Annotated in this window: 58 protein-coding genes (2 of these 58 only partly in view); 27 read left to right on the forward strand and 31 right to left on the reverse strand. The window is 66.4% G+C overall.

Annotated features, from left to right (window positions below; genetic code table 11):
* A protein-coding gene (locus ACSFC7_RS00480) for an aldo/keto reductase (protein WP_436345756.1) crosses the window boundary here: on the forward strand, positions 1-471 show its 3' portion. 636 nt of this gene lie to the left of the window's left edge; only the last 471 of its 1107 coding nucleotides appear in the window; its start codon lies beyond the left edge, outside the window; the stop codon is at positions 469-471.
* Between the two features lie 69 nt (positions 472-540).
* Here the strand turns inward: ACSFC7_RS00480 and ACSFC7_RS00485 are convergent, their stop codons facing one another.
* Together ACSFC7_RS00485 and ACSFC7_RS00490 are read right to left on the reverse strand one after the other, a co-directional pair.
* Positions 541-810, reverse strand: coding sequence for a hypothetical protein (locus ACSFC7_RS00485; protein ID WP_436345758.1), 270 nt, complete (start codon positions 808-810; stop codon positions 541-543).
* Positions 811-919: 109 nt separating this feature from the next.
* On the reverse strand, positions 920-1696 hold the full coding sequence (locus ACSFC7_RS00490; RefSeq protein WP_436345760.1) for an SDR family oxidoreductase: 777 nt from the start codon (positions 1694-1696) through the stop codon (positions 920-922).
* A gap of 242 nt (positions 1697-1938) precedes the next feature.
* Here ACSFC7_RS00490 and ACSFC7_RS00495 point away from each other — a divergent pair, with 242 nt between their 5' ends.
* A complete protein-coding gene (locus tag ACSFC7_RS00495; protein ID WP_436345762.1) occupies positions 1939-2079 on the forward strand; it encodes a DUF7560 family zinc ribbon protein in 141 nt (46 codons plus the stop codon).
* 139 nt (positions 2080-2218) lie between these two features.
* Positions 2219-2677, forward strand: a complete 459-nt coding sequence (locus tag ACSFC7_RS00500) for an NUDIX hydrolase (RefSeq protein ID WP_436345763.1) — start codon at positions 2219-2221, stop codon at positions 2675-2677.
* 33 nt (positions 2678-2710) lie between these two features.
* Here ACSFC7_RS00500 and ACSFC7_RS00505 read toward each other — a convergent pair whose 3' ends face one another.
* The 3 genes from ACSFC7_RS00505 to ACSFC7_RS00515 form a co-directional block, all read right to left on the reverse strand.
* Entirely contained in the window at positions 2711-4150 is a 1440-nt protein-coding gene (locus tag ACSFC7_RS00505; RefSeq protein WP_436345765.1) for a DUF402 domain-containing protein, read from the reverse strand.
* Positions 4151-4241: 91 nt separating this feature from the next.
* Complete coding sequence (locus tag ACSFC7_RS00510) at positions 4242-4619, reverse strand: DUF7532 family protein (RefSeq protein ID WP_436345767.1); 378 nt, start codon at positions 4617-4619, stop codon at positions 4242-4244.
* A gap of 200 nt (positions 4620-4819) precedes the next feature.
* Entirely contained in the window at positions 4820-4984 is a 165-nt protein-coding gene (locus ACSFC7_RS00515; RefSeq protein ID WP_436345768.1) for a hypothetical protein, read from the reverse strand.
* A 128-nt stretch (positions 4985-5112) separates the two neighbouring features.
* Here ACSFC7_RS00515 and ACSFC7_RS00520 point away from each other — a divergent pair, with 128 nt between their 5' ends.
* From ACSFC7_RS00520 to ACSFC7_RS00530, 3 genes are all read left to right on the forward strand, one after another.
* On the forward strand, positions 5113-6120 hold the full coding sequence (locus ACSFC7_RS00520; RefSeq protein WP_436345769.1) for a PrsW family intramembrane metalloprotease: 1008 nt from the start codon (positions 5113-5115) through the stop codon (positions 6118-6120).
* Between the two features lie 101 nt (positions 6121-6221).
* Complete coding sequence (locus tag ACSFC7_RS00525; protein ID WP_436345771.1) at positions 6222-8675, forward strand: AAA family ATPase; 2454 nt, start codon at positions 6222-6224, stop codon at positions 8673-8675.
* Between the two features lie 100 nt (positions 8676-8775).
* Positions 8776-9126 (forward strand): hypothetical protein, encoded by a 351-nt coding sequence (locus ACSFC7_RS00530; protein ID WP_436345773.1) that lies wholly within the window; start codon positions 8776-8778, stop codon positions 9124-9126.
* Between the two features lie 14 nt (positions 9127-9140).
* Here the strand turns inward: ACSFC7_RS00530 and ACSFC7_RS00535 are convergent, their stop codons facing one another.
* Positions 9141-9746, reverse strand: coding sequence for a riboflavin synthase (locus ACSFC7_RS00535; protein WP_436345775.1), 606 nt, complete (start codon positions 9744-9746; stop codon positions 9141-9143).
* A gap of 136 nt (positions 9747-9882) precedes the next feature.
* Between ACSFC7_RS00535 and ACSFC7_RS00540 the strand changes: the two genes are divergently transcribed.
* Together ACSFC7_RS00540 and ACSFC7_RS00545 are read left to right on the forward strand one after the other, a co-directional pair.
* On the forward strand, positions 9883-10134 hold the full coding sequence (locus tag ACSFC7_RS00540) for a DUF7533 family protein (RefSeq protein ID WP_436345777.1): 252 nt from the start codon (positions 9883-9885) through the stop codon (positions 10132-10134).
* Positions 10135-10543: 409 nt separating this feature from the next.
* The gene (locus ACSFC7_RS00545) at positions 10544-11881 is read left to right on the forward strand and encodes a hemolysin family protein (protein WP_436345778.1); all 1338 of its coding nucleotides are present in this window, start codon (positions 10544-10546) and stop codon (positions 11879-11881) included.
* A 421-nt stretch (positions 11882-12302) separates the two neighbouring features.
* On the opposite strand, the gene ACSFC7_RS00550 is transcribed toward ACSFC7_RS00545, so the two are convergent.
* The 4 genes from ACSFC7_RS00550 to ACSFC7_RS00565 all read right to left on the reverse strand — a co-directional run bounded on the left by ACSFC7_RS00550 (position 12303) and on the right by ACSFC7_RS00565 (position 16017).
* Entirely contained in the window at positions 12303-13478 is a 1176-nt protein-coding gene (locus tag ACSFC7_RS00550; RefSeq protein WP_436345780.1) for a M24 family metallopeptidase, read from the reverse strand.
* Complete coding sequence (locus ACSFC7_RS00555) at positions 13475-15340, reverse strand: UvrD-helicase domain-containing protein (RefSeq protein ID WP_436345782.1); 1866 nt, start codon at positions 15338-15340, stop codon at positions 13475-13477. Before ACSFC7_RS00555 ends, ACSFC7_RS00550 begins: the two co-directional genes overlap by 4 nt.
* 105 nt (positions 15341-15445) lie before the next feature.
* Entirely contained in the window at positions 15446-15604 is a 159-nt protein-coding gene (locus ACSFC7_RS00560) for a DUF7563 family protein (RefSeq protein ID WP_436345784.1), read from the reverse strand.
* Positions 15605-15831: 227 nt separating this feature from the next.
* Positions 15832-16017, reverse strand: a complete 186-nt coding sequence (locus ACSFC7_RS00565) for an HVO_0416 family zinc finger protein (protein ID WP_436345786.1) — start codon at positions 16015-16017, stop codon at positions 15832-15834.
* A 169-nt stretch (positions 16018-16186) separates the two neighbouring features.
* Between ACSFC7_RS00565 and ubaA the strand changes: the two genes are divergently transcribed.
* Positions 16187-17029, forward strand: coding sequence for an SAMP-activating enzyme E1 (gene ubaA, locus ACSFC7_RS00570; RefSeq protein ID WP_436345788.1), 843 nt, complete (start codon positions 16187-16189; stop codon positions 17027-17029).
* Positions 17030-17062: 33 nt separating this feature from the next.
* Here the strand turns inward: ubaA and ACSFC7_RS00575 are convergent, their stop codons facing one another.
* The 4 genes from ACSFC7_RS00575 to ACSFC7_RS00590 form a co-directional block, all read right to left on the reverse strand.
* Positions 17063-18019, reverse strand: a complete 957-nt coding sequence (locus ACSFC7_RS00575; RefSeq protein WP_436345790.1) for a hypothetical protein — start codon at positions 18017-18019, stop codon at positions 17063-17065.
* A 121-nt stretch (positions 18020-18140) separates the two neighbouring features.
* Positions 18141-18926, reverse strand: a complete 786-nt coding sequence (locus ACSFC7_RS00580; protein WP_436345792.1) for an SDR family oxidoreductase — start codon at positions 18924-18926, stop codon at positions 18141-18143.
* Between the two features lie 95 nt (positions 18927-19021).
* On the reverse strand, positions 19022-20581 hold the full coding sequence (locus ACSFC7_RS00585; RefSeq protein WP_436345793.1) for a sodium:solute symporter family protein: 1560 nt from the start codon (positions 20579-20581) through the stop codon (positions 19022-19024).
* Positions 20578-20853: a DUF3311 domain-containing protein gene (locus ACSFC7_RS00590; protein WP_436345795.1), complete on the reverse strand. Its 276-nt coding sequence runs from the start codon at positions 20851-20853 to the stop codon at positions 20578-20580. Before ACSFC7_RS00590 ends, ACSFC7_RS00585 begins: the two co-directional genes overlap by 4 nt.
* 174 nt (positions 20854-21027) lie before the next feature.
* Here ACSFC7_RS00590 and ACSFC7_RS00595 point away from each other — a divergent pair, with 174 nt between their 5' ends.
* Positions 21028-21927 carry an ArsR/SmtB family transcription factor gene (locus ACSFC7_RS00595; RefSeq protein ID WP_436345797.1) on the forward strand — a complete coding sequence of 300 codons (900 nt, stop codon included), beginning with the start codon at positions 21028-21030 and terminating at the stop codon, positions 21925-21927.
* Positions 21928-22161: 234 nt separating this feature from the next.
* The gene (gene dnaG / locus ACSFC7_RS00600; RefSeq protein WP_436345799.1) at positions 22162-23592 is read left to right on the forward strand and encodes a DNA primase DnaG; all 1431 of its coding nucleotides are present in this window, start codon (positions 22162-22164) and stop codon (positions 23590-23592) included.
* A 152-nt stretch (positions 23593-23744) separates the two neighbouring features.
* Here dnaG and ACSFC7_RS00605 read toward each other — a convergent pair whose 3' ends face one another.
* The gene (locus tag ACSFC7_RS00605) at positions 23745-25097 is read right to left on the reverse strand and encodes a DUF92 domain-containing protein (protein ID WP_436345801.1); all 1353 of its coding nucleotides are present in this window, start codon (positions 25095-25097) and stop codon (positions 23745-23747) included.
* A 257-nt stretch (positions 25098-25354) separates the two neighbouring features.
* Between ACSFC7_RS00605 and ACSFC7_RS00610 the strand changes: the two genes are divergently transcribed.
* Entirely contained in the window at positions 25355-25960 is a 606-nt protein-coding gene (locus tag ACSFC7_RS00610) for an undecaprenyl diphosphate synthase family protein (RefSeq protein WP_436345803.1), read from the forward strand.
* A 108-nt stretch (positions 25961-26068) separates the two neighbouring features.
* Here ACSFC7_RS00610 and ACSFC7_RS00615 read toward each other — a convergent pair whose 3' ends face one another.
* Positions 26069-26515: a DUF7344 domain-containing protein gene (locus ACSFC7_RS00615; protein WP_436345805.1), complete on the reverse strand. Its 447-nt coding sequence runs from the start codon at positions 26513-26515 to the stop codon at positions 26069-26071.
* A 90-nt stretch (positions 26516-26605) separates the two neighbouring features.
* Positions 26606-27562 carry a polyprenyl diphosphate synthase gene (gene uppS, locus ACSFC7_RS00620; RefSeq protein WP_436345807.1) on the reverse strand — a complete coding sequence of 319 codons (957 nt, stop codon included), beginning with the start codon at positions 27560-27562 and terminating at the stop codon, positions 26606-26608.
* Between the two features lie 118 nt (positions 27563-27680).
* On the opposite strand from uppS, the gene ACSFC7_RS00625 reads away from it, so the two are divergent.
* The 4 genes from ACSFC7_RS00625 (at position 27681) to hemA (ending at position 31419) form a co-directional block, all read left to right on the forward strand.
* Complete coding sequence (locus tag ACSFC7_RS00625; protein WP_436345809.1) at positions 27681-28085, forward strand: DUF5778 family protein; 405 nt, start codon at positions 27681-27683, stop codon at positions 28083-28085.
* A 105-nt stretch (positions 28086-28190) separates the two neighbouring features.
* On the forward strand, positions 28191-29330 hold the full coding sequence (gene ahbB / locus ACSFC7_RS00630; RefSeq protein ID WP_436345810.1) for a siroheme decarboxylase subunit beta: 1140 nt from the start codon (positions 28191-28193) through the stop codon (positions 29328-29330).
* A gap of 29 nt (positions 29331-29359) precedes the next feature.
* Positions 29360-30016, forward strand: coding sequence for a precorrin-2 dehydrogenase/sirohydrochlorin ferrochelatase family protein (locus tag ACSFC7_RS00635; protein ID WP_436345812.1), 657 nt, complete (start codon positions 29360-29362; stop codon positions 30014-30016).
* Positions 30013-31419 carry a glutamyl-tRNA reductase gene (hemA, locus tag ACSFC7_RS00640; protein ID WP_436345814.1) on the forward strand — a complete coding sequence of 469 codons (1407 nt, stop codon included), beginning with the start codon at positions 30013-30015 and terminating at the stop codon, positions 31417-31419. Before ACSFC7_RS00635 ends, hemA begins: the two co-directional genes overlap by 4 nt.
* A 77-nt stretch (positions 31420-31496) precedes the next feature.
* On the opposite strand, the gene ACSFC7_RS00645 is transcribed toward hemA, so the two are convergent.
* The gene (locus tag ACSFC7_RS00645; RefSeq protein ID WP_006089840.1) at positions 31497-31676 is read right to left on the reverse strand and encodes a hypothetical protein; all 180 of its coding nucleotides are present in this window, start codon (positions 31674-31676) and stop codon (positions 31497-31499) included.
* A gap of 116 nt (positions 31677-31792) precedes the next feature.
* Between ACSFC7_RS00645 and ACSFC7_RS00650 the strand changes: the two genes are divergently transcribed.
* The 4 genes from ACSFC7_RS00650 (at position 31793) to ACSFC7_RS00665 (ending at position 33534) form a co-directional block, all read left to right on the forward strand.
* Entirely contained in the window at positions 31793-32074 is a 282-nt protein-coding gene (locus ACSFC7_RS00650) for a 4a-hydroxytetrahydrobiopterin dehydratase (protein ID WP_436345816.1), read from the forward strand.
* Positions 32075-32078: 4 nt separating this feature from the next.
* Positions 32079-32462, forward strand: coding sequence for an LWR-salt protein (gene lwrS, locus ACSFC7_RS00655; RefSeq protein WP_436345818.1), 384 nt, complete (start codon positions 32079-32081; stop codon positions 32460-32462).
* Between the two features lie 74 nt (positions 32463-32536).
* Entirely contained in the window at positions 32537-33172 is a 636-nt protein-coding gene (locus ACSFC7_RS00660) for an HAD family hydrolase (RefSeq protein WP_436345820.1), read from the forward strand.
* A 158-nt stretch (positions 33173-33330) separates the two neighbouring features.
* Positions 33331-33534 (forward strand): hypothetical protein, encoded by a 204-nt coding sequence (locus ACSFC7_RS00665; protein WP_436345822.1) that lies wholly within the window; start codon positions 33331-33333, stop codon positions 33532-33534.
* Between the two features lie 84 nt (positions 33535-33618).
* On the opposite strand, the gene ACSFC7_RS00670 is transcribed toward ACSFC7_RS00665, so the two are convergent.
* From ACSFC7_RS00670 to ACSFC7_RS00690, 5 genes are all read right to left on the reverse strand, one after another.
* Positions 33619-35166 (reverse strand): glycosyl hydrolase family 28-related protein, encoded by a 1548-nt coding sequence (locus tag ACSFC7_RS00670; RefSeq protein WP_436345824.1) that lies wholly within the window; start codon positions 35164-35166, stop codon positions 33619-33621.
* A 2-nt stretch (positions 35167-35168) separates the two neighbouring features.
* A complete protein-coding gene (locus ACSFC7_RS00675) occupies positions 35169-35309 on the reverse strand; it encodes a hypothetical protein (protein WP_436345825.1) in 141 nt (46 codons plus the stop codon).
* Positions 35310-35415: 106 nt separating this feature from the next.
* Positions 35416-35679, reverse strand: a complete 264-nt coding sequence (locus tag ACSFC7_RS00680; RefSeq protein WP_436345827.1) for a glutathione S-transferase N-terminal domain-containing protein — start codon at positions 35677-35679, stop codon at positions 35416-35418.
* A gap of 107 nt (positions 35680-35786) precedes the next feature.
* On the reverse strand, positions 35787-36440 hold the full coding sequence (locus ACSFC7_RS00685) for a helix-turn-helix domain-containing protein (protein ID WP_436345829.1): 654 nt from the start codon (positions 36438-36440) through the stop codon (positions 35787-35789).
* A gap of 128 nt (positions 36441-36568) precedes the next feature.
* Positions 36569-38551, reverse strand: a complete 1983-nt coding sequence (locus ACSFC7_RS00690; RefSeq protein ID WP_436345830.1) for a molybdopterin biosynthesis protein — start codon at positions 38549-38551, stop codon at positions 36569-36571.
* Positions 38552-38741: 190 nt separating this feature from the next.
* Between ACSFC7_RS00690 and ACSFC7_RS00695 the strand changes: the two genes are divergently transcribed.
* Positions 38742-40220 (forward strand): MATE family efflux transporter, encoded by a 1479-nt coding sequence (locus ACSFC7_RS00695; protein WP_436345832.1) that lies wholly within the window; start codon positions 38742-38744, stop codon positions 40218-40220.
* A gap of 88 nt (positions 40221-40308) precedes the next feature.
* Here the strand turns inward: ACSFC7_RS00695 and ACSFC7_RS00700 are convergent, their stop codons facing one another.
* Positions 40309-43389 carry a PAS domain-containing protein gene (locus ACSFC7_RS00700; protein WP_436345834.1) on the reverse strand — a complete coding sequence of 1027 codons (3081 nt, stop codon included), beginning with the start codon at positions 43387-43389 and terminating at the stop codon, positions 40309-40311.
* A gap of 308 nt (positions 43390-43697) precedes the next feature.
* Between ACSFC7_RS00700 and ACSFC7_RS00705 the strand changes: the two genes are divergently transcribed.
* Positions 43698-44825: a serine hydrolase domain-containing protein gene (locus tag ACSFC7_RS00705; protein WP_436345836.1), complete on the forward strand. Its 1128-nt coding sequence runs from the start codon at positions 43698-43700 to the stop codon at positions 44823-44825.
* A gap of 11 nt (positions 44826-44836) precedes the next feature.
* On the opposite strand, the gene ACSFC7_RS00710 is transcribed toward ACSFC7_RS00705, so the two are convergent.
* Both ACSFC7_RS00710 and ACSFC7_RS00715 read right to left on the reverse strand, forming a co-directional pair.
* The gene (locus ACSFC7_RS00710) at positions 44837-44977 is read right to left on the reverse strand and encodes a hypothetical protein (RefSeq protein WP_436345838.1); all 141 of its coding nucleotides are present in this window, start codon (positions 44975-44977) and stop codon (positions 44837-44839) included.
* 136 nt (positions 44978-45113) lie between these two features.
* Positions 45114-46439, reverse strand: a complete 1326-nt coding sequence (locus tag ACSFC7_RS00715) for a molybdopterin molybdotransferase MoeA (RefSeq protein WP_436345840.1) — start codon at positions 46437-46439, stop codon at positions 45114-45116.
* A gap of 144 nt (positions 46440-46583) precedes the next feature.
* Between ACSFC7_RS00715 and ACSFC7_RS00720 the strand changes: the two genes are divergently transcribed.
* The 4 genes from ACSFC7_RS00720 to ACSFC7_RS00735 all read left to right on the forward strand — a co-directional run bounded on the left by ACSFC7_RS00720 (position 46584) and on the right by ACSFC7_RS00735 (position 50802).
* The gene (locus ACSFC7_RS00720) at positions 46584-47405 is read left to right on the forward strand and encodes an E3 ubiquitin--protein ligase (protein ID WP_436345842.1); all 822 of its coding nucleotides are present in this window, start codon (positions 46584-46586) and stop codon (positions 47403-47405) included.
* Between the two features lie 122 nt (positions 47406-47527).
* Positions 47528-47890, forward strand: a complete 363-nt coding sequence (locus tag ACSFC7_RS00725) for an Hsp20/alpha crystallin family protein (protein WP_436345844.1) — start codon at positions 47528-47530, stop codon at positions 47888-47890.
* Between the two features lie 76 nt (positions 47891-47966).
* Positions 47967-49670, forward strand: a complete 1704-nt coding sequence (locus tag ACSFC7_RS00730; RefSeq protein WP_436348042.1) for an ABC1 kinase family protein — start codon at positions 47967-47969, stop codon at positions 49668-49670.
* 46 nt (positions 49671-49716) lie between these two features.
* Positions 49717-50802 (forward strand): hypothetical protein, encoded by a 1086-nt coding sequence (locus ACSFC7_RS00735; RefSeq protein ID WP_436345846.1) that lies wholly within the window; start codon positions 49717-49719, stop codon positions 50800-50802.
* A gap of 168 nt (positions 50803-50970) precedes the next feature.
* Here the strand turns inward: ACSFC7_RS00735 and ACSFC7_RS00740 are convergent, their stop codons facing one another.
* The 3 genes from ACSFC7_RS00740 to ACSFC7_RS00750 all read right to left on the reverse strand — a co-directional run bounded on the left by ACSFC7_RS00740 (position 50971) and on the right by ACSFC7_RS00750 (position 52531).
* Complete coding sequence (locus ACSFC7_RS00740; RefSeq protein WP_436345848.1) at positions 50971-51213, reverse strand: hypothetical protein; 243 nt, start codon at positions 51211-51213, stop codon at positions 50971-50973.
* Between the two features lie 40 nt (positions 51214-51253).
* The gene (truA, locus tag ACSFC7_RS00745; RefSeq protein WP_436345849.1) at positions 51254-52102 is read right to left on the reverse strand and encodes a tRNA pseudouridine(38-40) synthase TruA; all 849 of its coding nucleotides are present in this window, start codon (positions 52100-52102) and stop codon (positions 51254-51256) included.
* Between the two features lie 75 nt (positions 52103-52177).
* Positions 52178-52531 carry a carboxymuconolactone decarboxylase family protein gene (locus tag ACSFC7_RS00750; RefSeq protein ID WP_436345851.1) on the reverse strand — a complete coding sequence of 118 codons (354 nt, stop codon included), beginning with the start codon at positions 52529-52531 and terminating at the stop codon, positions 52178-52180.
* 239 nt (positions 52532-52770) lie between these two features.
* On the opposite strand from ACSFC7_RS00750, the gene ACSFC7_RS00755 reads away from it, so the two are divergent.
* Complete coding sequence (locus tag ACSFC7_RS00755) at positions 52771-53742, forward strand: nucleoside hydrolase (RefSeq protein ID WP_436345852.1); 972 nt, start codon at positions 52771-52773, stop codon at positions 53740-53742.
* 136 nt (positions 53743-53878) lie between these two features.
* Here the strand turns inward: ACSFC7_RS00755 and ACSFC7_RS00760 are convergent, their stop codons facing one another.
* Together ACSFC7_RS00760 and ACSFC7_RS00765 are read right to left on the reverse strand one after the other, a co-directional pair.
* Positions 53879-54124: a hypothetical protein gene (locus ACSFC7_RS00760; RefSeq protein WP_436345854.1), complete on the reverse strand. Its 246-nt coding sequence runs from the start codon at positions 54122-54124 to the stop codon at positions 53879-53881.
* A gap of 299 nt (positions 54125-54423) precedes the next feature.
* Positions 54424-54707 carry the 3' portion of a helix-turn-helix domain-containing protein gene (locus ACSFC7_RS00765; protein ID WP_436345855.1) on the reverse strand. 379 nt of this gene lie beyond the right edge of the window, so only the last 284 of its 663 coding nucleotides appear in the window; the start codon falls outside the window, past its right edge — the gene reads right to left on this strand; it ends in the stop codon at positions 54424-54426.

The raw sequence follows: 54707 nt of genomic DNA on the forward strand, positions 1-54707 counted from the left end.
GTCCCGCACTCCTCGGGCATCCTCAACGAGCAGGTGACGCCCGAGACCGAACTCGGCGAGGGCGACCACCGCGGCTTCCGTCCCGACGAGTGGTACGAGACCGGCTGGGAGAAACTCGAGGCGTTGCGGTTTCTGGAGCACGCGGAGCCACGGTCCGCGAATAACTCGAGCGGGCAGAGCCCGCGAGAGCGCGACGGCGAGCGGACGATGGGACAGGCCTCCATCGCGTGGCTCCTCTCCCACGAGCCGGTCGCGTCCGTCACGCCGACCTTCCGCACGAAAGGCGACATCGACGAGTGGGCGGCCGCGAGCGACGTTCCGAAACTCTCCGACGGGGAGATGACTCGCGTCGAAGAGTTGTACGAGAACGATTTCGATATCGACCGCGACGACGGGATGGACTCGCTGCGCTCGTCGGTCGGCGGCGAGGACATCGAGTCGGCAGGCCTCGATAAACTCGCGGCCGACTGAGCGGGATCGCCCGCAACTCTTCCTCGTATCCGACAGCCGTTCGACGGACGCGACCGTTTTGCTGACGGCTTACTCGCTATCAGTCTTCGTGACTCTGAACTCGAACTCGAGTTGGCCGTCCGTCTTCACGTTCACGCCGCCGAGTTGTTCCGAGATCTGTTCCCGCGCTCGAGAGCTCGGTTCGACGGTCACGGAGACGCTGTCACTGTTCGTGTTGTAGGAGATGTTTCCCACCGTGACGTCGAAGTCGAAGAGCGTCGGCACCTCCGCTCTGAGGTACTCGCGGACGTCTTCGACCTCCGACCGAACGGTTGCCATCTCCTCGTTCAACGTCGTCATCGGAAGAGGTAGCTGCCAGCCGCGCTTAACCGTGTTCCTTGCCCACGTACCGCATTCATACGGTCGATGATGTTCGGTACCGCTCGAGTGCCGTGCACGTTCGTGGCGACTATCTCCCCTTCGACGCCAGCCACTCCTCCCACGTCACCGATCCGACGGTTCGATCCGGGCAGGTCGCTCCGCCCGACCGGAATCCGGACGCGACCGCACCCGGAATCGGAACGCGAACGATGGGCCGGCGACTCCCCCGCGCGTCGCGATACGTTCGAGCGAGGTCACCGACGGTTCGTCTCTCCGGGCCGCCGACGTCGGGGACGCGGCCGGCCGCCTCGAGCGTCGCGCAGTCGACGATCACGTCCGCGGCGTCGCCGACGTCGATCGGCTGGAGGCGAAACTCGGTCGGTAACGGCCAGATCGGAAGCCACGAGATCGTCTCGAGTAGCTCGAAGACGAACGAGTGGAACTGGGTCGCGCGGACGACCGTCGATGGAACGGCGCTCGATTCGACGGCCCGTTCGGCCGCCAGTTTGTGTTCGTAGTACGAGTACGGAATCTCGTCGATCCCGACGATCGAGACGTAGACGAAATTCGCGACGCCGGCGTCGGCGGCCGCCTCGAGGAGCCGTTCGGTACCGCGGACATCGACGGCCTCGCTGTCGCCGCGCGGGGCGGTCGCCGCGTGGATCACCACGTCGACGTCCTCGAGGGCCGTCCGAACACCGGTCCCGTCCGCGACGTTCATCGCAACCCACTCTACCTCGTCGTCTGTTTCGACTGGTGGGGACCGACTCGTCGCACGAACCTCGTGGCCCGCCGCCAGCAGTCGGGGTTGCAGCGCTCGGCCGAGCGTCCCGGTCGCACCGGTGAGGAGAGTCCTGTGAGTCATCCCGACTGATAGTTCGGACTCCCCGTTCGAGTCTCTACTGCCGGATTCGGCTGTGGGATTTAAGTCAGGGTGAGAACGGCACCCGCGAAACGCGCCCACTGACCCTCGACGTTGACGGGGTCGAGGACGGCCTCGAACCGGTTCGGGCAGCGACCAGTACCGCATCGCTATATATGTCCCTCTATATCCGGGTCACCACCCTATCCCTGCTGAGAGCGAACTGTGGAATAGGAGCGCGAACCATGTCCACAAAAACGTACGAGTTCACCTGTCCGGACTGCCAGCGATCGATTCCAGTGACGGGTCCGATGCGCGACGCGACGGTAGCGAACGGGTGTCCGCTCTGTGGCCGGCCGGTAACCGGCACCCACTTCGAGGCGTGACTTGCGACGGGGTCGCCACCCTCGTCGGCTACCTGAACGGAATCGCGGGCGAATCGCAGTAACGACATAAGGCCCTTAGTTCCATGTAACATCCTTTGGGAGTGGCTTTTTATACGGCGTCGATGTGTATCCCTACGTCATGAATAACGTTACGTACGTCCAGAAAGCGTGTGCGTACATCACGCGCCAGACGGGCGAACTACTGGTTTTCGACGGGCCGGGTCACGACGGATTACAGATTCCGAAAGGAACCCTCGAGGCCGGCGAGTCGCCGCGTGAGGCGCTGTTTCGGGAGGTCGTCGAAGAGAGCGGTCTCGGGACGCTGAGTTCGACGAGTCATCTGACGACCGACGTCTGGACGCGCCGCGAGTCGCCGCCGAAGCGCTACGTCCGACACTTCTTCCACTCCACGGTTCACGAGCCCCGCGATCAGTGGACCCACACGGTGACCGACGGCGGCGAGGAACACGGGGCCGAGTTCGACCTGCACTGGGTCCAGCCGACGACGTCTCAGGAGTTCGCGCTCGAACTCGACGACTACGTCCACCTGCTCCCGAACGTCACTCCGGCCAACGACGTCGCGACGCTCTCGGACTGAACGCTTCCGCTCTTCTCTACGTTCCATTCCGTCTCACTTCGAGAGCGCACGCTCGACGGCTTCGGCGACGCCCCTCGCCTTCTCGGCCAGTTCGTCGGAGACGTGGCCGTCCGCTACTGCGGCCTCGAGTTCGTCCGCATCGACGATTTCGACGGTCCCGTCGGGAGTTCGGATAACGTCGATGTAGAGGTCGACGTACCGCGCCGCGTCGGGGAAGAGTTCGACCGGCGTACAGACGTTGACGTAGGTCCCCTTCGCGGAGCCCTGCTCGTCTCTGTACGTCGTCGGATACCACCACCGGCCTTCCCGAAACTTCGTGACGGCGACGTCGCCGTCCGCCTTGGGGACACCGAGGGCGTCGTACGTCCCGCCGCCGCGCATCGAGCGCTCGACGGTCACCGAGCCGTCCCCGTTCCAGTCGGTTACCTCGCCGCGACCCAGCGAGATGAGTCTGCCGTCGGGCTTCCCGTGACCGATCTCGAGCCGGTCGCCCGACGTCGGTCCGAACTGTTCGGCGACGGCGGCGAAGGGGAACTCGCCGGCAGCGAGATCCGTCTCCCCACCGGTGGAGCCACAGACGGCCTCCGCGAAGTCGACCGCCGCGCTCGCGGCCCGGTCGGCGGCTTTGGTCCGGTGGTGACCGGGCATCGTCGTCTCGACCTCGCGACGGACCGCGTCCAGCGCGAACCGCGACTCGCGTCCGAACCAGCACCACGCCGTCGTCCGCGGTGCAGCGAGTTCCCCGGGTTCGCCCGGCTCCTCGGGCGCGTCAGCGAGCGCGTCCTCGAGCGCCTGCACGCGGTCGACTGCCTGCTCGAGTGCGGTTTTCATCGCCTCGAGGTCGGCGTCGGCGGCCGCGTGCTGCCAGCGCAGCCCCCAGCCGTCGGGCACGTCGACCGAGAGCAGGTCGGTCATCCCGACGAGTTCGTCGGCCCGCTCACCCCGGAGTGCCGCAGAAACGCCGGTCCGATCCCGCGAGAGCGTACAGAGTCCGCCCTGCACCTCGAGCGTCGGTACGATCCGCGGATCGTCGTCGCTCCACGGCGGCGTGGGCTCGCGAACCTGCACGCGATAGCGGTTTCCCGCATCGACGTAGCCGTCGACGTCGTCGTAGTGGAGGTAGCCGCGCCGACCGGTTCCGAGGTCGACCGTCGCGCCGCCCCCGCCCCCGGCGTCGAGCACCTCGCAATCGAAGACCGCACCGCGCGAGACGGCTCCCTCCCAGCGGAACGCGTCGACCGCGAGAGCCTCGAGATCGCTCGCGACCGCATCGACGGCGTCGGACTCGCCCGACACTTCGACGCCCTGTCTGTCGCGGGTCGTCTCGATTCTCACGTTCGCCGGCGCAGTGTCGAACGAGTCGTCGAAGCGCTCCCGAATCGGCTCGGAGGCCTGTACGACCTCGAACCCGTTCTCGCCGAGCAGTCGCGTGATCGCCGTGGTGTAGATGCCGCGCACTCGAGCGGTCGTCATCGATTCGCCTCCCCGTGCCCTCGTTTCGCCTCCGCGGATCCGCCTCGCCGCGCGTGCCGGCCGTCGGGGATATCGCCTCTCAGCACGGGGATCACTCCAGCGTCTCGCGGTCGGGTGCGAACCGCACTCGAGCGTCGATCGTCGGCCCGAGGCGCAGTTCGACCGTTTCGTCCGGCAGCACTCGGCCGTCCTCGACGTAGACGCCCCACGTGTCGAACCGGAGCCAGCCGCGCATCTCGTTCGCGTGCGTCGTGATATCGAGATAGTCGACCGCGTGCTCGGGGTAGTCCGACGCCGAGTGTGCCATGTCCATGTCCGAGTAGACGGTGTCGTGGGCGTCGAAGAACTCCTCGAGCGTCGCCGCATCGGTTTCGACGGCCTCGACGATCGCCTCGGAGGCGGCCCGGAGGTCGTCGGTCTCGAGGCCGACGTCCCGAAGCGCCTGCTGCGTTCGCTGATCGAAGTGCATAGCCGTCGGTTGGACGGGCGGGCCTTTGTGGATTCCGAGTCCGCGTCGGCGCGTCGGCTCGACAGGCGTGTTCGGCTCCGGTCGGCAGAAGCGCTCCGCTCGAGTTCGACGCTCGCGTCATACGGTCTGTTGGAAGTCATTTCCGGAGCAACCGCAGGCCGGCTCGCGGTTGCTCCGGTAAATCGTTACAGCAGACCGTATCAGTCGTCGGCCGCGAGACTCTCGGTGCTCTCGGCGGACAGCGCGGCGTCTTCGGCGTCCGTACTGGCATCCGGGGCTGTCGCGTCGGCCTCGGCTCGATTCTCTTTCGTGTCGTCCGGTGCCGGTGGCGCGGTGTAGAGGATTCCTCGGCTCGAGTTGTACATGATTGTCGGTCGAGTATCGCAATCGGACACTGATAAGCACGATCCTTATATGGATCTTGACAGTGAATATCATACTAGGTGCGTCTCCCCGCCGAACGCTTACCGGAGCGGACGTCGTAGCGACGAGCATGGATCAGCGACGCGACCCGGTCGAACGGGCCGACGAGCAGTCACGGGACCTCCAGGAGATCTCGACGTGGGAACCGCGATCGATACTCGACCGTATTGCGTACGTGATCTACAACGCGGTCAGCTACGGGCTACAGACGATCGTGCTCGCCGTCGCGCTCGCGATCACCCTGCTCTTGCTCGTCCAGCCGGCGATACTCGTCCTCGACGAGCCGTCGATCGCGCTCTTCTTCGGGCTCTCGGTGATTCCGGCAGCGTTGCTCGCGGGATTCATCTGGTACACGGACATCACGACGAACGAGCCGCTGGGGCTGCTGGTCGCGACCTTCATCCTCGCCGTGCTCTTCGCGACGTTCGCGGCCGTCGTGAACTCCGCGGTCGGACCGGCACTGCAGTCGGTTCCCCTGATCGGCACGGTTCTCTTTTTCTACCTGATCGTCGGTCCCGTCGAGGAGGGGGTGAAGCTCCTCGCGGTTCGCGTCTTCGCCTACCGCAGCGACTCGTTCAACGCGGTCATCGACGGCGCGGTCTACGGCGCGATCGCGGGCCTCGGATTCGCCGCGATCGAGAACGCCATCTACATCTCCGGCGAGGTCGCGGCGGCCGACGTCGGGACGATCACCGCCGCGAGCGGGATCACGACCGTCCGGGCGCTCGTCGGCCCCGGCCACGTCATCTACTCCGCGATCGCGGGCTACTACCTCGGGCTGGCGAAATTCAACCCCCGGCACGCCGGCCCCCTCGTGGCGAAGGGGCTCCTGATCGCCGCGTTCGTCCACGGAACGTACAACGTCACGGTCGGAATCGTGCCTGCCCTCGTCGCTAGCTTCTATCCCATCCCCTTCGGAATCGCGTTCGTCTCCTACGTGATCCTGTACGACCTCGCCATCGGCTACTACCTCTACCGGAAGATCGCCCGATATCGCCGCACCTACCGCAACGTCAGGGACGACACCGGCGACCCCCCGGAGTCGGAGCTGACCGAGTTCGAGCCGCCACAGCGCTGACGGCCCGTAGAACGGCTGTATACGGGTATTCCAATACTCCTCGCACGGGCCCCGCTGGTGCAGGCACCACCGGCTTGCGTCGCAGTGGCGCAGTCTCTACCATGAGCGCGACCTTTACAGACGACGATATCGAGAAGACCGTCGAGAACGCCAACGGCGAGGTGATCGGGACCGTGACGGAGATCAACGACGATACCGCCCGCGTCGAGCCTCGTGCCGGTCTCGTCGACTCGATCAGAGCCGCACTCGGCTGGAGCGAGACCCACGAGACGCTCGAGGTCAACGAGGAGTCGATCGACGAGATTTCGAGCGAGGCGGTCCGCCTCGAGTCGGAGTCGATGGAGGACCTCGGCGACCCCTCGACAGATGACGCTGCCGGAGCCGAGGAGTCGTCGATGGACGAGCCGGTCGGGGGCGACGAGCCGTCGACGGACGTCATCGTCGAGGGCTCGACGGAATCCGCGTCCGAACCGGAGCGTGATCCCGGAACCGAAAACGCCGCCGAACGCGATCCCGGAACCGAAAACGCCGCCGAACGCGACCCCGGAACCGAAAACGCCGACGACGTCGGCGAGACTGCGGAACGGGAAGCCGTCGGCGGGACGGGTGACCCGACGAACCGGAACGCAGGCGAACGAGTCGACGAACCCGACGAGACCGTCCCGATCGAGGAGATGGATCAGCCCGCACTCGACGAGCAGCACTCGACCGAGTCGACGGCACGGACCGAGGCGATGGAGACGGACGACGAGTCGGAACTGGACGATTCAGTAGACGAACCCGTCGACCCGGAATTAGGCGATCCAGTAGACGATCGCGAGGATACAGAGCCGGACGAACCCGTCGACCCGGAACTCGACGATTCGATGGACGATCTCGAGAATTCCGACGAGATCCCTGCGACCGAAACGTCGAGTGAGGGCGGTGAGCACGATACGAGCGACACGTTCGACGATACGGCCGGACGGAACGAGGCAGAGACGTCGAACGGCGGAGACGAGTCAGAGACGCAGGCTTCACCCGACGCGATGAGCGGTACCCGGTCGGGCGACTCACCCGGCGAGATGGATCGGGCCGGCGTCCAAGACGCGCCGGCTGGCGAAACGCCGGAGCCGATCGACGAGAAGGAACTGCTCGAGGATATGGAGCCGGCCGACGAGCCGGAGCCTGATTCCACCACCGACACCAGTTCGACCGCGGAGGAGGACGCCGACCACACGGACGACGAGACGACCGCCGACTTCGAAACCCGTGAGACGGATCCGGCCGACGAACTGGATCCCGGTGTCGACCTCGAGTCGATCGCGGACGGCGACGAGTTCGACGAGCTGAGCGAAGACCAGCTGGAGCAGTCGTCCGAAAACGACGACGTCGCCGACGAGGTAGATACCGGCGTCGACCTCGAGTCGATCGCGGACGGCGACGAGTTCGACGAGCTGAGCGAAGACCAGCTAGAGCAGTCGTCCGAAAACGACGACGTCGCCGACGAGGTAGATACCGGCGTCGACCTCGAGTCGGCCGTGGAGCCGGACGAGACTGACGAGGTGCCCGACGGCGAGACGAGCGTGACCGACGAGATGGACCTGACCGACGAAATCGAGCCCGGCGTCGACCTCGAATCGGCGTCGGAGGCTGGCTCCGGTGAGGCCGACGCGGAGACGGGCTCGGAAGCGGACATCCGGCCGGAGACGGACCTCGATCCCGACGTCGACGCGGACTCCTCGAGCGAGGCGGATCCCCGTCCGGAGACCGAACTGGACGCCGCGGATTCGGAGGACGGCGCCGAGTCCGGAGAAACCTCCGTCGACGAGGAGGCACCTCCCGACGTGAGCCAGGAGTCGGCCAGCGACGTCGTTCCGAGTGTCGATATCGAATCGGCCGTGGGCTCGGATCGAGAGACGGCGTCCGAGATCGATCCCGACGCGCTGGCCGGTCGGGAGACCGACGGCGAAACGGAGCCAGAGACGGCGGAGGAACTCGTTGCGCGAGAACGGTTGGACGGCGCCGAAGGGACGACTGCAGAATCGGACGAAACGACGGCAGAACCCGACCTCGAGAATCGCGAACGGGACCAGTCACGATCCGGAACCCCGCTATCGGCCATGTTCGCCGCACAGCGGGCTGCGATGACGACCGGACAGGAACTGGCAAAACAGGGCCTCGCCGCACAGGAGGCCGGGGCTCGATCGGCCGTCGAAACGCCACTGATCGTCCAGCGCCGGAGTCTCGAGGCCGCGCAGGCGGCGACGCAGCGGTACTTCGACGCCGTCACCGCGATGACGGGTGCGGGAAGCGGCGACTCCCACGAGCACGAGCAGCAGTCGCTGGACGACGCCATCGACGAACTCGAGGACGCCCAGACGCAGCTGACGGACCCGGACCTCTCCCAGCAGCTCGGGGATCACCTCGAACTGCTCCAGGAGATGCAACGGCAGTTCGGCGACGAGGTCGAACGGGGAAGCGAGCAGGTCGCGGAGCTGCTCGAGCAACAGGCCGAGCTACTCGAAGCCTGTCGAGGGGCGCTCGATACGGATCGCAACCAGACGGAGCGGTAGAACGGCGACGGTCGGTCGTGTTTGGAGTACTGCACGAGATCTCTGCTTTCGGTGGACCGTTGCGCAGTATATATCCCAGTACGAATAGTACGGTTTCATGATGGTCGCCATTATTGGATCGTTCGTCGCGTTCGTCGTCGCACTGCTCGTCGGTGGGCTAGCTATCTACGCCGGGGCATCGATTATCGCTGACGTCGACGACTACTCCTACGCGGTCGTGACGGCACTCGTCGGCGCGATCGCGTGGGCGCTGACGGTCTGGATTCCGCTGTTCGGGCCGCTGTTCGCGTTGCTCGCCTGGATCTGGGTCATCAACTGGCGGTATCCCGGCGGCTGGATCGACGCCGCCCTCATCGGGCTCGCGGCCTGGATCTCCGCTCTCGTGATCCTGTTCGTACTCAACAGCGTCTTCGGCCTCGGCGTCAGTGCGTTCGGCGTTCCGGGCGCGTAGCACCGATTTTCAGCCTAGTCGAAGCGCGCCTCGAGCAGCCGTTCGACATACTTCGCGAGCACGTCCACCTCGAGGTGGACCTGATCGCCGACGTCCTTCTCAGAGAGCGTCGTGAGGTCGTAGGTCGTCGGGATGATCGCCACCGTGACGCGATCGGTCTCCGTATCCAGATCCGCGACGGTCAGACTGATCCCGTCGAGCGTGATCGACCCCTTCTCGACGACGTAGCGGCCGTACCCCTCCGGGAGTTCGAACTCGAAGAACCAGTCCTCTTCGAGGGACTCGACGTTCGAAACCGCCGCAACCGCGTCGACGTGACCCTGTACGACGTGACCGTCGAACCGGCCGTCGGCCGGCATCGCGCGCTCGAGATTGACCGCGTTGCCGTCGCCGAGGTCGCCCAGATAGGTCCGTTCGACCGTCTCGGTCGCGAGAAAGACCTCGAACCACGCCCGCTCCTCGAAGCGTTCGACGGTGAGGCAGACGCCGCTGACGCTGATACTCTGGCCGTGTTCGAGTCCCGTCGCGACCTCGTCGGCGCCGATCCGAAGCCGAAGGCCGTCTTCGGTGCGCTCGCGTGCGACGATCTCGCCGGTCTCCTCGACGATTCCCGTGAACATACCTTGACGTACCAGCCGACGGATAAAGGCGTTCTGAACCCGGCATGCGTTCCAGTTCTGAGACGGTGTGGGTTCGAACGTCGACCGACGAGTTCAGTCGCCGTCCTTTTGACCGTACCCGCGCTAGTACCGCGCAATGACCGGTATCCTCGACACGATCAAACTCGCGGGAACGCTCGTCCTCGCGATTCCCGCCGCGCTCGCCGGACTCGAGTTCCTGCTCGTTCGCGGGGAGACGACGACCGGGGGAATTCTGCTCGTGCTCGCCGTCACGCTCGTGATCGTCCAGCACCGCGTGACGCTGCCGTCCGACGTTCCCGGGCTCGTCGCCAAGCGGATCGCCGGATCGGTGACGGAAGACGACTCCGACGAGACGGAGACGTCCTGAAAGCTGCAACCCCGCCTCCGATGCGGCTTCGGCGCGACTATCGCGGCGATCGAGACCTGGCAGGGCGCCGCCCGTACGGTACGCTTCGGCGCGGGGCGGTCGCTAGGGCACCTATTCGTGACCCGGCTGGAGGCCGCACCGTTTAGTCAGTTCGCACCATACTCGCGACCATGTTCTCCGGTCGTTCGCCGCACGGACACGGTCTGCGCGTCGATTCGCTCCTCGAGGGAAGTGGCCACAGAGCGACTATCGGGTCCGCCGTTCCGGCTCTCGGAACCGACCAGCGTCGCTCGAGTGATCGATTCGACGGCCGATCCGTTCGCCGTCACGACCGGCCGTTCGGCCGTCTCGCCCGGTCGTTCGACCGCCACGTCCGGTCGTTCGATTCGGCCACTTCGGGGGACGACCGATGGTAGACGTCCTGGTTTCCGTCTCCCGACTGTTGGCCGCGTTGATACTGGTCGTCCTGAACGGATTCTTCGTCGCCGCGGAGTTCGCCTACGTGCGGGTCCGATCAACGGCCGTCGAATCCCTCGTCGAGGGCGGACGACCGGGCGCCGGCCAGCTACAGGACGCGGTCGGGAATCTGGACGACTACCTCGCGGTCACGCAACTGGGGATCACGATCGCTTCGCTTGGACTGGGATGGATCGGTGAACCGGCGGTTGCAGCCCTCATCGAGCCGGTTCTCGAGCCGGTCGTTCCGGCCGGGCTGATCCACGTCATCGCCTTCGCCGTCGGCTTCGGCTTCATCACGTTCCTTCACGTCGTCTTCGGGGAACTCGCGCCGAAGACGATCGCCATCGCCAAAGCCGAGCGGATCGCGCTCCTCGTCTCCCCGCCGATGAAGGCCTTCTACTACCTGTTCCTCCCCGGAATCATCGTCTTCAACGGGACGGCCAACTTCTTCACGAAACTGGTCGGCGTCCCGCCGGCGTCCGAGACGGAGGAGACGCTCGAGGAGGAAGAGATCCTGATGGTGCTCTCGCGCGCCGGCAGGGCGGGCCACGTCGACGCGGATGAAGTCGAGATGGTCGAGCGCGTCTTCGAACTCGACGATACGCCCGTCCGTAACGTCATGGTCCCGCGGCCGGACGTCGTGAGTGTGGCCGCGGACCGCTCCCTCGCCGACCTGCGGGCGCTGATCCTCGAGGCGGGCCACACCCGCTATCCGGTCGTAGACGCGGATGACGCCGACCGCGTCGTGGGGTTCGTCGACGTCAAAGACGTGCTCAGAGCGATCGAGTCGGACGGCGACGAAGACGACGTCACGGTCGGCGATCTCGCCCGCGACGTCCCCATCGTTCCGGAGACGAGCCGAATCAACGATATCCTTGCCGAGTTCCAGGAGAAAGAGTGTCAGATGGCGGCCGTGATCGACGAGTGGGGGACGTTCGAGGGGATCGCGACGGTCGAAGACATCGTCGAGGAGGTCGTCGGCGACATCCGCGACGAGTTCGACGCCGACGAGCGAGAGCCGTCGATCGACCGACGCGACGACGGGGCGTACATCGTCGACGGCAGCGTCCCGCTCGACGACGTCAACGAGACGCTCGAGACGGCGTTCCAGGTCGACGAGTTCGGCACGATCGGCGGGCTGGTCCTCGATCATCTGGGACGGGCGCCCGTCGTCGGCGATCGGATCTCGGTGGACGGCTACGTGATGGACGTCGCGGCTGTCGACGGCGCGCGGATCTCGACGGTCGTCGTTCGAGAAGAGGCCACCGAGGAAGGGTCGACGGCCTGATCGACTGCGGAGCGTCTGGTCGTCCCGCGAATGGCCACGGTGCAAACCGACACTTCCGAACGTGCCGCTGTCGTTCTCGGACGTGTCGCCACCCCCATCGCTGGATCGGTGCCGAGCCACGAACGCCAGATCGGACGAGAATGCCGATAGCACGGTCGGTGCTTACGACGATAGCCCGTTGCGGGCCGGCGAGCGGAGCGGTATGCTTCTCCGGCAGAACGATTGAACACGGAGGATTCGATGGCGATGTCAGAGCGAGCACTCGCAGTCCTCAAAATCGCCGGCGTCGTAGCTGAAATCGCCGTGGACGCCGACATTCGGCCGACAGGGTCGAACCGCAACCGGGACAGACGAGCGCGAGCGCCCGGACGACTCCGACGTGGAACGCTGACCCACTCGTCCCAACGCCATCTTCGGCCGCTCACTCGAGCAACGCCGACGGCTCGAGCGACCGCGATGGAGCCTCGAGATACGCCGCCCGCTCGCCGTCCTCGCTGCTGACGAGCAGGTCGGCGATCCGAAGCCACGACCCGTCGTCGACGTGAACGGCCGACTCGAGTCGCACGACGCTCCCGGGGTCGATCCGATCGCCGCCCTCGAACGGTCGTTCGCACGGCTCCAGACCGACGCCGAACGCCCGCGTCCGGACGTCGTCTCCCTCGCCGAAGCCGAACGCGCGGACTTCGGCCTCGAGGTCGGCTTCGACCGAGGTAACCGACTCGGCGTCGGCGGTCAACATCGCCGCCGCGGACCGAAACGACTGCGTCGCGCCGACGTGGGCCCGGCGCTCTCTGCCGCCGTCGCTGTCGACGACAAGCGTGCGGACGAGCCCGGCGTGGTAGCCGTCGGGGCCGCGCGGTGCCGTCTCGAGGACGATCGGTTCGCCGGGTCGCAGCGGCACCTCGCTGGTGTCGCCGTCGTTGGCCGTTCCCTCGCCGTCGAGAGTCGAGGGCGCGTGCTCGGGATCGGGGTTGACGACGGTGGTGCCCGCGGGGAACGCACCCGCCGAGACGATGGCCTCGTCGATGGTCGTTCGGAGTCGATTCGGCGTTATCGGGTCGCCGTCGGCCGCGAGTCGTCCGTCGTCGATCGCCGCGTCCGCGAGTAGCGACGCCGCCCGCCGGATGCCGGCGCTCGCAGCGGCCTGTGCGTCCGCGATCCGATCGCGCTCGGCGGTCGTCTTCGTCGCTCGAGCGCGTGCGACGACGTCCGTCGATGCGAGGTCGAGACCGGCCCGCTCGAGGTAGAGCGCGGCGTCGTGTGGCACTGCTGCGGGCGTGAGAATCGTGTTCGACCCGCTTCGCTCGGCCAGTCGAACGGCGAGCGTTTCGGCGGGGTGACCCGATGCATCGTCGCTCGAGGCCGTCAGCCACTCGTCACCGTCGAACGCGACGGCGACGACCTCCCGGCCCCGTTCGCGCGGCCAACGCCGTCCGAGTGCTACCCGACAGTACCGAACGGTCGGATCGTGCCGGCTTCCGGCGTGGACGAACGCCCCCGCGTTGCGGCTTTCGAGCGTCCCGCTGATGGTCGACTCGAGGTGCGATCTGACGGCGCCGACGCCGGAGCCGTTGGCGGGTGACTCGGCGTCAGTCACGGCGCTTCGGCTTCGATCTCCTCGCTGTCGGCGTCCGCCGGCTGCTGGGCCGCCTCGATCAGGTCCTCGAGTGGCGTCTCGAGGAGTTCGTTGTGGAGCAAGACGTCGATGGGGAGCGTCGGCGCGCCGTCGACGAGGTTCTCGAGCAGGACGAGTCGTTCGCGGGCCCGGGACATCCCGACGTAGAAGACGCGGCGTTCGTTGTCGGTGAGGACGGGAACTGGAGAGGTCGTCTTGGTGAACTCCTCGCAGCCGGAGATCGCTTTGGGGTCGTCGACGGTCGCGACCATCTGCTCGACGACCTTCTCGGTGAGGTCGGTGCCGACGATGACGTGATCGGCCTCGCGACCCTTCGCGGAGTGGATAGTCCCGACGCGGACGCGGTCGGTCTCCATCTTTTCGTACTCGCCGATCGCGAAGTAGGATCGGACGCTCTTCTTCTGGAAGTTGGTGACCTTCCGAAGCATGTCCGAGGCCGACGCGGGGCCGGGCATGAACGGGACGTGGTCCTCGACGACGTCGGCGGGGATCATGAGGTCCTCGAGATCCTCGATGCCGGTTTCCTCCTGTCGCTCGTCGATCTCGTCGAAGAGCGCGTCGCGCTCGTTGGTGCCGAAAGCCGACTCCTGGAGCATGTCGGCGAGGCGTCGAGCCTGCAGTCCGGTAACGTCGTCACCGTTGTCGATCGCTTCGACGGCGCGGACGTACTGGGTGAGTCGGTCGGTCCACATCCGCTGGTCGGTCAGCGACGTGAACGGCACGCCCTCGGTGATGAACTCGTCGATGAACTGGAACATCTGGTAGCGCGCTCGGAAGAGTACCATGACGGTCCCCTCCTCGACGAGGGATCGCCGGACCATGCGGACGACGTCGAGCATGGAGGCGTTGCGGCGGGCCTCGACGGCGCCGCCCTCCTTGCGGGGCTTGAGGTCCTTGTCCTGGCGCTTCTCGATGTGACGGATCTCCTTGTTGACCGCGTTGAGCACGTTCGAGGGGAGACGATAGGAGTTCGGCAGAATAACGTCGTCGTCGACCTCCTCGTCGAGTAAGAGCGCGGGATCGGCGCCCTGCCAGGAGTAGACGACCTGGTCGTCGTCGCCGGCGATCAGGACCTGCTTCATGTGGGGTTTCCACTCCTCGTAGACGTCGTACTGGAGGGTGGTGATGTCCTGAAACTCGTCGATCACGAGGTAGTCGACGCTCGGGAGCAGGGAGCGCTGTTTGACGCGCTCGAGCATATCCGCGAAGCCGATCTTTCCGTTCTCGCCCTTGTACGCGCGCCAGGCGCGGATCGCTTCGGGGACGTCGATGCGGTCGTCGTCGGAGGGCCACGTCGGCGTGTACTTGTTGCCCTCCTGGGCGTTCGGATCGATTTCGGGCGGGAGCCGAACCTCCTCTTCGTTCCACTGGAAGGGGACGTCGTACCAGTCGGAGACGTCACGGCTGGTCCGCTGGAGCCACTGGCTCGTCGCGATGATCTTGTTCCCGATGGTGGTCGACCGGGCCGTCCGCCGACCGGCACCGCTGTACTCGTCTTCGTACTCGATCCCGAAATCCTCGCAGAACTCCTCCTTGTCGGATTCGCCGATGACGTCGCTTCGAGAGAGGTCCAGCAGTTCGTAGGCCTTCGCGTGCATCGTACAGACGTTGCCCTGCAGTGCGCGCGGACTCTCGTCGAGTCGTTCGGCCAGTCGTTCGCGAACCTCCTGTGCAGCAGCTCGTGTGTACGAGACGACGAGGATATCCCGGAACGTCACGTCATCCTGTTCGAGGATTTCTTCGACGTGGTCGAGCAGGGCAGTCGTCTTTCCGCTGCCCGGACCACCGAACAACCGGGTCACCTTCGTCTCCGTAGTAGCCATTGTAGCTGTTCAAGGGCGCAATACCCATAAGTCACGTGGATTATCATCGACAAAAACTCCGATCCGTTTACCAAAGCCGACCGCGAGCGACCGATATCGGCTGTTTCAGGGGTTTCGCGGAGAGCGGGCGGTTCGTATCTCGGCACCGTCGCGGATCTTGTCCTGACAGTCGGGACAGACCCGCGGGTTCTCGACGCCGCGTGGAGTGAACACGCGAGCGTACGCGTCCGTGACGAACGCGTCGCAGTTCTGGCATTCCGGCATAGTGATCCTCACTGAACTGTTGGGATACCACACATTATAATTCTGTCGCATATTCGACGGGGAAAATACGACGAGCACCCCGGTGACCGAGGGTGTGTCGGGGTCCGATGGAGGGCCAGTGCCGTACCCGGACGAGCGGTAGGGACGGTGATCGCGGACAGTTCGACGGCAGCCGCTACGGGACTCGAGTGTATCCGACGGGCCCGGAAAACGGTGTTACTGTGCCCTCAGACCGTGGGCTCCCATCCGCAGACGGTGCAGGTGCTGGCGGACGTGTCGTGAAGACCCCCACAGTCGGGACACTGTTTCTTGTTATACTCCTGCTCCCACCCGACTCGTTCGACGGTGTGACCGCGGTCCGTGAGGAATTGATCGATGACGTCGTCACCGGCATCGTTGGGTGAGGTTGCCATAGGTGTGTCAATAGCACCCACGGTATTAAACTGTGTGGTCGGCCCATATTTCTGCCTCGACTCGGCTAACGCATCCCATCGGGTGACTGTCCCCGCTACCTGATCGTTCGATTCCAGCGGCACTGTACCGACCAGCGGACTTTTCTCGGTCTCGACCGAACGTAGAGTCATGAGCGACCTGCGCCTCGACGCGACCCAACTCGATCGCTACTCGAGACACGTGATCATGGACGAAATCGGGCCCGAGGGCCAGCAGCGGCTGCTCGAGAGTTCGGTGCTGGTCGTCGGTGCGGGCGGTCTGGGTTCGCCGGCGATCCAGTACCTCGCGGCTGCGGGGATCGGCCGATTGGGGATCGTCGACGACGACGTCGTCGAACGGTCGAACCTGCAGCGGCAGATCGTCCACGGCGACGCCGACGTCGGCCGGCCGAAAGTCGAGAGCGCGGCCGACTACGTCGCGGCGCTCAACCCCGATATCGACGTCGAGCCACACGAGGCCCGCATCACGGCGGACAACGTCGCGGAGCTTGTCGACGGCTACGACGTCGTGCTCGACGCCAGCGACAACTTCGCGACCCGGTACCTGCTCAACGACCACTGCGTGCTCACGGGAACGCCGCTCTCTCACGGCGCGATCTACCGCTTCGAGGGGCAGGTGACGACGTTCACGAACGAGCGCGGCGAGGGATCCGAGACCGATTCGCCCTGTTACCGCTGCATCTTCCCCGAGGCACCCGAACCCGGCACCGTCCCCGACTGTGCCACCACGGGCGTTCTCGGCGTCCTGCCCGGCACCGTCGGCTGCATTCAGGCCACCGAGGTCGTCAAGTACGTGCTCGGCAAGGGTGAACTGCTCGAGGGACGACTCCTCATGTACGACGCGATGGGCATGACCTTCGAGACGGTCGACGTGCTCTCGAACCCGTCCTGTCCGGTCTGTGGCGACGAACCCGAAATCGAGACGGTCGAGGACGTTTCCTACGAGGGCAGTTGTCAGATCTCGGCCGACTAAGCTGCTCGGCCGATTAGACGGCACTCGCTCGCATCATCGAACGCGCTCGACCACCGTTCGGTGCAGTTCCAGCGTGCCGATGAGCCCGATACAGGAGACGAACGCGACGGTTCCGAGTTTACCCCCGGCGCCGTCGAACGCGGGCGCCACAGCGAGAAAGACGAGTCCGGAGAGCCCGCCGGCGACCGCAACGTGGGGGACGCCCGCCAGCCGCTCCGTGCTCGACATACCGACGAACGAGGCGCAGAAGGCCGCGGCGGCCAGCGTCGCCCCCAGTTCCGGCACCGCGAGCGGGAACGCGACACCGGCGACGAGACCGACCAGTCCGGAGCCGATAACCGCGCCCAACTCGAGTCGAACGCTCAGGACCGCCGTCGCGACGGCGGCGACGATCGCGACCGGGACGACGACGGAGGCGAGACCCCATCGCGGCGCACTCGCGCCGGTGAACTCGAGTCCCACGACGGCGGCCGTCGTGAGACAGCCGAACAGCGCGAGCGTCCCCAACTTGCCGCCGACGCCGCCGAAGGACTCCGTCGTCGCCGCGAACCCGAGGCCGGCGACCAGTCCCGCGACGGCGACGTACTCGAGCGACGCGAACACCGCTGGCGAGGCCATGCCGACGAACGAGCCGCAGTAGACCGGCACGCCGACCTTCGGCGCGGCGAGGCCGACGAGAAGGCCGATCAGCGCGGACGCCACCACCGGCCCGAGCCCGACGTGCACGCTCAGCGCGTAGGTAACGGCGGCCCCAGTCACGACCGCGAGCGCATCGATCCCGTCCGAGCGGGCGAACCCGGGAGTCTCCAACTGTACCAGTTCGCGCCGGTGCTCGACGATACCGGCGACAGCGGCGGTGAGAACGATTCCGATCCGTACGCCGACCGTCCCGCTCGGCATCTCGACTGGTGCGAGTAGCGATCCCACGAGCAGTGCCCCGGCTGTCGAAATCAACGCGAGATAGCCAGCGAACTGCGCCGGACGGTACACGGTCGGTGGCACAATCGGGGGACACGAGAGGGTTACGGTTCGTCTCCGGGGACCCAGAGTGGGGCCCGTCCTGTTGCTCCTCGTGTCGCTTGCCGTCCTCTTTCGCTTCGTTTGAGCCGTCTCAACTCCGCAACAGGCCGCCGTCGATCGGGACTTCGGCGCCGTTGACGAAACTCGCACGCGGACTCGAGAGCACGGCGACGACGTCGCCCAGCTCCCGGGGCTCGCCGATGCGATCCATCGGAATCTCGCTCGCGAGTTCCGTCAGTCCCTCCTCGTAGTCCTCGTAGACGCCGCGCTCGATGTTCGCCTCAATGAGTTCCTCGATTCGGGGGGTCTCGATCGTCCCCGGCAGGACCGCGTTCACGCGAATTTCGGGGGCGAACTCCCGAGAGACCGTCTTCACGAGCCCGATCACGCCCCGGCGGACGGAGTTCGACAGCAGCAGGCCGTCGGCGACCTCTCGAACCGTCCGGGAGGTGATGCAGGTGACCGATCCGTACTCGGACTCGATGAGGTGCTCGTGGGCCGCTTCGACCGTCCAGACGACGCTCATCACCAGCAGGTCGTACGCCTGGTACCAGTCCTGTTCGTCGGTCTCGAGGAAGGTCGTACTCGGCGGGCCGCCGGCGCTCGTGACGAGGTGATCGAGACCGCCGAAGGCGTCGACCGTCTCGCCGACGAGGTGAGAGACGTCGTCCGGATCCGTGAGATCGGCCGGGGTCGCGCGGACCTCACCCTCGGCCGTCTCGCTGATCTCCTCGCGGGCGTCCTCGAGTCGCTGCTCGTCGCGCCCGCAGAGCATCACGTTCGCGCCCTCCTCGGCGAGGGCCCGTGCGCTCGCGAAGCCGAGGCCGCTCGAGGAAGCCGTTACCAGTGCACCGTTGCCGTCGAGGTCGAGATCCATGCTCGAATCCACGATCAGGAGCTACTAAGTCCCGCTGCCTCCGGGACGGTGCTCGCGGACGGTTCGGCGTCGATACGGGCCGAAGCGGAGAGCGATCAGTCGGCGCTCAACCCGTCGAAGTAGATGGTCCGCCGTTCGTCGTCCGCGGGCGTCGTGACCAGCGAGACGCCGACGGTGACGACGAGGCCCAGCCCCATTCCGACGAGTCCGGCCGTCCAGCCCATGTAGGTTCCCTGAAACACCGTCGTGACGAGGGCGATCAGAAGGGACGTGAGTTCACCGAGCAGCGGGACGACCGAAATAGCCTCGAGTCCGTCGACGATCGACTCGACGAACAGGTTCGAGAGGTAGAAGGCCTGACTGACGAGGATGCCGGCGGTGATACCGGCTCGAGTCGTCCGTCGCCAGTAGAGCGCGACGAGCACGGGCAGGGCGAGCTGGGCGAAGCCGCTGAAGGCCGCGTCGCCGAGTTCGAACAGCGTGGCTGGGTTGACCAGACTCGCGACGAACGCGGCCGTCGCGAAGAGCACGACGCCGACCCGGGCCAGCAGGTCCTCGCGGCGCTCCGAAATGGTCCGGTCCACGAACGGTCGGTACAGGTCCCGGGTGAAATAGGACGACCCCGAGAGTAACATCGAGTCCGACGAGGACATCATCGCGGCCATCGCGCCGGCGATGACGAGCGCGGCGAACCAGACCGGCGTGTACTCGGCCAGCACCAGCGGGAGCACGTTCGCGCCTTCTGGTACCGTCACGTCGAGGCCCCGCGCCCACGCGCCGAGCAGGAACGAGGGGACGAAGAGGAGGACGCAGAGGATCGGCCACAGCGCGAACGACCGCTTGAGCACCGTCTTCGAGCCCGCGGCGAAGAAGCGCTGGTTCACCTGCGGGAACATCGCGACGCCGAAGCCGATCGTGATCGCCGTCGAGAGCATCCACTGGGCCGTGTAGTAGTCGCTCCCAAGCGAGAGAAAGTGAGCGGTCTCCTCGCTCGACGCGAGCGCCGACGTCGCCGCCCCGGCCCCGCCGACGACGTTGAGCACCCAGAGCAGGGCGACCCAGGTGGCGACGAGCATGAACGCCCCCTGCAAGGTGTCGGTCCAGGCGATCCCGCGCATCCCGGCGACGACGACGTAGAGAATCATGAACACGGTGATCAATCCCGCGCCGACGGCGTACGGGACGGCCCCCTCGGTCAGGGCCTCGAGCGCGGTGCCGGCCCCGACCTGCTGTAACATGACGTACGGAAAGAGCCAGAGCAGACTGATCCCGGCGACGAGGCCGCGGAGCCGCCTCGAGGCGAACCGGTCGCCGAGCATCTCCCCGAGCGTGACGTACTCGTAGCGCTGGCCGAGCAGCCACTGTTTGTAGCCGACGACGTACCAGAGGATTGCGAAGATGATCCCGTCCATCAGCCCCATGACGAGGATCCACTCCGGTCCCTGCGCGTAGGCGATGTTCGGTCCCGCGAAGAACGTAAACGCCGAAAGCAGCGTCGCGAAGGTCGTAAACAGGAGGACGACCGTTCCCAGCGTCCGACTGGCGAGATAGAAGTCCTCCGCCGTTCGATCGGTCAGTCGGTAGGCGACCAACCCGACGGCCAGCGCCAGGAGCAGGTAGCCGACGATGATCCCGAGCTGGAGCGCGAGAGTCACCGTCGCTCACCTCCGGCGGTCGACTGTGACGTGTGGTTCGATGCGTCCGCTCCGTTCGAATCACCCGGTCCGGTTTCGATGCCGATTCCCCACGCTCGCTGGGTGAACAGGTAGAACGCGACCGACGCGGTCCCCATCCAGCCGATGTGCCACCAGAGCCACAGCGGCAGTCCGGCGACGATCGTCGCGTCCCCCCAGAGGAACCACGGGATCGCGAGCGCGCTGAGGACGACCGCGACCGCGATCCAACCCACGAGTGGTAGCCGGCGCATATCCGGTGGTTGGGATCGACGTTGGTAACGGTTTCCCTTCAACAGCCGCGATCGAAGAGATTCAGCTATCGATGCTGCGAGTCCGTTCCCTCTGGGGGTTTTACAAGGTGAAATCGCTCTTTCAGGGAGGAGAAAACGTATAGGTATTGCCAGACGAATGCAACTCGAACTGATATGGCCCGGCTGTTCCCGTTCCGTTCGGAACCCGCAGAAACCGAGGGGCAGCCACGCGTCGTCGACCTCGAGGGCGAGGACGCCGACGCGGTGTTCGGCGCCCTCTCGTCGACGACGGCCCGGCGAATCTACGCGCGACTGGACGAGGAACCCGCGACGCCGAGCGATATCGCCGAGGCGATCGATTCGTCGATCCAGAACGTCCGGTATCACCTCGAGAAACTCGAGAACGCCGGCCTCGTCGAAGTAATCGACACGTGGTACTCCTCGCGGGGTAACGAGATGAGCGTCTACGGGACGACCGACGGTCCGCTGATCGTCACGAGCGACGAGTCGACCGCGAGTCGGGTGCGGGAGGCCCTCTCCCGGTTCGTCGGCGGCGTTGGCGCGCTCGCGGGCGGGAGCGTACTGGTCCACCACGGACTCACGCGGTGGGCCGAGTCGGCGACGGACTCCGCGGGGGACCGAACGGCTCCAGCAGGGGGAGAGACGGACGACGGTGACGAGGGAGACGCCGCCGAATCGGGCGACTCGACGGAGCCGTCGACGGAGCAGGACGCCTCCGACGACGTCGGCATGCAGCAGGCGGATTCGGAGGACGAGGAAGCGGCCGATTCGGACGACGGGGGAGCGGCCGATTCGGACGACGGGGGAGCAGCCGATTCGGGCGACGAGGTCACGTACGACGGGGGAGACGGCGGTGAGGCGATCGACGCCGAACCGACGGGCGGCGACGGCTCCATCGAGGGCGTGAGCGACGGCAGCGCGGAGGTCGCCGAAACGCTGTTCGCGACCGTTCCGCCGGGGCTGCTCTTTTTCCTCGGCGGGCTGCTCGTCCTGACCGCCGTCACCCTCTACTGGTACTGGTACCGACCGGCGTACTACTATAGTAGCCACTGAAAGTCAATGCACACCTGATCGCACGACGGCTGTGCGATCAGTGTGTAAATCGTTTCAGTTGTTACTATAGCCGACGTCCGGACACCGCGGCCGACAGCCGACTACCGTGATACCGGCCGACACACTGAGGCGCGGGGTCCCGATAGGTCAACAGCTATTTCCCCGTCACGATCCAAAATCTACATAACCGACCGCGGTACCGCGTCTGCGGTACCCACCCGAGGAGAGATCCCCATGGAAGACACGTCGAAATACCTCATTCACGCAAACGTCACGGCTGACGGGGTCGTCGAGCGGAGCGACGTCGTCGGTGCGATCTTCGGGCAGACCGAAGGCCTACTCGGCGACGAACTCGACCTCCGCGACCTTCGCCAGTCCCAGAAAGTCGGCCGCATCGACGTCGAGATAACCAGCACCGCCGGCCAATCCCACGGCCACCTCACCATCGCGACCAGCCTCGACAAGGTCGAGACCGCGACGCTCGCCGCGTCCCTCGAGACGATCGACCGCGTCGGCCCGTGTCGGGCCGACCTCGAGGTCACCGAGATCGAGGACGTCCGCGCGGCCAAACGCAAGGAAGTCGTAAACCGTGCGAAGGAACTGCTACAGACGGGGTTCGACGACAGCGTGATGAGTTCCGAGGAGATCCTCGCCGAGGTGCGCCAGCACGTCCGCGTCGAGGACATCACCGAGTACGAGGGGCTGCCCGCCGGCCCTCGAGTCACCGACAGCGACGCGATCATCGTCGTCGAGGGCCGCTCGGACGTGCTCACCCTCCTCAAGTACGGCGTCAAGAACGCCATCGCGGTCGAGGGAACGAACGTCCCCGACGCGGTGGCCGAACTGACCCGCCACCGCACGGTCACGGCCTTCCTCGACGGCGACCGGGGCGGCGACCTCATCTTCGAGGAACTCTCACAGGTGGGCGACATCGATTACGTCGCCTTCGCGCCCTCCGGCACCTCCGTCGAGGATCTCGACCACCACCAGCTGTTCGCGTCGCTGCGCAACAAGGTTCCCTACGACAACGTCTCCGGGATGAACGAACCACGGGAAGCCGTCGCCGCGACGGACGGGAGTTCGACGCCCGCACCGGCCCCGGGAGACGCCAGACGCACGCACGGCTCGGAAGCCGCCTCGCCGACGTCGATCGACGAGTCGTCCAGTTCGACCGCCCAGACGGCGAGTGCGGCGAACGCCGCCGCCGACGCAACCACCACCGGCGAAGCGAGCACCGAGGGCGGTGCTGGCAGTCCGTCAGGCGGCGCTTCGAGCGCGCAATCGGCCGTGAGCGCCGACACGCAGCAAGCGTCCGGGACGGACGCCGAGACGGCGGTAGAATCGGACGACCCCGAAACCGTCTACGGCCACGCGTCGGCGGTCATCCGGGACGGTACCGACCGCGTTCGGTTCCTCGACGCCGACGGCGGCACCATCGACGAAGCCGACGCGAGCGACGCCTACGACGCGCTCGAGTCGCTCGAATCGACACCGAAGACGATCGTCCTCGACGCGATCCTCAGCCAGCGACTGCTCGATCTGGCGGCCGACCGCGGCGTCGACCGAATCGTCGCGCGCTCGCTCGGGCAGTTCACCAAGCGACCGACGGCCGTTCGGATTCACGCGATCGACGACGTCGCCGAGGAGGCGCCGGATTCGGGGTAACCGCGGACGGTTCTTCCGCTCGCGTTCGATCGGGAACCGCAGGGTTTTAACGGCAATCGGCTCGAGAGCGCTGGGAGCGCCCCGACCGACGCGCCGACGGATCGAGCCGGCCCGGTTTCGGACGGTGGGCGCCGCGTTTCGCCGCCGAGACGCTAGCTGAGTACGGCAAACGAGAGTACCAACAGCGCACAGATCAGTGCACCCGAGAGCGTCGCGAGGAAGTTCACGCCCTGGTTACCGAGGAGGTGGCCCTCGAGGGTCGCACCGAGGAGACTGTCGACGGTCATGCCGACGATCCCGGCGGCGACGATGATCGCCGCGCCGACGACGCCGACCTCCGGAAAGAGGACGTAGGAGATGCCGGCGACGACCGCTGCCCCTGCGATACCGGCTACTTCGCCCTGCCAGGTGACGCCGCCGTCGGTGCCGGGCTCGACGGGTTCCAGGGTGGTGATCAGCCGCGGCGTGTCGAAGACGCTGCCGATCTCGCTCGAGAGCGTGTCGCTCATCGCGGTCGAGACGGAGCCGGCGAAGGCGAAGAGGAACAGGCTGGGTTCGGGATTGCCGGGCAGCAGCGTCGCCGAACTCGCCGCGTAGCCCAGTACGGCGGCGATCGCGACGGCGGCGTTGCCGAGCACGTTGCCGCTGCCGCGAGCACCGTCGTTGTCCTCGGCGACGCCCAGTTCTTCTTTCTCCTCGTAGCGGTACTTCGAGGAGAGACCGCCGATGGCGAAAAAGGAGATGAGGACGACGAACCAGCCGTAGCCGCCGAGGACGATCGTCAACAGCCCCAGCAGGATGCCGGTGAGCATCCCCGCGATCGAGGCCGTCTCGAGCGCGTAGGAGGCGTAACCGAGGGCGACGGTGATCCCCAGCGCGGCGACGATTTCCACGCCGTCGAGGGTCAGGGCCGGCTCGAGTTCCGCGAGCAGCCAGCTCAGTAAGCCGACCGAGAGCATGACGATGGGATCGTCGCGGGCCAGCAGGACGTCTCGGAGCAAGGCGGCGAGCAACGCGCCGCTCGCGCCGAGAAAGATCGTCGTCGGGACGGTCGAGCCCATCGACTCGAGGGAGCCGGCGCCGTCGGTCAGCGACTGCGTGCTGACCTGGCCGGCGACGGCCGCGACGGTCGCGACCAGACAGAAGACGGCCACGAGGGCGACGTCGTGGTCGGTTCGGCGGCGGGCGAGTTGCTCCGCGGCGTTCCCGTAGCCGACGAGGAGCACGGCACCGACGAAGACGGCGGTCGACATCGAGGCCGTGACCGCGATGAGACCGAGCGTGACGGCTGCGAGGACGAACGTGATGAGTCCGTAGAGGCGGCCGTCCTCGTAGTCGCCCGGATACGCGAGGAGATCGAAGAGCGGACCGTCGGTCACGGCGAACGCCCCGCCGATCACGACGGCCGCGATCGCGGCCCCGACCCAGGGGCCACCGAGGGGCACGGCGAGGACGAGCGTACAGAGGAGCGCAAACGCGCCTGCTCGCCGAACGGGTGCTGTCACGATACCGAGTCCTTTCTGTGGCGTTTACTTGAAGGTTCGTGAACCGCGCCGCGGCCGTTCTCACCGTCGTCAACGGCGCTATCCGGAGAACATGTAACTGCATGAAAACGCCATCAGCCCCGCGATCGTGACAGTCTGTGGGTGAACAGTCACACGGAATTCGATACGGGCGCGCGACGGACGCCCCGCTCGTCGGGGCGGGGCTTTCTCCTTGATTTTCCGTAACCGGTATAGCAACGCGCCGGAAACGCAAGGCTGTGGGTCTGTACGAACGGTACCTCGCGGTTCGAATCCGCCGCCACGACGGCACGCTGCCCGACCACGTCGCACTCGTCATCACCGAGCGCGACCTCCTCGAGCGCGGCGCCTACGAGACGCTTACGGAGTTCTTCACGTGGGCGTTCGAGTACGCCTCGCAGGTAACCGTCTACGTGAGCGTCCTCGACGCCGCGGCGGTTCCCGCGCTGCGACGCGAACTCGAGACGATCGACGCGCCGCGGGCGGTGGCGGTTCGGGGACCGGACGATCAGACGCGTGCGGACGCGCCGATCCGAATCGGCATCGGTCTCGGCGGCAAACACGAGTTCACCAGCGCCGTCCGGACGCTCGCGGAACGCGTCGACGACGGCGACCTCGATCCAGACGAGATCGACGACGAACGGGTCGAGGAGCACCTCATCTTCCCGACCGAACCCGATCTCGTGATCAAGACCGGTGCCGAACGGCTCTCGGATTTCATGATCTGGCAGTCGGTCTACTCCGAACTCTACTTCACGGACGTCAACTGGCGGGACTTCCGCAAACGGGACTTCCTGCGGGCGGTCCGGGAGTACTGCAACCGATCGCGACGATACGGTCAGTAGACGACGGGACTCTCTCGCCGCAGAAGGGAGCGTCCCGTTCACTCGAACGCGATACCGAGGCGAAGACGGCCGAATCCGATTCCTGCGTGACCTGACGATGGGAAACGGCTACTTTCTCGAGTCGCGCGCATCGAACGATTCGGTTCCGTCGCTACCGATCGTCCCTGTCGGGTCGTCGTTGCCGATCGTCGCTACGGAGTCGTCGCCGTCCGCCGTATCTAGCGTCGCTCCGATGGGGTCCTCGAGATCGACGATGGGGCCGTCCAGGTGGACGGTTCCCGACCGGAGTTCGTACTCGAGGATGCCGTGGGCCTCGAGCTTCGGCAGGACGACGTGGACGAGCGAGATCTGGGCCGAGGACGGCGATTGCTCGGGGTCCAGTCGAGCGACCGCCGCCGCCAGTCGCTCGAGCGAGGGCTCCGGCCCGGCCGTCGACAGGACGTGAAGGCCGATCCGAAGACGGCTACTCGCGAGGAGGGAATAGGCTGTCTCGATCGAAACCCCAGTTAATCGCGTGAATCGATCGACGTCGACTGGAGTGTGAGACGTTGGCATGTCACCTAGTGATGCGGGAATAACGGATAAAATCCTTGTGGTGAAGCAACAGGTTTGCTCGATCCACCGCTCGAGTCGAGGTCGACGCCCTCAGTCGGCGGCCTGCCCGCTCGAGTCGAGGTCGTCGATCTGCCCGTTCTCGACGGCCTCGAGGTCGTCCGGATCGGGCTGTTCGGCCGTCGGCAGCGAGTCGCGGAACCGCTCGACGATCGACTGGGCTTCGACGAGTTCGGGGTCGCTGACGGCGCCGAGCAGGGCGAGTGCGCGCCGGGCGCGGGTCCGTCGCCAGGACTCCTCGCGGTGTTCGTAGGTTCGAATGCCCCGGAGGAAGTCGGCCTTCGAGAACTCCGGCCAGTAGGGCGTACAGAAGAAGACCGCCGCCTCGTTGCCGTTGGCGTGCCACGGGAGGAAGTTCGAGGTCCGCTCGTCACCCCCCGTCCGGATGATCAGGTCGACGTCTCGAACCGGCTGGTCGTAGAGTCGGTCCTCGATCGTCTCGACGTCGATCGCGTCCGGCTCGAGGGTGCCCGCTTCGACGTCGCTGGCGACGCCCTGAACCGCTTCGAGCAGTTGCGATCGCCCGCCGTAGGCGAGCGCGATGTTGAGGACGAAGCGATCGTAGCCGCGGGTCTGCCGTTCGGCGTAGTCGACGGCGTCGCGCACCCGTTCGGGGAGGCGGTCGACCTCGCCGATCACTCGAATTCGAACCTCGTTCTCGTGGACGCGGTCGGCGTCGGCGAACTCCCGGAGTTTCTCACAGAGGAGATCGAACAGCGCCTGATTCTCCTCGTCCGGGCGGTCGAAGTTCTCCGTCGAGAACGCGTACAGCGTCAACTCTTCGACGCCGACGTCCTGACACCACTCGAGGACGCGCTCGGTCGTTTTGGCCCCCTCACGGTGGCCGTCGGTCGCGTCGTCTCCCTTGCGGCGAGCGTATCGTCGGTTGCCGTCCTGAATCACCGCGACGTGCGTCGGTGCGCCGGAAATCTCCCTCGAGAGCACCTCTTCGTAGACCGAGTCGACGCGCTGCCGGAGCCACCGCTTCATTGCTCGACAAAAGGTCACCTATCCCTATGTGTCTTGCGTGGTGTCTGCCAGCATGAGAACAACGATCCATTCCCGGAAATCGTGACGGCTATCCGTTCGGGCGTCTTCGTGTCGACCAATGGCAGACGCGATCGACGACGACCTCTATCAGCGGACCAAACGGCTCCTCGAGCCGGGCGAGATCGACCTCAACGGCGCCATCGTCCACACCGATCACGACGGACAGGAAGACGTCCAGATGATGCAGGCCACGCTCGACGTCGGCGACATCATCGCCGAGCGCTCGGGGCACGACCCGGAGGACTGCTACGTCTACTCGGGCAACGACGACCCCGACTTCTCCTCGAACCAACACCAGGGGCTCACCCTCGAGGACGAGGAGTTCGTCTGGGAGTGCCAGCAACTGCTGCACCAGGGGAGTTTCGATATCGTCATCTACTATCGAGCGAGCGCCGACCACGAGGCGATCCTCGAGGACATCCGCGAACTCGGCTACGAGGTCACAGGCGTCGAAGGCGACTAACGGCTCCGGCGAAACGGCCAGTCTTTTCGGCGTCGGAACTCCGCAGAGCCCGCTCGAGCGGACCGTCCCGGTTCGCTTATGCCGCGGGACTACCGAACGGACAGTATGAGTACGGACGTCGAACTGTCTGAACGCGAACGGGCGGTCGTCAACGCCTTTCAGGGCGGCTTTCCCGTCGTGGAACGGCCCTTCGGACCCGCCGCTGCGGCCATGCGCGACCGCGGGGTCGACACGGGCGCGACCGCGTTACTCGAGACGGTTCGCGAGTTAGACGAGCGGGGCGTCCTCTCGCGGTTCGGCCCGCTGGTCAACGCCCAGGAGATCGGCGGCGCGGCGACGCTGGTCGCCACGCACGCCCCCGCGGATCGCTTCGACGAGGTCGTCGACGCCGTCAACGCCCACCGCGAGGTCGCGCACAACTACGAGCGCGAACACCCGCACCTGAACGTCTGGTTCGTCGTCAGCGTCGCGGACGAGGAGCGGGTCGACGAAGTGCTCGCGGACATCGAAGCCGAGACCGGCCAGGAGACGTACAACCTCCCGAAGGAACAGGAGTTCCGCGTCGAGGCGAAGTTCTACGTCGACGGCCCGCTCGACGGCTCCGGCGACGACGAAGCGGAGAGGGCCGGCGTCGACTGCCCGCTCGACGGCTCCGGCGACGACGAAGCGGAGAGGGCCGGCGTCGACTGCACCGATCTCGGCCCCGACGTCACGTCGACCGACGAATCCACGCTGACGCCGGCCGAACGCGACCTCGTCCTCGAGGTGCAGGACGGCCTGCCGCTGACCGAAACGCCCTACGCGGACGTCGCCGACGCCATCGATCAGGATCTCGAGTGGGTCCTCGAGACGATCAAGCGATTCGAACGGGAGGGCAAGATCCGGCGCATCGGCGTCGTCCCGAACCACTACGCGCTGGGCTATACGGAGAACGGAATGACGGTCTGGAACGTCCCGGACGACCTCGTGAGCGAGGTCGGTCCCGAGGTCGCCGCCCTCCCCTTCGTCACGCACTGCTACCGGCGCCCGCGCCACGAGGGCGTCTGGCCGTACAACTTCTTCGCGATGACCCACGGCCGCAGCGAGGCGGAGAGTCAGCGGCGGATCGAACGGGTCCGCGAGACGATGGCCGAGTACTGGGACGTCGGCCCCGACGACTGGGACTCGCTGTTCTCCACGCAAATATTGAAGAAGACGGGCATTCGTATGGCGGAGCGTGCCGAAGCCAACACTGAATCCAGGTAACGAACGGTGTTCGAAACCCAACTCACAGGATGATTCCACTCTTGCACGATTTCACGGGCGCGACGGTGCTCGTCTTCGGCGGCGGCCCGGTCGGGGCGCGGAAGGCCCGCCGCTTCGCCCGCGAAGCCGAGGTCCTCGTCGTCAGCCCCGAGTTCGCCGATCGGGACTTCGGCGGTGCCGAACTGATACGGTCCGCCCCCGAACCCGCCGAGATCGGCGACTGGCTCGAGCGAACCGGGCCGGCGCTGGTCGTCGCCGCCACGAGCGACGAGGCGATCAACGAGGCCGTCGCGACGGCCGCTCGAGACCGCGGTATCCTCGTCAACCGCGCGGATCGCTCCGGCGAGCGCGATCCGGGCAGCGTCGTCGTGCCGGCGACCGTCCGCGAGGATCCCGTGATCGTCTCGATCGCGACCGGCGGGACGGCACCGGCACTGAGCAAGCACCTCCGACAGGAACTCGAGGAGACACTTGCCGGAGCAGGCGAGATGGCACGGACCTGCGGAGCGCTCCGCACCGAGCTCAAATCCCGGGACGTTCCGCCGGAGCGACGACGCCGGATCGTCACCGACCTCGTCAATTCTCCGGCCGTTTGGACAGCTTTACGTACGGGTACTTCCAACTGTGGCCAAGTGATCGAGGACGTGCTGAACGAGGAACTGCCCGCCGGGGGTGACCGACCGTGATTCCGGCGGGGGTCGTGACCGCCGGACGAGTAACACACGAGAGCGGTAGCGTCGACGATATCGCCGCCGCGAGTCCCGAGAGCCAGCGGGCCGGCATCGCCGACCTGCTCACCGTTCCGGCGGTCGAGGAGGCGTACGTCCTCTCGACGTGTAACCGAGTCGAGGCCTACGTCGTCGCGACCGACGCCGCCGTCGGCCGGGCCGCACTCGAGGAGTTTTTCGCGACCGTGACCGACGACGCCGTCGTCGTCACCGACCACGACGAGAGCCTGCGCCACCTGCTGTCCGTCGCCAGCGGCCTCGAGTCGGTCGTCCTGGGCGAGGACCAGATCCTCGGACAGGTTCGGACCGCCTACGAGGACGCCCGGAACGCCGGCGGCATCGGCGAGATGCTCGAGGCCGCCGTCACGAAGGCGATTCACGTCGGCGAACGCGCCCGGACCGAGACCGAGATCAACGAAGGCATCGTCTCGCTCGGCTCGGCGGCGACGAAACTCGCCGCCGAGAGCGTCCCGCTCGAGCGCGCGACCTCGCTCGTCGTCGGCGCCGGCGAGATGGGGCGACTCGCGGCTCGCAGCCTCGCGGACGCCGGCGTCGAGGAAGTCGTCGTCGCGAACCGAACCGTCTCGCACGCCGAACACCTCGCGAACGAACTCGAGACCGACACCAGCGCCGCACCGCTGTCGGCACTCGATCAGTTCGCGAGCGACGTCGACGTGGTCGTCACGGCGACCGGCAGCGATGAACCGATCCTCGATGCGCAGCATTTCGAATCGGACGGCGGTACGGACGTCGCCGACCGCGGCGAAGGGGACGATGCGACCGACTGCGCGAACGAGGGTGACGACGGAGTCGACGAGCCCGCCGAGCGGGTCGTCGTCGACCTCGGGCAACCCCGCGACGTCGCGCCAACGGCTGCCTCGGTGTCGACCGTGACCGTCTACGATCTGGACGATCTCGAGTCGATCACCGCGGAGACCCGCGAGCAGCGCGCCGACGCGGCCCGCGAGGTCGAAGCGATGGTCGACCGCGAGTTCGACCTGCTCTGCGAGCAGTACAAGCGCGCTCGAGCGGACGAGGTGATCGCCGCGATGTACGAGTCCGCCGAGCGACTGAAGAAGCGAGAACTCGAGACCGCGCTCTCCCGACTCGAGGGGGAGGAGTTCTCGCGGGAACAGCGCGAGGTCGTCGAGGCGATGGCCGACGCGCTGGTCAACCAGTTGCTCGCCCCGCCGACGAAGAGCCTGCGGGAAGCGGCGGCCGAAGACGACTGGAGTACGATCAACACCGCACTCCAGTTGTTCGATCCCGACTTTGGCGGCGACGACGGGCCGTTGGCGCCGTCATTCACCGCGGGTGCGGCGGCCACCGAGACGCAACTCGAGGCGACGGACGACGATTAGCGAGACCGACACGAACGCGTGCATTACGTCGTACCGGCTTTTTTGACCGCTCATCGTGTCCGGGTGTAGCGATCCCGTCAGTGCCAGAGCTTCGTCGCATCGACGACCTCGAGGTCGTCGTCGGCTTCGACTTCCCAGATCCGGACGACGAGGTGTGCCTTACAGTAGTACTCGGTGGTCTCGATGCCCGTATGCCCGTTTCTGAGGACGAGCTGGCAGGTATCATCGTTCGAACAATCTCCTGTCCGGTCACACATTACACTGCCAGCACGTACTCCACTCGTCGGTAAGTCCCTGTCGGTGGTGTGCGTTTTTCGGCCAGACGACCTCGCGCGGCACAATCATTATTTGATTGGGTTGCGTTCGCCCGACTATGGCCGATCTGCTTTCCGACGACGAAATCGACGCGCAGCTCCCCGACGAGTGGACCCAGGAGGGCGACGAGATCGTTCGAAAATACGGGTTCAGCGACTACCTTCGCGGCGTCAACTTCGCCCAGATGGTCGGCGAAATCGCCGAAGCGCAGTTCCACCACCCCGAGATCATCATCCGGTATGAGGAGGTCGAGATCCGGCTCACCTCCCACGAGGAAGGCGGCATTACGGACGCTGACACCGAGATGGCGGAGCTGATCGAATCCGAGAAGAACGCCTGAGCAGATGGAGGCACGGTACGTCTTCCGCGCGGAGGTCCGTCTCGAGCCCGATCAGCCGTCGGTTCGGCTCGACCCGTCGACGGCCGAGACGACGGTCACCGTCTTTCACGAGACTCCCGAACCGGACACCGAGGGCTGGCTGTTCTTCCGGGATACGCTGTGGCGCGGCGAGGTGAGCGACGCGGCCTACGGTCGGCAACTCGTCGAGGAGTGGCTCGGCGACCCCGTCGAGTCGGTCTCGTTTCGCGAACTCCAGGTCGACCAGGAGTACTTCGCGGCCATGAAAGACGCCATCGCGGCCGACCTCGAGGCGTTCAACGCCGAGAACGTCTCGGAAGTGCTCTCGAAGTATCTGGGCTCGAGCATTCGAGTCACCGACACGGAGTGACCGCGAGGGAGTTCGTGACCGACGATCCTACAGGCGATACATCTTTAGTCGAGACGCACGTATCTCGGCGTCCGATGGACGACGACGATCCGTACGATTTCTGGCTGCTCGACCTCGACGGGACGCTCGTCGACGTCGAGTGGTCGTACACCCGCGACGTGTTCGACCGGGTCGGCGACCGGGTCGGTCGCGAGTTCACCGACCGCGAGGCCGACATCCTCTGGAGCGGCCTGACCGGGTCTCGGGACCGCCAACTTCTGGAGTGGGGTCTCGATCCACAGGCGTTCTGGGAGGCCTTCCACGACGAGGAGGATCCGCTGGTGCGGGCCGAACAGACCTACCTCCACGAGGACGCCGAGTTCGTCACCGACCTCGACGTTCCGGTCGGCCTCGTCACGCACTGCCAGGAGTTCCTCTGCGAGCCGGTCCTCGATCACCTCGACATTCACGACTGGTTCGACGCGCGCCTGTGCTGTACCGAGCAGACGGGCTGGAAGCCCGATCCGACGCCCGTCCAGTCCGTGATGGACGACCTCGGGGTCGGCGAGAACGGCCACAAGGGCGTCCTCGCGGGGGACGGCGCCAACGACGTCGGGGCGGCCTGGAACGCCGGCCTCGACGCCATCCACGTCGAACGCGTCGGCCACGATCGGCGAGGGCTCTGCGTTCTCGGCGACTATCGCGTTCGCTCGTTCGACGATCTGTTCTGATCGGCCCGTCGATTCGCGGGACTCGAGTTAGCGGCCGTAATACGGCAGTTCGACGGGCGGTATTCCGTTCGTAGCGCCCTTCGAATCGGATCGAGTCCTGAGTAATGCAATACCAAAAAAGATTCACGAGCGTACGCTAAGCTGGAAGCAGAGACGCGATGAAATACTGCCTCACCTGTGACTGGCACACGAGCGAGACCGACGAGCCATCCAGTAGCGTTCGCTCGCGCCGGGCGATCGAACACTACGTCGAGACGGGGCACACGATCGACTCGAGCGACGGCGTCGTCCCGCCGCGGCTTCCCGATCTCCCCGACGAGGTCTTCGTCCGGGATCTGATTCCCGCTCCCTCGAGCGACTGATCGACCGCGGTTGCGCTGTTCGACGCGAGTTTTTGCGGCGACTGCTACGGAGGCACGTCCTCGAGGCGGCGAAACGAGTGACGACTATCCCGACGACGTCCACTCCCGAATCTCTCCGTCGACGACGACCTCGTCTCCAACGTCGTCGAACGTGACGCCGCCGTAAGCGACGCTACTGCCCGGACCCGAGTAGATGCCCGCCGTTCCGCAGTCGGCCGCGCGAGCGGTCGTGAGCGTGACGTCGACGTTCTCTCGGAATCGGAACGACTGATGTCTCGCTCCCGTCGCCGTGACGGTACTCAGCTTCAGGTCGTCCGTGTCGTCGAACACCATCGCGTTCGTAAACGCGCCGTCGACGATGACGTTCGTGATTTTCGCGCCGTCGAACCCGCTCGCGTAGAGCCCCGATCCGGCGGCCAGCCCCTTGTCGTCGGTCCTGATCGTGACGTTGTCGATCGTCAACTCCCGCCGACCGCTCTCGACGCGACCCAACGAGATCCCTCTCGCGTTTTCGATACACGAGACGCGGTCGATCGTCAGATCCGCGATCAGGTCGCCGGTGTCGGCCCTGATCGCCGAGTGCTGGCAACCGGTGATGTAGCCGTCGCTGATGGTGATCGACTCATTTCCGTCGCGGTGAATGTGAACGCCGTAGTCGGGGTCGTTCTCCGGATCGATCTCGAAGTTCGTCAGCGTACAGTTTTTCGTCGGGGTGTCGTCGGCCGTCGCGGGGCGCTGGCCCTTCCCGTTCCACACGCTATTCCACCCCGTTTCCGCGTTCTGGTTGTCGAACTGTACCGGCGCGTCCGAACCCCCCTCGCCGCCGCGAGTCGCCCAGTAGCCGTCCACGACGACGTTTTTGGACGAGACGACGTCGATGTGGTGGTAGTAGATGCCGTCGCCGTGGATCTTCTCCAGACGGACGTTTTCCGCGTGTGCGGGCATGATCCCGTTCGACTCCGGCGCGTCGATTCGAATGTTGCAGACGCCCCAGTTCGAGGCCCCATCGTACCCGGTCGCGTCGTAGCCCCTGTTGGAGAGGAGCGCCCGTCCTTCCTCGTCGGCGGGGCGCGGCCCCTCGAAGACGGTCGACCGACCGGCACCCATCAGGAGCGTGTCGTCTCCCACCAGCGGCGTCCGCTCGAGGAGGTACCGGCCCGGCGGGAAGTAGACGATCCCGCCGCCGGCCCGCTCGACCGTCTCGAGCAGTTCGTGGACGGCCTGTCCGACCTCAGTCGATCCGTCGCCCTCGATGCCGTGTGCCTCGACGTTCCAGACGGGAGTTTTCTCGGTCCGCGCGTGGACGAGGGTTGCCGCATCGATGCTCGCCGCGTCGATGGTTGCCGCGTCGACGCGCGTCTCTTCGAAATGGCTCGTTCCCGGAACCGGCTGGTCGTCGCTCCCCCGGCCGCCGAAGTACACCCAGTCGTCGCTCGAGTCGTCCCAGCGCCAGGTGATCCCCTGGTCGGTCGCGTGGTAAAGTTCGTCGTCGTACTCGCCCGCCGCCGGACGCTCGGCGATGGGGCCGTGGACGATCGCGCGCTCGTCGACCGCCTCGACCGTGTCGGTGTGGTCCCACTCGTCGCCCGGGTCGTACGTCCCCAGCCCGAGTCGGGGTGTTTCGTCGGCCACGATCAGTCGGTTCCGTATCCGTAGCCGTACGCCGTCCCGTATCCGGAGTGGACAGTCCTGATTCCCGAACACCCCGCGAGCGTAACGCAACCGCCGGACACTGCGACGAGGAGGCCCCGCCGTCGCAGCGCTGTACTATTCATACCACCCGACTATCCCGATACCGTATAAAAATAGTCATGCAGTGAGCAGATCTACAAACCGTCGATCGCGCCCTGCGTAGAACGGACCGTCCGTACCGTACTGACGCTACGCGTAGTGTTCTTCGAGGTAGTCGACGATGTCCTCGCTCTCGTAGAGCGCCTCCTGTCGGTCGGTGTCGACGAGGAACGGAATCGAGTCCTCGCCGCCCAGTTCGGTCATCACCTGTCGGGCCTGTTCGTTGAGCACGTCTCCGCCCTCGTTACCGGGACGACGCGGGTTGTGGACCACGTACGAGACGCCGAGGTCGGTGAGTTTCTCGCGAACGTCGGCGCTGTGCGGACAGCCTTCCGCCTGATAGAGTTCGAGCATGCCACGAACACCGTCGCCGCTGAGGGCCGTAAACGTTGGCCGCGCACACTCTGCCGTCCGCGGAGACGGTACGTTATCGGTCGTAACTGGCCGCCGGAAGGAGATGCTCACCTGGCGTTCGACTGCTCGCTCGCCGGCTGGAGTTCGTCGTCCACCAGCGTCTCGTAGGCGCGTCGGAACCGTTCGGAGAGGGCCTGATGGGAAATTCCCAGCTCGTCGGCCAGTTCCTCCATCGAGATGTCCCGCGGAATCTCGAAGTAGCCGTGCTCGAGCGCCGCCTCGAGCGCCTCCTGTTGCTGGGGCGTCAGCCGCGTCTCGTTGCCCGTGACGCTGCTGACGTCGCTCACCCGGCGCAGATCGACGGAGATTCCGGACGCCTCGAGGCGGTCGTACGCCTCGACGAGCGTGTCCCGGTCGGGAAACCGGACTCTGACCTGCCACCAGCCGTCGGTGCCCCACATCTCGAGGACGGAGCCGCCCTTCGCGAGCAGTTCGTCGCGGAGTCGAATCGTGCCGTCGACGAAGGTCACGTCGAACAGCAGTCGCGACTGGGTTTCGACGAGCAGTTCGTAGGCGGCGACGGAGGGATCGATCTCGAAGGCCTCTTCGGCCGTCTCGCGGTCGACGTCGGAGACCCAGAGGGAGGGGCACGTTTTCGATACCGAGGACTCGAGTTCGAACGTCGCTTCGGGCGCGTGTTCGAGTGCCGTCCCCAGTGTCGTCTGCGCTGCTGGTAGCCGGAACTCGGCTATCGTCGACATCACGACCTGTACATCACACTGGCGTAAAAAGCGCTGTTCTTGCAGTGCTGACTGTCAACTACGCTGATATCGGTTCGAATCGGTCGGCGCTTACTGCCGGACCGCCATCACGTCGCGGTCGCTATCGGTTACCGCTCGGCGTCGGTTCGAGTCTCGGATGCGAGCAGCGCCTCGAGTTCGCGAACGCTCGCCTTGCCCGTCCGATCGGGGTTCGCGAGCACCCGGACGGGCTGTTCGCCGAGGGAGACGAACGCGAGATCGAGCCGCTCGGCGGTCTCGCGCAGACCGAGAGCGACGTCGGCATCGCCCGCGATCACCTTTCGCGCGGGACTCTCGTGGGCTCGAAGCCCGAGATCGAAGCCGTCGATCGCCTCGCGGAGATCGTGAGGAGCGACACCGCGTTCCTCCGCGAGGTCGTCGACTGCGGCCTCGAGGCTCGATCTTAGCCCCGAGTCCGTCGTCCGGTTGACGAAGCGCAGGTCGCGATCGACCAGATCGGCGAGGTCCTCTACCTCCGCGGGGTTGCCGGGACGAACGATCAGCCCCCACTCGCGGCGCCAGCCGCCGAGTTCGTCGGCCTCGCTTTCGTGATCGGTCGGCCCTGCGACGACCGCGACGTCCGGCACGCCCTCGCGCAGTCGGCGCAGCCCCGGCCGGGAGCCGACCGACAGATAGCGCGGGTTCTCGAGACTATCGAGCAGTCGGTTCAGCGTCGGATCGTCCTCGCCGACGCCGAGCAGCGTGGGGGGCCGGACGTCCGGCGAAAAGAGCTGGACGGTGACGGGTTCGCCCGCCTCGAGGTAGTCGGTCTCGGGGCCGACTTCCACGACGCCGTCGGCTTCGGCGAGACTGGTCGTCGCGCCGCTACCCTTGTCGACGGGGTAGACGAGCGGGTCGTCGTCGGCGTCCTGAACCAGTCCGACGGGCATGAGCCGAAGCCGTCCTTCGCCGTAGCGTTCCTGTCTGGCCATCCGTCCCGAAACCGTCGCCGCTTTCGGCTCGGGCAGCCCTGCGGCCTCGCGGATCGCCGGCGCGACGAACGTTCGAAAGACCATCATCGCGGAGACGGGGTAGCCGGGGAGACCGATGTACGCGGATCCCTGCAGTCGACCGACGAGCATCGGCTTTCCGGGTTTGACGCTGACGCCGTGGAGCAGCAGTTCGCCCTGCTCCTCGATCACGCGGTAGATGACGTCGACCGCGCTCGCGCTGGTCGACCCCGAGGAGAGCACCAGATCGCACTCGTCGGCGGCCTCCCGGAGCACGCGCTCCATCTCGGCCTGCTCGTCGCCGGCGTGGGGGTAGAGCACCGCTTCGCCGCCGGCGTCCTCGACCCCTGCGGCGATCGTGTAGCTGTTCACGTCGTAGATCTCGCCGCGGTCGCTCTCGAGGTCGCCGCCCGGCCGGACGAGTTCGTCGCCCGTCGAGACGATGCCGACCGCGGGTCGTCCGCGAACGGGTACCTCGTCGATCCCGAGCGCAGAGAGCAGTCCGACGTCCCGCGGCGTGATTCGGGTCCCGGGACCGAGCGCCCGCTCGCCGGCGGCGACGTCGGCACCGGCGAACATGACGTTGTCGCCGGGTGCGACCGAGGTGCGGATCAGCACGTCGTTCGCCCCACCACCGTCGGTTTCGTCCGTGCTCGCGGTTTCACCGTCGTTTCGCGGCTCACCCGCTCGACTGTTCGCGGAACTTCGTTCCGCGCTACTCGCTCGTTCTGTCGACATATTGTCGACGCGATCTGTGCGCTCGACTGGGACCATCGCGTCCGCGCCGTCGGGCATCACCGCACCGGTCGAGATTTCGACGGCCTGCCCCTCCTCGAGTTCGACGTCGGGTTTCTCCCCGGCGTGGACTGCCCCGACTATCTCGAGTCGCGCCGGATCGGCCTCGTCGGCACCGAACGTCTCTCGCGCCCGAAGGGCGTAGCCGTCCAGACTCGCCCGGTCGAACCCCGGCACGTCGAGTTCGGCGTCGAGTCGTGCGACGAGCACCCGGCCGCGGGCGTCCTCGAGCGAGACGCGCTCGATGCCGCCCTCGAGCGAGAGCGAGTCGATCGCCTCGCGCGCCTCCGCGGGGGAGGCGAGATCGCGAAACTCCTTGCGTTCCATACTCGCAGTTGAGGCGCCGAGGATAAAAAGGTCGGTCGACTGGGGATGCGGTGTGTGACTCGAGGGCACGATATCGAACGGACGGATATCCAATGAACGATAATGCTGTAAAATCTCGGGAAAATGAGAACCTCTACCGATACATTCGACGATATCAAGCCCTTTACCGCCAGAACCCAAACCAGCGTTCGTGTCTTTTCGATGGAGTAACCTCCCGAATCCGTTCCGGTGGCTGCTGCTCTCGGTCGGCTCGCTGCTCGCGCGATTCGGGGTGATCGAGCCGCGACGCGTCGAGCGAACGACCGACCTCGCCTGGCCGCGGATCGTGACGGGGCTCGCCCGGATGTCGAAATCCGCGGCGGACGTCGCCATGGTCGGGATCGCCCTCGGGCCGGCAGCGATCGCTGGCATCGGACTCGCGACCCCCTTCTGGGGGCTGGCGTTCGGAATCGGCGGCGGCATCGCCGGAGCGACGATCGGGCTGGTCTCCCAGCGCTACACCGGCGGCACCGCCGAGCAGGTCTCGCTGGCGGTGACGACCAGCGGTCTCGTCGTCGCCGCGATCATGCTCCCGCTCGCCGCCCTCTACTGGATCGTTCCCGGTCGGTTGATCGCGCTCATCGGGAACGACGCCGCGTCGATCGCCTACGGTGCGGAGTATCTCAAAGTCGTCGCCATCGGCGTCCCGTTCGCGGCGCTGAACCTCATCGGCAGCCGAACGCTCGTCGGCGCCGACGACGCGTGGACGCCGATGATGCTCCGGACGGGCGGCGCGATCGTCAACGTCGGGCTCAACGCGGTGTTGATATTCGGACTGGGAATGGGCGTCGTCGGCGCGGCGATCGGGACCGTCGTCGCGAACGTCCTCGTCCTGGCCGCGTTCGTCGTCGGATTCGCCGCCGGCCGACTGCCGCTGATCGGCGAGTTCCCGGTCACCCTCAGTCTCGTGCGGCCGCACACGACGCTCGAGGACGTCCGCGACGTCCTCAGCATCGGCACGCCGCTGGTGTTCACGAACGTCGCCCGGCGGGGCGCACAGTTCCCGATGCTCGCTATCGTCGCGCTCTTCGGCCCGAACGTGCTCGCTGCCTACGTCGTCGCGCGCCGGGTTCGGGACCTGATGGACACGCCGGGCTGGGGCTTCTCGCTCGCCTCGAGCAGCCTCGTCGGGCAGGAACTGGGCACCGGTGACGAACGGGCCGCCGACAGCTACGGTCGGGAGGTCCTCTGGTTCGGCGTCGGCGTCTACCTCGTCAGCGCAGCGGTCGTCTTCGTCTTCGCCGAACAGATCGGCCGCGTCTTCGTGGACGATCCGTCGATCCTCCCGCTCGTGACGACGTTCATCGCCGTCGCCTGTATCAGCGTTGTCTTCCGCGGCGTCAGCGGCGGCGCGACCGGCCCCCTCCGCGCCAGCGGTGACACCCGCTGGCCGTTCTACGGCCAACTCCTCGGCCTCTACGTGTTCGCGCTCCCGTTCGCCCTCGTCGGTGCCGTCGCCGTTCCGATCCCCGGACTCGACGTCGTGACGCCGCTCGGTATCGGCGCGCTCTACGCCGCGCTGGTCCTCGAGACGCTCGTCCCCGCCGTCGTCACCTACTACCGGTTCGAGACCGGGACCTGGAAGGCGATCAGTCGGGCGTATCGGCCGGAGTCCGCGCCGAGCGACTGACCGCTCTCATTCGGTTTCGGCGACATCGTCAGTCGCGATCGGTCACTCGAGTCGGTAGCGACCGCTGGCGATACTACTGAGAGCGCCGTTACGTATCGACGGCCGGCAGCGTGAACGAGAACGTCGTCCCCTCGCCGGGCGCCGACTCGACCCAGATGTCGCCGCCGTGGCGCTCGACGATCCGCTCGCAGAGCGCGAGACCGATGCCCGTTCCGGCGTGCTCCTCGCGACTGTGGAGCCGCTGGAACACCTCGAAGATCCGCTCTTCGTCGTCGGGATCGATGCCGATCCCCTCGTCGCGCACCGAAATCTCCCACTCGCGGCCCCGGGGCTCCGCGGTCACGTGCACGCGCGGCGACCCGTCGCCGCTGTACTCGATCGCGTTCTCCAGCAGGTTCTGAAACAGCTGCCGGAGCTGGCTCTCGTCCCCGCTGACGCGCGGGAGCGACGCCGCCGTGATCTCGGCGTCGCTCTCCTCGACCCGGAACTGGAGGTTGTCCAGCGCGTCGTCGAGGACGTCCTCCAGGTCGACCGGTTCGAGCGGATCGCCGCGCGTGTCGACCCGGGAGTACTCGAGGAGGCCGTCGATCATCTCGCGCATCCGGTCGGCGCCGTCGACCGCATAGTCGAGGAACTCCCGCCCGTCCTCGTCGAGTTCGCACTCGTACCGCTTTTCGAGCAGTTGCAGGTAGCTCGAGACCATCCGCAGCGGCTCCTGTAAGTCGTGACTCGCCGCGTACGCGAACTGCTCGAGGCGCTCGTTCGACTCCTCGAGCTTCTCGATCAACTCTTCTAACCGTCGTTCTCGCTGTTTTCGCTCGGTGATATCCTGAACCGCTCCGCGGAGCGAGACGATCTCTCCGTCTTCGATTTCGGGATCCCCCTGGACCCGGAGCCAGCCCACGTCGCCGCTCGGTCTCGGGAAGCGCGTCTCCAGATCGAAGGGCTCGCCGGACTCGAGCGACTCCTCGACGGCGTTTTCGACGATCGCCCGGTCGTCCTCGGTGTAGTAGACGTCGAGCGCCTCGTCCAGCGACGGTTGCTCCTCGTAGGAGACGTCCAAGAGCTCGAAGAGGTGGTCGGACCAGTACGGGTCCCCCGTCTCCGGGTCGACCTCCCAGCCGGCGACGTCGGCGATGCGCTCGGTCTTGTTGAGCAGGTCGAGCGTCCGTTCGAGTTCGCGCTCGCGCTCTTTCCGTTCGGTGACGTCGTTGGCGATGCCGACGATCCGGGTGACGTCATCGCTCTCGTCGTGGACCCGCGTCGCCCGGGCGTGGATCCACCGGCCCTCGCCGTCGGGACGGACGATCCGAAACTCTTCGTCGTACTCCTCGTCGGGAAGCCGGCTCCACGCCTCGAGGACGCGCTCGCGGTCCTCGGGATGGAGTAACTCGGCGAACGCCAGCGGATCCTCGTACAGCGCGTCCCGGTCCTGTCCGTAGACGTCCTCGTAGGTCGGGTTGACGTAGAGGAACTCCTGGGTGTCCGGTGTCGTCATCCAGACGACCTCCTCCAGGTTCTCCGCAACCATCCGGAACTTCGCCTCGCTCTCGCGGAGCCGCCGTGCTATCTTCTTGTGTTCGGTGATATCCTGAACCAGTATCATCCCGGCGAAGATGTCGCCGGCGTCGTTCTCGACCGGCAGCGTGTACGCCTCCCAGTGGCGGTCGTGGAACTCCATCTCGAAGGAGTTGGTGTTCCCGTCGAGTGCGGCCCGAAAGTTCGGTTCGAGCTGTGCGGCCAGTTCCTCCGGGTAGCGCTCCCAGACCGTCTGGCCCACGATCTCCGCCTCCGACGTGTCGATCTCACCGAGTATCTCTCCACCGGCGACCGTGTACCGGAGGTCCTCGTCGAACAGCCCGACGGCACCGTTCGGGAAGTTCTCCGCGAGGGTTCGATAGCGCCGCTCGGACTCCCGGCGCTCGGTGATGTCCTGAGACATTCCCAACGCGGCGAACACGTCTCCGGCGTCGTCCGTGATCGGGACGACCTGGAACCGGTAGATCCGGTCGTTGGATTCGGCCTCGAACGCGCTGGCCGTTCCCTCCTCGATCGCGGCCTCGTAGCGCGGGACGAGTTCGTCGGCTAGGTTCGACGGGAGGATCTCGTCTACCGGTTTTCCTTCAGTCTCCTCGATCGTGACGTCGGCCACGTCGAGCGGGCTTCCGCCGACGGTCTTGTACCGGAGCTCCTCGTCGACCAGCGCGACGGCGCCGTTGGGGAAGTGCTCGACGAGCGTCCGGTACCGGCGTTCGCTCTCCTCGAGTTCGCGCTCGCGCTGTTTGCGCTCGGTGACGTCGCGATCGGAGACGATGATCGACACCACGTCGCCGTCGTCGTTCGTGACGGGCCGGAAGTAGCCGCTAAGGGTGTACTGCTCGCCGTTCGGGCGGGTGAGGTCCGCCTCGAAGTCGACGTACTCTCCGGCCGCGGCTCGCCCGGTCCACTCCTCGACGGCCGCTCCGACGTCGTCCCCCTCACCCCACCAGGGCGTCTCCCAGAAGGGCTCGCCGGTCACGTCCTCGAGATCGGCGTCGATGTACTCCATTGCCGTCCGGTTGATATCCACCACCGTTCCGTCCGGCTCGAGCAGTCCGACGAGGATGTTCGGATCGTCGAAGATCGCGTCGAACCGGCGCTCCGTTCGCGCCTTCTCGATCGCCGACGCGAGCACGTTGGCGACGCTCCGGAGGAACGCGGCGTCGCCATCGGTGAACTCCCGCCGTTCGGTCGCGTACGTCTCCAGTACGCCCCACGGGTCGCCGGCAGGACCGACGGCCGTGCTGACCCCGCTCACGACGTCGTGATCGGAGAGTAATCCGGAGCCGGAGAACCGATCCGCCGTCCCGAGATCGTCGACGACGACCGGACGCTCCGATTCCAACGCGTATCCCGCCGGGGAGTCGCGATCGGCCGGCACGGTCGCCGATCCCACGAGGTCGTCGGGCCAGCCGACCCCCTGCCGGAGGGACAGCTCGTCGCCGTCGGAGCGGAGTTCGAGGGCCGTCGCGTACTCGGTGTCGAGCGCTTCCGTGACGGACGCGCAGGCGTTCCGGAGCAGTTGATCGAGGTCGTCGACCTCGAGTGCCTGCTGGCCGAGGTCGGCGACGACCTCCTGTCGCCGAACCCACTCGTGATTGTCCGTCTCAGCGCCGGCGGTCGAATCCATCTCACAACTGTTAAAACAGCATCCGTGTAAAGGCTTCCCTTCGCATTCACGGATCGATTACGTCCGGTTCCACAGCTTCGTCCGGTTACGACCGGTATCCGACGACCAGTTCGCTCGTGGCTCTCGGCGCGACAGACCTCGAGTTGCGGGTCGAACTCGTCCGCGACGTTCCCACGCCGCTCGTCCCAGTCACCGGAACCGTCGGCGGTCGCGCGAACTCACCCGCCACGGTCAACTCGTTCCGATACCCGCTTTCCGCGACCGTCCGGAGGATAACGATTACAATCCTCCCGCGTGAGTCAGGTGGTATGTCACGACTTACCGCTACCGATCGCGAGCGCATCACCGCCCTCTTCGACCGCCACCTCGAGGTGGGCCTCCATCACGGCGCCCAGTTGGGCCTCTATATCGACGGCGAGCAGGTGCTCGACCTCGCGGGCGGCGTGACGGGACCGGACGGCGGCGACGAGACGACGGAAACGCGCCACGTCCTCTTCTCCAGTACGAAACCGTACGCCGCCGTGACCCTCCACGCGCTCGTCGACGACGGCGAACTCGCGTACGACGACCGGGTCGTCGACCACTGGCCCGAGTTCGCCGACGACGGGACCGAAAAGGCCGAGATCACCGTCCGGCAGGTCCTCAGCCACACGTCGGGACTCAATCGCGGCGAGATCGACGACCGGCCCGATCTCTGGGGCGACTGGGACGCCGTCGTCGAGCACCTCGAGACGATGGAGCCGAACTTCCCGCCGGGCGAACAACCGGCCTACCACGCGCTCACCTTCGGCTGGCTGGTCGGCGAACTCGTGCGCCGGGTATCGGGAACGGCCATCGAGGAGGCCGCCGCCGAGCGCGTGTTCGACCCCCTCGACATGGACGACACCGGCATCGGTCTCCGCGAGGACGAGGACGATACCGTCGCGACGCTGGTCGGCTTCGAGCCGTTCGACCGCTGTCGGGACCCGGGCGAGGGACTCGGGAAGAACGCCGAAGTCGCGGCCCCGTTCAACGCCGAGGAGATCCACCGCGCCGTCATCCCCGCCGCGAACGGCATCGGAACCGCCGGCGACATGGCCCGCTTCTACGCCTGTCTCGCCAACGGCGGCGAACTCGAGGGCACCCGCGTTCTCTCGGCCGAAACGGTCGAGCGGATGACGGCACTCGAGGCCGAGACGGAAGCGGACGGGACGCTCGGTCGCGAAGGACGGTTCGCCCTCGGCTTCTGGAAGGGCGGGACGACGGTCGCTCCCTACGGAACGCTCTCACCCGAGCGGGTGTTCGGTCACGCCGGCCTCGGCAGTAGCGTCGGCTGGGCCGATCCCGAGGAGAATATCGGCTTCTCGTACGTCACGAACGGGGTTCGCGACGGCTCCTACGAGCACGTCGCTCGCGTGAACGCGCTCGCAGACGCGGTTCGACTCGCGCTCGAGTAGGATGGACGCACCTAGACGAGTAGCCAGAAGACGTCTCTGAGCACGACGAGGAGTACTCCCGCCAAGACGACCAACACCAGAAAGGTGAAGAAGATGATCGCGGCCTGTCGTCCGGTGAGCGACTCCCCCTCGAGGAGTTCGGTGAGTTCCATATGTGCAGGGTAGCGAGACAGTGCTATTAATGATGGTGGTCGCGAGTGCGGCGTTCATACGGTCTGCTGTAAGTCATTTCCGGTGCAACCGCGATCGTCCTGCGGTTGCACCGGTAAATCGTTACAGCAAACCGTATCAGCCGTTCGGCTCCCAGTTCTCGACGGCGACCGTCTCGCCTTCGGGGATCCCCTCGCGGTCGTCGTCGACGACCACCCAGCCGTCGGCGAGGGCGACGCTCGAGAGCACGCCCGAGCCGCTGGCTCTGGTCGGCGTCGCGGCGTATCGCGGCTCGTCGGCCTCGAGGTCGGTCGCGTCCGTCTCTCGCGACTCGAGTTGCACCCGCGCGAACGTTCGCGTTCCGGGTTCGCTCGGAATCTTGCGCTCGAGTCGGGCCAGCGTCGTCGGGTGGGGGTCGGGTTCGGTACCCTCGAGCCACCGGAGGACGGGTCGCAGGAACTGAACCGCGTTGACGATACAGGCGACGGGATAGCCGGGTAGCGCGAGGACGGGGGTGTCCTCGACGACGCCCAGGCAGACGGGGTGGCCGGGTTTCAGGCCGACGCCGTGGACGAGCACCTCGCCCAGGTCGTCGATCACTTCGGGCAGGAGATCCCGCTCGCCGACGGAGGAGCCGCCGGTCGTGACGACGACGTCCTTCGTCAGATCCCGCTGGATCGCCACGCGCAGCGACTCGGGGTCGTCGGTGACGACGTCCCGGTACGTCGCGCGGCCGCCCCAGCGCTCGACCAGTCGGGAGACGGTAAGACCGTTCGTCTCGACGACTTCGCCCGGCCCCGGATCGCCCGCCACGAGTTCCTCGCCCGTCGGCACGACGCCGACCGTCGGCCGCGTCGCGACCGACACCTTCGCGTAGCCCGCGGAGCGCAGGAGGCCGAGATCCGACGGGCGCAGTCGGTGGCCCGCCTCGTAGAGCCGTTGCCCCTCCTCGACGTCCTCGCCGATCGGCGCGACGTTCTCCCCCTCCGCGACCGCATCTTCGACCTCGAGTTCGCCCGCGGACTCGAGTGCCGTCACGCGTTCGATCATCACGACGGCGTCAGCGTCCTCGGGGAGAGCGCTCCCGGTGTGGACGCGAGCAGCAATATTGGGTCCGACGCTGGCGTCACCGCCGGTCCCCTCGGCGATGCGGAGCACCTCGGGCGAGCGATCGCTGGCACCGAACGTGTCCGCGGCGCGGACGGCGTAGCCGTCCATCGCGGCCCGCTGATAGTGTGGGACGTTCCGGGCGGATTCGACGGGTGCGGCCAGGACCCGTCCGTCCGCACGCTCGACGTCGATCCGTTCGACGCCCGCCTGCGGCGGGTCGTCGACGCTGGCGTCGTCCCCCTCGTCGAGATCCGCACTCGCCACGACGGCGTCCCTGAGTATCCGACGCGCCTCCGCCACCGGGGTCCGCACCTTGAACCCGGACTCCTTGCGCTCGCTGTCGGCTCCGTCCATACTCAGACTCGGGTCCGCGGGCGACAAAAGCGTAGGGGACCGCCCGGCGTTCCACCGCCTAGCGTTCCCCGCTCGTTTCTCCGCCTATTCCCTCGCCCGTTTCACCACTTATATCGTCCGCCGCCACGCAGGTCTCCGGCAGCGATGACACCGGTCCAACTCGAGCCGCTCTCGGTGGCGTTCCTCGCGATCGGCGGAGCGATCGCGCTCGGCTGTCTCTGGTACGGAATCGCCGAACTTCGGCTCGCGAACCGCGTCCTTCGCTCCCGGCCGGATGCGGTCCTCGACACGCCGAACGGCGGCCGAGTCGAACTTCGCGGGACCGCTACCTCCGCCGGTCGTCTCGTTCGATCCCCGTTTACCGATACGCCGTGTCTCGCCTACACCTACGGCATCGAGGAGCGACGAGACTCGAACAACGGCACGTCGTGGGTGACGATTGCCTCCGGCGACGACTACGTCCCCTTTCGACTCGAGGACGACACGGGGAGCGTCCTGATCGAGCCGCCGGGTGCGGATTTTCGCCTCGAGAACGACACCCGAATCGACGTCGACGGCGGGACGGAGCCGCCGGCGCGGATCGCCCGGTACATCGAGGACAGCGAGGACGTCGACTGTCAGAACAGCGCGATCGATCTCCGGCTGTTCGAACTCAAAACCGGAACGGATCGTCGATTCCGCGAGTGGATCCTCGAGTCCGGCGAAGAGATACACGTACTCGGCGTCGCTCGCTATGACACGACCGTCTCGCGGGACGCCGGACAAGTCAACGCCGCGGTCGGGATCGACGAGGCGGCGCTCTCGGAGAGCCGACTGCTCCGCCTGCGTCACCACCTGTTCGGCGATCCGTTCGTCGTCGCCGACAGCACCGAACGCTGCCTCGGTCTGCGAGCCGGTGCGTACGGTCTCGGCGCCGTGATCCTCGCCGTCGTCGCCGTGGCGGCTGCCGTTCTGTTGGCCGTCTGAACACAGCCACCGTTCGCGCAATTCATCGTCCACTGGTACCACGCAATCAATATTCGAATTCGGTTCCGCTCGAATCGACCGCTACCGCGGCCTTTTTCGTATCGGCGTTCAAACCAGTAGCTATGTCAGCGCTTCGCGACGCACTGCGGGACCTCTCGGAGGACGTCTTCTTCGATCTGCTCGAGAGCGAAGACGCCTACCTGCTCGTTCTCGACGTTCCGGGCGTCTCCGCCGACTCGCTCGATCTGGCGGTCGAAAACGGCCGTATCTCGATCGACGCTCACCGCGAGAAAGAGCCCGAGGACGACTACCGCTACCTCGAGGAGAACCGCTCGCTCTTTCTGGACGTCGACCTCCCGATGCCCGCCGACGCCATCGAGTCGGAGGCGAAGGCGGCCGTCGAACGCGGCGTTCTCGAGTTGACGCTGCCCAAGACGAGAGACGGGGAGATGACGATCGACGTCGTCGAAGAGGACGCCGACTAACGCGGGGTGACCGAGACTGGTCTCCCTCCGCGCGTACAAGCGGTTCGTCCTCGTCGCGTGGCAGTTCCTCCCGTTACTGATCGCCTTCGCCCGTGATCGGCGTCGGTTCCTGCTGTTCGGCCGGTCGCGGCGGGTCGACCCCGAGACCCACCGCCACCGCGCGGAGGTCCTCCTCGAGTCGCTGTTGACCCTCGGGCCGACGTTCATCAAACTCGGCCAGTTGCTCTCGACGCGGCCGGACGTGCTGCCGCCGGCGTACATCGACGTGCTGTCGGCGCTGCAGGACGACGTGCCGCCCGCGGAGTGGGCGGAGGCGAAGGTGGTTCTCGAGGACGAACTCGGCGGTCCGCTCGAGGATCACTTCGCGGCGTTCGAAACCGATGCGATCAGCGGCGCGAGTCTGGGGCAGGTGTACCGAGCGCGCGTCGATCCCGAGGTCGTAGCGGACGGCGGAACGGCGGGCGAGGACGGTGAAGGGGCGATCGGGACCGACGAACCGCCCGTCACGGTCGCGGCCGACGACGCCGGCCGCGAGGTCGCCGTCAAGATCCGGCGACCGAACATCGAGGAACTGGTGAACGCCGACCTGCGCGTGATCAAGTGGTCGCTCCCGATCCTGCTCACCTTCGTCGACGAGTCGCGGTCGTTCTCGCTCGAGAACCTCGCCGACGAGTTCTCGAAGACGATCCGCGAGGAGATGGACTACGAGCGCGAGGCGGCGATGCTCCGGGAGATCCGGACGAACTTCGCCGGCGACGACCGGTTCGTCATCCCCGACGTGATCGAGAGTCACTCGGGGCCGCGCGTGCTCACGATGGAGTACGTCGAGGGGACGAAGATCAACGACGTCGAAGAACTCGAGCGAAAGGGAATCGACCGCACGCGGCTCTCGGAGAACCTGGAGCGGGCGTACCTGCAGATGATCATCGAGGACGGCGTCTTTCACGCCGATCCGCATCCGGGGAACCTCGCGGTGACCGACGACGGGCGGATCGTCTTCTACGACTTCGGGATGTCCGGCCGGGTCGACTCGTTCGTCCAGGAGAAGATCGTCGACTTCTACGTCGCCGTGGCCAACCAGGACATCGACGGCATCCTCGACGCCCTGATCGAGATCGGGACGCTCAGTCCCGACGCCGACCGCGGGGTGATGGCCGAGGTGATGGAGATCGCCATCCAGGACGCCCGCGGCGAGGACGTCGAACAGTACCGGATCAACCAGATCGTCGGCCAGATCGAGGACTCGATCTATGTCTTCCCGTTCCGACTCCCGAAGAACCTCGCGCTGGTCCTCCGGGTCGCGACCGTCGTCGAGGGCGTCTGCGTCACCCTCGATCCGGAGTTCGACTTCATCGACACCGCGACGAACTACCTCACCGAACAGGGCTACCGGGAGGAGACCGCTCGCCAGTACGTCCGGGAGACCGGTCAGCAACTCCGTCGCACCGGGGAGTCGCTCACTCGGCTGGCACCCAAGACCGAACGGGCGCTCGACCGACTGGACCGCGACGACCTCTTCGTCCGGATCGGCGTCGAAGACGAGGGGGACGTCTTCGCGACGTTCGCCAAACGGCTGATCTACGGCATGCTACTGACGATGTCGCTGTTCTCGATGGGGGTCCTGTACGCCCTCGGGGCGCCCGAAGCCAGCGTCGTCGCCGCGGTCTTCTCGTTCGCGGTCTCGATCCAGCTCTACCGATCGTTCCGCGAGCCGCGAACGACCCGCGTCAAACCGCAGTTCACCCGCCAGAACCTGCGCCAGCGGCGCGGAGAGAAGTGAGTGTCCCGTCTGTAACCTTCATTCCCCTGGCACCCGACTAGCCCGTATGGACTACGACCGGATCGCCGATCTGTCGCTGTCGATCGACGCGGTGTCGACCGAACGGCTGGAACGCGAGACCTCGAGCGAATTCACCCGCGTCACCACCGAATTTACGCTGGCCGGACCCGGCCCCGACGATGCCCCGATCCGCGGCCGCGGCGAGGACGTCACCTACGAGACCGCGGAGCACGACGCGCTGGCCGAGTCGGGGCTGTCCGATCTCACCGGCGAGTACACGATCGACTCCTTTTCGTCGCACCTCGAGTCGGTCGACCTGTTCCCGGCGGGCGCACCCGACCGCGAGGTCTTTCGCAACTATCGCCGCTGGGGCCTCGAGAGCGCAGCCCTGGATCTCGCCCTTCGGCAGGCCGGCACCGGTATCGCGAGCGCGCTCGGCCGCTCGCACGACCCCGTTCGGTTCGTCGCCAGCACTCGACTCGGCGAGCCGCCGACGACCGATCGGCTCGAGCGGTTGCGCGAACGCGTTCCCGACCTCGAGTTCAAACTCGATCCGATCCCGGCGTGGGACGACGACGTCGTGCGAGCGATCGACGAACGCGTCGGCACCGAGACGATTCGGATCCTCGACCTCAAGGGCCAGTACGAGGGGACCGATGTCGACGTGCCCGCCGATCCCGACCTCTACCGACGGGTCCTCGAGGCCTTCCCCGACGCCGTCATCGAGGATCCCGCACTAACCGCCGCGACCGAGCCCCTGTTCGACGACGCGGCCGTCCGAAGCCGGGTGTCCTGGGACGCCCCGATCGACGGCCTCGAGGACGTCGAATCGCTCCCGTGGGAGCCCGACTGGCTCAACGTCAAACCCTCCCGGTTCGGCTCGCTCGAGTCGCTGCTCGAGACGATCGCGTACTGCGAGGAGCGCGAGATTCGACTGTACGGCGGCGGCCAGTTCGAACTCGGCGTCGGTCGCGACCACATCCAGACGCTCGCGTCGCTGTACTACCCTGACGGTCCGAACGACGTCGCGCCGCGAGCGTACAACGAGTCCGCGGTCGGGGCCGAACTGCCGGCGAGTCCGCTCGAGCCACCCGCGGAACCGGTCGGGTTTCGGTGGGACGTCGACGCGTAGCCGGACGAGAATCGGCTGGGGAGGACGTGGCGATCACCGCCGCCAGCAGCAAAGCACTCGAGACACGGAACCCGCTCGAATTCGGGTGCGGCAAGTACGCCGATCGAGTGCCCAGTATCACTATCGTCGTCCGACCCGTCGACGCTCGAGTACGATACGAACCCCTTCTCACCCCCGCATCTCGGCGTTGACGGCGGTCCGGACGGTGCGAGCGACGCCGAGCATCGCGACGAACGAGCCGGCGACGACGAGCGCGACGAAGAGAAAGATCCCGATTCCGATCGCCCCCGCGTTGGAGTACGAGAGCATCGGCGAGGCGATCTGATAGCCCAGGTAGATGATGATGATACCCGCAGCGACGTGCAGCGACGCTCGCCAGTACGCACCGTACTCCTCCGGCGATAGTTCCATGCTCCGAGGTGTCTGTCCCGGCACAAAAAGGCTCGTCGCCTCACCGAACGCCGTCGGCGATCTGGCCCGCCACGCGTGCGCCGGTCCGGCGGTCGATCCGTCGCCGCTCGAAGATCGCTCGAGCGCTCGCGGCCGCGTCGTCGTCCACCGCAAAGTCGAGGGCGGGATAGTCGACGGCGGTCAACACGAGCGGGTCGGGCGGCGCGGGCGCGATTCCCTCGTGACCCGGTAGCGGCTTGGGGCCGAGCGCGCGGTCGATCTTCGCGAGCGGTTCCGCTCCAGTGCCGACGTCGCGAGCCAGCGAGACGAGTCGCCGGACGAGTTCGCGGGCGAAGCCGCTCGCGGTGACCGTGACGACGAGATGGTCGCCGTCGCGAGTCGCCTCGAGCGCGGGCGACCGTTCGGTGTTGTGGTCGTCCGACGTGAGGTTGTGGTAGTCGTGACTGCCGGAGAGCGCCTCGCAGGCGGCGCGGAACCGGTCGTCGTCGACGGCGCGACCGGCCTCGACTTCGTCCGAATCGCTCGCCGTCGGCGGCGCGTACAGGTGATACGTGTACGTCCGACTGGTCGCGTGGTGGGTCGCGTGAAAATCATCGGCGGCGTCGGCGGCCGCCCACGCTCGGATGCCGGCGGGGAGTTCGGCGTTGAACGCCCGCGGCGTGAGCCAGTCGGGTGCCTCGAGCGCGACGGTCTGAGCGAGCGCGGAGACCCCCGCGTCGGTCCGACCCGCCGCGGCGTAGCCGTCGGGTTTGTCGGCGTCGGGGGCGAGGACCTCGAGTCCGCGCAGGGCGTCGAAGAGGGCGTCCTCGACGGTCGGCACGTCGGGTTGGCGCTGAAAGCCGTAGTAGCCGGTGCCGTCGTAGGCGATCCGGAACGCGCGCGTTGGCATCGATTCGACGGAAGCGAGCCAGCGTGTTAGGCGCGTCGAACGGTGTCAGCACTGCCGTCGCGATCGAATCGGGCGCTACGACTCGTCGTCCGCGGTGATATCCGTGATCCAGCTCAGGGCGGCCATCGCCTGCGGGAAGCCGACCGTCGGAATCGAGAGGATAGCGACCTGCTCGAGCGCGTCGGCCGAGTGACCCTCGTCGAGTCCCCGGCGGACGTGCGAGTGGACGGCCCCTTCGGACTGGGCGGCGACGGCCACGCCGAGTTTGACGAGCCGTTTCGTCTCGTCGTCGACGGGGCCGGCCTCGGAACAGGCTTCGCCCAGATCGGCGTAGGCCTCCCAGACCTCGGGATGGTGGTCGGCGAACTCGCCGGGGGTCGCTGGCAGTTCCTCCGTCGGATCGTCGATATCGTCGGCGTCGGTTACCATACTCGGTCGAGTCGTCTTCCCGAACGGGGATAAGCGCGGGTGGGACTTGCCAGTCGACGGGAACGAACGGGTTGTGAGAATCTGCTCTCGAGGAACGAAACGCTCGAACGGTCCGAAACGATGGCCGCGCGGAGTCGCCGACGGACGGCTGTCCTGTGAGAGCGCGCACTCCGCTGTACAGCCGCTTCCCGGCGTATACTCCCCGGCGTTTTATGCCCGGAAGGCCCCGAGACCCCTCCATGAGTCGCCCAGTACTGCTCGATACGGACCCGGGCTGTGACGACGCCGTGGCCATTCTAGTGGCGCTCGAGCGCGCCGACCTCGAGGTGGTCGGACTGACCACCGTCCACGGGAACGCGCCGGTTTCGGAGACGACCGAGAACGCCCGGTCGATTCTCGAGTTAGTCGATCGAACGGACGTGCCGGTCGCGAAGGGGGCGGATCGACCGTTGAACGTCCCGCTCCGGACGTCCGAACACATCCACGGCGAGGGCGGCATCCGCGGCGAGTTCCCGGCGTTGACTGCTGCGAGCCGGCCCGTCGACGCGCACGCCGCACGGTACATCGTCGAGCGGGCTCGAGCCCACGAGGGCGAACTGACGCTCGCGGCGATCGGACCGCTGACGAACGTGGCGCTCGCGCTCGCGATGGAGCCCGAACTGCCCGACTTGCTCGACGAACTCGTCGTCATGGGCGGGGCCGCGTTCGGTCCGGGAAACGTCACGCCGCTGGCCGAAGCCAACTTCCACACCGATCCCCACGCGGCCCGCCGGGTCGTGCGGGACTGTTCGCCCGCGCTCGTCGGACTCGACGTCACGGCGAACGCGGCCGTTCCGCCCGCGGAGATCGAATCGCTCCCGCGGGACGATCCGCTGGGCCGGTCCGTCCACGAGTGGCTGACCTACTACGACGACGCGCAACTCGAGCAGTACGGGATCGAGTCGGCCGCGATTCACGACGCGCTCGTGATCGCGGCCCTCGTCGACGACGGCGTGCTGGAGACCGAACGCTATCCGATGGCGGTCGGAACCGATTCCGACATCGCCCGCGGAGCGCTGGTCTGTGATGCGAACGGCGTGACCGGCGATCCGCCGAACGGCTCGGTCGCCCTCGAGGCCGACTACGAGCGGTTTCGGGAGATCGTGAGCGCGTCGATCGAGCGATATCTCGAGCGTTTTGAGGCGGAGGCGAGCGAAGACCCCGTAGCGTGAGAGAACGGGACGCTATCGAACGCCGCGTTTCGAGCCGCATCCTCCTGCGGAGTCGCTCACTGCGGCTTCGGACGATCCGTTCCGGTGACCGGTCCGAAAACCGGGGATGAAACGAGCGAAACGGAGGTCGAGGCGACTATTCGATCGATCGGAGAAATTCGTCCAGCGTATCGGTGAGTTCGTTGACCTGCTTTCCGTCGATTTCGGCGGAGTAGCGGACGACGAACACGTCCTTCTCGTCGGTGTGATGTGTCTTGTCGACCTGCTCGATCCCCTTCCAAATTCCCGTGACTTCGACTTCTCCGTGTTCAGCGTGAGCGTACGTTTCGCCTCGTTCGACGACCTGTTCGGAGTCAGAACCGGGGAGGTCGTCTTTGCTCATGCGGACCAGTGATATCGACGATCAGTTTCAATTCGGCGACGACCGGAGAGCCAACGGTGGTGGTCACTGGCCGTCGAGTGGAACCAACCGCCGTCGCTAGTCGTCGAGTGGATCATACCGGAACCCGGTGTGTCGACAGTAGCCGTAGAGCGGTTTCGATCGGGGGCGTCCTGTCGGTCGGTACGTTCGCTCCGGTACTGACTGTCCTGCCGCTCCCCTTCATAGTAGACACTACGTAGAAGACACGTCGGTGGATGAATCTGCGGTCTAATTATGAATGGTGTTTAAATCCCCGGCGCTCAACTGGCGTCGTCCGTGTGAATGAGGGTGCTGCCGATCAGGTTCCGATACCCGCGTTGGAGTCGTGACGATACCGACGGACGCGTGATACCGAGTGCGTCGGCGAGTTCTTCGAGGTCAGTCTCCGTCGGATCGTCGTAATACCCCTCGTTGAACGCCAGAATCAGGGCTTCGTGTTGCTCCGACGTGAGGTTGTACTCGCCGCCAGTCTGCATGTCGGCGAGGGTGAAGAGTCGGTTGAGAGTCGCGTCGATATCGTGATCGCGACAGTACTGCTGGAACT

Source organism: Natronorubrum halobium, from assembly GCF_051351675.1.
Classification (GTDB): Archaea; Halobacteriota; Halobacteria; order Halobacteriales; family Natrialbaceae; genus Natronorubrum.

Excerpts from the sequence above, each read along its gene's own strand:
- ACSFC7_RS00590 (WP_436345795.1), bottom strand. The coding sequence starts at position 20,853 with ATGCGCCGGCTACCACTCGTGGGTTGGATCGCGGTCGCGGTCGTCCTC.
- ACSFC7_RS00515 (WP_436345768.1), bottom strand. The coding sequence starts at position 4,984 with ATGTACAACTCGAGCCGAGGAATCCTCTACACCGCGCCACCGGCACCG.
- ACSFC7_RS00615 (WP_436345805.1), bottom strand. The coding sequence starts at position 26,515 with ATGCCAACGTCTCACACTCCAGTCGACGTCGATCGATTCACGCGATTA.
- ACSFC7_RS00710 (WP_436345838.1), bottom strand. The coding sequence starts at position 44,977 with ATGGAACTCACCGAACTCCTCGAGGGGGAGTCGCTCACCGGACGACAG.
- ACSFC7_RS00530 (WP_436345773.1), top strand. The coding sequence starts at position 8,776 with ATGGTCGCCATTATTGGATCGTTCGTCGCGTTCGTCGTCGCACTGCTC.
- ACSFC7_RS00485 (WP_436345758.1), bottom strand. The coding sequence starts at position 810 with ATGACGACGTTGAACGAGGAGATGGCAACCGTTCGGTCGGAGGTCGAA.
- ACSFC7_RS00520 (WP_436345769.1), top strand. The coding sequence starts at position 5,113 with ATGGATCAGCGACGCGACCCGGTCGAACGGGCCGACGAGCAGTCACGG.
- ACSFC7_RS00660 (WP_436345820.1), top strand. The coding sequence starts at position 32,537 with ATGGACGACGACGATCCGTACGATTTCTGGCTGCTCGACCTCGACGGG.
- ACSFC7_RS00760 (WP_436345854.1), bottom strand. The coding sequence starts at position 54,124 with ATGAGCAAAGACGACCTCCCCGGTTCTGACTCCGAACAGGTCGTCGAA.
- dnaG (WP_436345799.1), top strand. The coding sequence starts at position 22,162 with ATGGAAGACACGTCGAAATACCTCATTCACGCAAACGTCACGGCTGAC.
- ACSFC7_RS00495 (WP_436345762.1), top strand. The coding sequence starts at position 1,939 with ATGTCCACAAAAACGTACGAGTTCACCTGTCCGGACTGCCAGCGATCG.
- ACSFC7_RS00490 (WP_436345760.1), bottom strand. The coding sequence starts at position 1,696 with ATGACTCACAGGACTCTCCTCACCGGTGCGACCGGGACGCTCGGCCGA.
- ACSFC7_RS00555 (WP_436345782.1), bottom strand. The coding sequence starts at position 15,340 with ATGGCTACTACGGAGACGAAGGTGACCCGGTTGTTCGGTGGTCCGGGC.
- ACSFC7_RS00650 (WP_436345816.1), top strand. The coding sequence starts at position 31,793 with ATGGCCGATCTGCTTTCCGACGACGAAATCGACGCGCAGCTCCCCGAC.
- ACSFC7_RS00565 (WP_436345786.1), bottom strand. The coding sequence starts at position 16,017 with ATGGCAACCTCACCCAACGATGCCGGTGACGACGTCATCGATCAATTC.
- ACSFC7_RS00560 (WP_436345784.1), bottom strand. The coding sequence starts at position 15,604 with ATGCCGGAATGCCAGAACTGCGACGCGTTCGTCACGGACGCGTACGCT.
- ACSFC7_RS00540 (WP_436345777.1), top strand. The coding sequence starts at position 9,883 with ATGACCGGTATCCTCGACACGATCAAACTCGCGGGAACGCTCGTCCTC.
- ACSFC7_RS00505 (WP_436345765.1), bottom strand. The coding sequence starts at position 4,150 with ATGACGACCGCTCGAGTGCGCGGCATCTACACCACGGCGATCACGCGA.
- ACSFC7_RS00625 (WP_436345809.1), top strand. The coding sequence starts at position 27,681 with ATGGCAGACGCGATCGACGACGACCTCTATCAGCGGACCAAACGGCTC.
- ACSFC7_RS00500 (WP_436345763.1), top strand. The coding sequence starts at position 2,219 with ATGAATAACGTTACGTACGTCCAGAAAGCGTGTGCGTACATCACGCGC.
- ACSFC7_RS00705 (WP_436345836.1), top strand. The coding sequence starts at position 43,698 with ATGTCACGACTTACCGCTACCGATCGCGAGCGCATCACCGCCCTCTTC.
- ACSFC7_RS00755 (WP_436345852.1), top strand. The coding sequence starts at position 52,771 with ATGAGTCGCCCAGTACTGCTCGATACGGACCCGGGCTGTGACGACGCC.
- ACSFC7_RS00635 (WP_436345812.1), top strand. The coding sequence starts at position 29,360 with ATGATTCCACTCTTGCACGATTTCACGGGCGCGACGGTGCTCGTCTTC.
- lwrS (WP_436345818.1), top strand. The coding sequence starts at position 32,079 with ATGGAGGCACGGTACGTCTTCCGCGCGGAGGTCCGTCTCGAGCCCGAT.
- ACSFC7_RS00690 (WP_436345830.1), bottom strand. The coding sequence starts at position 38,551 with ATGGAACGCAAGGAGTTTCGCGATCTCGCCTCCCCCGCGGAGGCGCGC.
- ahbB (WP_436345810.1), top strand. The coding sequence starts at position 28,191 with ATGAGTACGGACGTCGAACTGTCTGAACGCGAACGGGCGGTCGTCAAC.
- ACSFC7_RS00645 (WP_006089840.1), bottom strand. The coding sequence starts at position 31,676 with ATGTGTGACCGGACAGGAGATTGTTCGAACGATGATACCTGCCAGCTC.
- ubaA (WP_436345788.1), top strand. The coding sequence starts at position 16,187 with ATGAGCGACCTGCGCCTCGACGCGACCCAACTCGATCGCTACTCGAGA.
- ACSFC7_RS00685 (WP_436345829.1), bottom strand. The coding sequence starts at position 36,440 with ATGTCGACGATAGCCGAGTTCCGGCTACCAGCAGCGCAGACGACACTG.
- ACSFC7_RS00595 (WP_436345797.1), top strand. The coding sequence starts at position 21,028 with ATGGCCCGGCTGTTCCCGTTCCGTTCGGAACCCGCAGAAACCGAGGGG.
- ACSFC7_RS00580 (WP_436345792.1), bottom strand. The coding sequence starts at position 18,926 with ATGGATCTCGACCTCGACGGCAACGGTGCACTGGTAACGGCTTCCTCG.
- ACSFC7_RS00725 (WP_436345844.1), top strand. The coding sequence starts at position 47,528 with ATGTCAGCGCTTCGCGACGCACTGCGGGACCTCTCGGAGGACGTCTTC.
- ACSFC7_RS00715 (WP_436345840.1), bottom strand. The coding sequence starts at position 46,439 with ATGGACGGAGCCGACAGCGAGCGCAAGGAGTCCGGGTTCAAGGTGCGG.
- ACSFC7_RS00720 (WP_436345842.1), top strand. The coding sequence starts at position 46,584 with ATGACACCGGTCCAACTCGAGCCGCTCTCGGTGGCGTTCCTCGCGATC.
- ACSFC7_RS00680 (WP_436345827.1), bottom strand. The coding sequence starts at position 35,679 with ATGCTCGAACTCTATCAGGCGGAAGGCTGTCCGCACAGCGCCGACGTT.
- ACSFC7_RS00740 (WP_436345848.1), bottom strand. The coding sequence starts at position 51,213 with ATGGAACTATCGCCGGAGGAGTACGGTGCGTACTGGCGAGCGTCGCTG.
- ACSFC7_RS00735 (WP_436345846.1), top strand. The coding sequence starts at position 49,717 with ATGGACTACGACCGGATCGCCGATCTGTCGCTGTCGATCGACGCGGTG.
- ACSFC7_RS00535 (WP_436345775.1), bottom strand. The coding sequence starts at position 9,746 with ATGTTCACGGGAATCGTCGAGGAGACCGGCGAGATCGTCGCACGCGAG.
- ACSFC7_RS00510 (WP_436345767.1), bottom strand. The coding sequence starts at position 4,619 with ATGCACTTCGATCAGCGAACGCAGCAGGCGCTTCGGGACGTCGGCCTC.
- truA (WP_436345849.1), bottom strand. The coding sequence starts at position 52,102 with ATGCCAACGCGCGCGTTCCGGATCGCCTACGACGGCACCGGCTACTAC.
- ACSFC7_RS00700 (WP_436345834.1), bottom strand. The coding sequence starts at position 43,389 with ATGGATTCGACCGCCGGCGCTGAGACGGACAATCACGAGTGGGTTCGG.
- ACSFC7_RS00750 (WP_436345851.1), bottom strand. The coding sequence starts at position 52,531 with ATGGTAACCGACGCCGACGATATCGACGATCCGACGGAGGAACTGCCA.
- ACSFC7_RS00665 (WP_436345822.1), top strand. The coding sequence starts at position 33,331 with ATGAAATACTGCCTCACCTGTGACTGGCACACGAGCGAGACCGACGAG.
- ACSFC7_RS00525 (WP_436345771.1), top strand. The coding sequence starts at position 6,222 with ATGAGCGCGACCTTTACAGACGACGATATCGAGAAGACCGTCGAGAAC.
- uppS (WP_436345807.1), bottom strand. The coding sequence starts at position 27,562 with ATGAAGCGGTGGCTCCGGCAGCGCGTCGACTCGGTCTACGAAGAGGTG.
- ACSFC7_RS00675 (WP_436345825.1), bottom strand. The coding sequence starts at position 35,309 with ATGAATAGTACAGCGCTGCGACGGCGGGGCCTCCTCGTCGCAGTGTCC.
- ACSFC7_RS00545 (WP_436345778.1), top strand. The coding sequence starts at position 10,544 with ATGGTAGACGTCCTGGTTTCCGTCTCCCGACTGTTGGCCGCGTTGATA.